Here is a 57671-nt window from a genome sequence, read left to right as displayed (position 1 = left end):
TATAAACGAGCTTATCCCGTCTGATGCGATAATTTCATTATTACGAACTTGATTTGCTATTAATCCGTTTTCCGCATACCATGTTCCTGGTCCGTATAATGTGCCGTAACGAAGTATAACCGATTCAGGTAACTCAGTAACAGCTTTTTCTAATTTCAATATGCCATTAACAGTGACTTGCCGAGGCATAGAAGCAGTAATATGTAGTGAGTCTTTTTCAGTCGCAAATGTATCCCCTGATTCATACGCCCATGAAATACTTTGAGCGATTATTTTCTGTACCCCTACATTTTTAGCGGCATCGACAAGGTTACGAGTGCCTTTTGTTCTAATTTTTGCATTATCCTCAAAATTCCATGAAGACAATGACGTTAATTGATGAATAACTACATCGGGATTTGTTTCTTCTAATACAGAAAATACAGCCTTTCTATTAAATACATCAGCTATTACTGGTATGGCACCAATCTTTTTCATTGCTTCTACTTGCGAAGTATTACGGATCATCGCAAAAACTGTATGCCCATTTTTTATTAACATTGGCAATAAAGAACGTCCTATTACACCAGTTGCACCTGCTACAAATATTTTCATATATGTTCCTCCTCATTTAGTAATCATAAATGTGACGAAACATTTGTAAGGTATGTGACAAATATTTGCTTATTTTTTTCGTTATTCATATGAAACATATACTTTTAATGGTTTAATTATCCCTAAACTCAATTCATCAAAGCATTCTATGAGTGAAGTATAATGTATTTCATGTTGAAAGATCTCTTCTATAAATGGTGTTTTTCCTATTCCTTTAAAAAACCAATCTGCATGCTTTTGATAATCGTATCCGTCACTTGATCCAATGATTTGCAATTCTTTCTGATAAAAGTTAGCAATTAATGTTAGTTCTTCTATATTACCATCAGACAGTATACATATTTCACCATTAGTTTTAAGAGCTTTTTGCAAAGTATGGAACCCACTATTTGTAGCAGAACATTCAAAACCATAATTATATGTTTCTATTATTTTCTCTTCTGAATCATATATGTTTTTCGCACCAAACTTCTTTGCAAAATCTTTTCTATTTTTATTAGGCTCAACAACATCCACGTGCTCAACGCCTACATAGTATTTTAAGAAATAACAAGCGAGTAAACCAATAACTCCCATTCCAGTTATAAGTACTTTTTCATCCTGTCGCGGGTTTAGTTTCAATACTCCTTTAGCGGCATCACACGAAAGAATAGATAATAAAGCAACTTTAGGTTGTATAGAACTAGGCACTCGAATTACTTTATAACCCTTAACTATCCCTATCGTTTCATGTCCATAAAAAGAAACTACTTTATCGCCTACGTTTACATGTGTTACTTTATTACCAACTTGAATCACTTCACCATAACTTTCATATCCAGTTTTTCTTGGATAAAAAGGATTCGTATCTGTAACATCGGATCCATTATACTGTGGTAACTCGGCCCCAATGCTTATCGCTCCTGCGATTGTTTTAACGATAATTTCATCGTCCTGTATGTCCTTAATTTCATTTGTTTCCCACTCAAGTTGTTTAGGCCCTTTTACAATTAACTTATATTGTTCCATTTATATCCTCTCTTTTTATAAAGATGTTATAAGTAATATTGTTATCCATCTAGATTTCGACTAAATTTATTTACCTAATAGATGATAAATTACCCTTGCCCAAGTTTATACCTTTAATGCTCCTGTACATTTCTGTTCAGCGTCTAATACTTTAAAATTACTATTCTGATAACATTTTAAGAAAAGTTGTTGCCGCCCAAATGAAATACGCAAGTTGTGTCACGATATACATCGTAATTTCAAAACCTGTAAGCTTTCTTTCCCTTTTTATTTTCTTTAAATATCTATAAAAACAAAATGAACATAAAATCAGTAAAACAATAGACATTTGATATAGATTTTCCACTAAAAGAAATGCCATTTATTTCATCACCTTTCCAATAAAGTGAAACTTTAATCAGTGGGGGTTTTGTTCATCCTTCACTGATTATCAGCCCTCACCAGTCGGGATTTAACGGGATAAAAAATATATAGTTCAAGCATATCATTTTAACGGAACGAATTACCACAATTTTCAAATCGAATAAACTTCCTAAGTAAAAGAAGTCACTTTTTGGAAATGTTTCAATACAATATTATGTAATTCAATACTCACTATATAATATTAGATTAGGTTTTCTTTTACTGTACATGCTTAGGAGGAAGTTTTACATGCAATTGATTCATAACATACAAAAAACGTTTAATAACCTATGTAACTACGATACGGTCAATTTAATACACGCTATTCAATCATTAAATATTTCACTTCATAAAATATCTCCTTTTATTACTTCACCAGTTAATCTTGAATACGGAAGGAACGTTATCTATCAGTCTGAATTTGTAGAGATTTTAGTATTAAAATTCCCCAGCAAAGCAAAGACTTTTGTGCACGATCACGGAATATCTGTAGGATGTATACTAATAGTCAATGGTACGCTACAAAATATAACGTACGAAAATAATAACGAGCGGATTGAAGAGTTTACAGAGGGAAATATTTTCACAGTAAAAAAAGATACTGTGCATAAAATGTATAACGCTACAGATTCAACAGCAATAACATTTCACGTATATTCCCCACCATTAAAAGATGTACAAATATATGAGTAGCCTTTAAAAGGAGGAAATATGCAAAATTTGAAGGATTACTATATAAAGAGCTTACAAGATGGTCGTAACGTTTGGCTCTATGGACAAAAAGTAGATGTAACTACAGACAAACATTTTGCAGGTACATTAAGTACCATTTCTAATTTATTTACATTGTTTGATGACCCCATACGAAGAGATTCTATTGGATATGTGAGCCCAAAAACGAAAGAATTTGTTCATACTGCATTTTTAGTTCCGAATTCCTATAATAAATTATTAATGAGAAGAACTGCATTTGAAACGTGGAGTTATGCTACAGACGGTGTAATGAGTAGATTATCTGATTATGCAAGATCGAGACTTACTGGCTGGTACGTATCAAGATATTTTTATAAAAAATTCGATGCACAGTTTCCAGATAAAATTACATCTTATTATGAAAAAGCGAGAGATAATCACTTGTTCTTAAGTGTAGTTCAACGTGACCCACAAATAAATCGTTCTACAGAATCAATATTGAATGCAAAAAATTTAGGGTTACTAAGAGTTACGAAGGAAACTTCTGATGGAATTTATTTAAATGGTGCAAAAATGGTAGGTACTGCTTCTCCTTATTCAAATGATTTATTAATCTATCCATTAGCAAAACTGACTGATACTCAAAAAGATTTAGCTCACTTTCTCATTGTGGCAGCCAATTCCCCTGAATTACATATGGTTTGTAGAGAACCATTTGCGAATGCAAACTCAAGTACAGTTGATTCCCCTCTTAGCTCACAGTACGATGAAATGGATGCACTATTAATCTTTGATAATGTATTTGTACCATGGGAACGTGTCTTACTGTATAACAACCCTGAAGCATTATGGAAATTAAAGTCAGATATAGCTTCTAGTAGTTTAGCTTATCATCAAGCAATTGTACGATTAGTAGTAAAACTAGAATTTATAACTGCAATTGCTTGTGAAATTGCTGAAGCGATCGGTGCTACTACTTATTTGCATGTTCAAGAGAAGCTTGGGGAATTAATTATGCAAATCGAAACAATTCGCGCACTTTTAATTGCTGCTGAAGTTGAAGGTACTACAAATGAAACGAAAACTTATTTGCCGAATTTTAAATATATCGAAACTGCAAGGAATCTTGGTTCCAAATATTATCCCCGTGCAATAGAAATTTTACAATTAATTGGAGCAGGTGGGTTCATTCAACTTCCTTCGAGCTCAAATGACTTCCAGAGTCCTATAGCTGATTTATTGAAAAAGTACTTTAAAGGAACTAATATAGATGCCGAACAACGCACAAAATTATTTAAGTTAGCCTGGGATACCATCGGAAGCCCCTTAGGATCTAGACACGAATTGTATGAAAGATTTTATGCTGGAGATCCAATACGAAATACAGCTATGCAATATGTAAATTATGATAAAAATCACTTTAAAAAGATGATAAGTAAATATTTACATTGATGAAAAAGAGCACTCTTTGCTAAGAGTGCTCTTAAAAAATATATAATTATCCAATTACATATATAATTGCTCCGGCCACAACTGCTACTTTTCTCTGTAATGGTTTCATCTTATTCACTTTTATTTTTATAATTCAGCTTTATTACTTCTGGTATATACTTCCTATCATATTTTCTCGTATAGATTTCTCTATCAGGAGTAACTAATTGTAAAACAATCTCACCACAAACCCCATCTAGTATTTCAAATTCACCTTGTACATTTGAAATACTGCGTTCCTTACTTTCAATTGAATCTTCATATATTTTCACATTAAATATAGGTTCGTTATTTTGATCTACGATAATACCTCTTGAATACTTAGCAACTGCTATGCATTGATCCTCTTTTTTATACTATGTAATCACAACAATTGCACCTGCCACTATAGCGCTACATACAAACAAGAGAATGATTTTGCGCCTCACAACGAACCTCCTAATTCAAATTATTCTTTTCTAAACTGAAAATTAAACTGTCTTAATTGCTTGATTTCCTCAATTACTTTACGAATACCTTCTTCAATCTTATCTTCTTTTACATTCGAAACATTTAACTTTAACAGTTTTTCTTTAGGAAAATTCCTCATATAATTCTTATCAATAGTATCGACACTTATTTGAATGTCACCTAATTTTTGTATAAGTGTTTCTGTAACTGTGTTTTTCTGCATTTCTAAACAAGTGTGTATTCCAAATGTGTTTTGTCTATTATATGTAAATAATGATGGATTTTCATTTTGCACTTTTTCTAATGTTTCTGCTAGTTTTATTGATCTATTGTAGTAGGAAGAATTAATTTTACTTTTATGACGTTCAAACATACCGCTCTTTATATAAATTTCTAAAGCCGCTTGAGAAATCATTGGACTATCAATATCTAGTATCTTTTTGTATGTATAGAACGCATTTGCAATGGATGGTGGGATGACTGCAACTCCAACCCGTAAACCAGGAAAAATAATCTTCGAATAACTTTTCAAATATATGACATGACTACAATTATCCAAGCTATATAACGGATCTGCTTTTGAATCAGTTTCTAAATCTGCTAAATAATCATCTTCCACTATAAATACATTGTATTTCTTAGCCAATAGTGCGATTTTTTCTTTCTCATCTTTAGAATAAGAAGTTCCAAGCGGATGATGATATCTCGGTATCGTATAAAAGAATTTTATTTTTCCAGTTTGAAATATTTGCTCCAATTCATTCAAATCGATACCTTCATTCGTACGTTTAATACCGATTACAGGAACTTTATTTATTTCTAGATAATCAATATATAGATGATATGTTGGCTGTTCAATTAATACAGTTTCATTTCCATTCGGAAATGGTATAGAAGTTAATATAGCAAGCGCCTGCTGCACACCTGATGTTATAAAAATATTGTCTTCTTTCGTGAACACTTGATAATTTGCCAACTGTTTTTGAATGACTGGAATTAAAGATGGTAACCCTTTCGGTGTTCCGTATACGAACAAATCATTTTTATAAGTATCAATAGCCTTATTAATGCAATGCTGAAAATCTAAATATGGGAAAACATCTGGATCTGGTGCTGAAGAAGCGAAATCAATTATCTCGTTATTTTCTATGGTACTCCCAGATTTCTTAACAACGTAGTATCCACTTTGAGGGACAGAATATATAATGTGACGCTTTTCTAATTCATGAAGCGCACGTATAACTGTTGCCTTATTACATTCATATTGCGTAACGAGTGACCGTATAGACGGTAATTTCTTTCCTTCTTTTATACCTCCATTTTGAATCTTATTTTCAATGTCATTTAAAATATGTAAATACTTATACATATTACACCTCCTTCAGCAATTCTATATTTGATTCCATCGGTTTTCTATTCATATAGCATTCATTCCTCAATTAGTTAATTTTCCGATCATCTATATCGTAAATCCCAATAGCATATGAATCATTTTCAATCCATTTCTTTACTGCTTCTGTTTTAAGTACAACTTCAACTTCTTTTTCTATTTTCTGTCCAAGTTCTCTCGCCCCTACTTCATCATCGCTAATCTTAGTTTTTATATCAATGGTAACAGGTTGATTCTTTTTATAATTTATTTGCTGAATACCAAACCCTTCATATCCATTTTTTCTGAATACATCATCAAATATATGTCCAAAAACTTGATTCCATCTACTCTCTGCCTTTACAACTTCTCTATTTCTTTGAGTTATATTGATTTTATAAGACGTTACACCTTGTATCACCAATCTTTTATTAATATCATTTTTTATTTCGTTACTATCTTCGCTATCAGCAATCTCTAAATCTACTATCCTTTCTTTTTCATCTCTTATAGCAGCACTAAAAAAAGATTCCTCCTTTACCGCTGCTGTGGCAATATCCATCACTATAGAATCTTCACTTTTAGCATCTTCAATGTCATTCTCACAGGCACATAATAAAGCAAATGGAAATAAAAGTACAAGTAACTTCTTTCCCTTTCTCATGTAGCACCCCTCCAAACATTTTCATTTACGATAAACTTTTTACTTTGACATATAAATACCTTCTTTAATTATTAAATTTAACATTATTTCACATTTTCCCCACTTAACAAGGAAATTACAATTAATAAATAGAATATCTCCATGAATAAATAAAAAGTGAGGGATATATAATGCAACGTGTAAATACGATTGATATTAGTAATGTACTACAATTGGAAAAAACTCTTTCGACTTTATTAAATAAAATGATTTCTTCAAAACTAGACCTTGAAAATTGGTTAAAAGAGCAGTCAAAAGTAATTTGGGACATCGAAGAACAATTAAGATCACACTATATCGCCTTTCAATGTAATACCGATAATAAAGAAATAAAAGATACTTTTGAATATGATCAACAATTTGTAAGGCCTCTTTTGAAACGCTATCAAAATTCATTTGATAATAAATATTTAGAATCACCTTTTCGAATGGAACTTGACCCAAAAACGTATAGCTTACTTGATAAAAAAATAAAAAATGCACAGACATTATTCTGTGAAAAGAACATTGATTTAGAAGTAAACGAAGACAAACTGGTAACCGAGTACTTTGAAATTACAGGTGGTTTAACTGTGGTATGGGATGGTGAAGAAAAAACAATTACTGAACTACAGTCTTACTTACAAGATCCGAATCGTGATATACGAAGAAAGGCAAGAACGCTCATTTCTGAAAAATTCCTATCTGTCGAAGATAAATTACAAAATATCTTAAATGAATTAATCGTAATCCGTCACGAAAAGGCAAAAAATATTCAACTAGATAATTATCGTGATTATATGTTCAAAAAATACGAGCGTTTTGATTATACAGCGAAAGACTGCTATGAACTAGCTGAATCCATACGTAAGTATGTTGTGCCTCTTAAAAATAAAATATTGCTAGAGAAAAAAGAGAAACTGCAAGTGGATACGCTTCATCTATGGGATGTATCAGCTGTAACTCCAGATCAAAAAGTACTTAAACCAATTGCAAATGAAAATGATTTAATTAAAAAGAGCACTCATATCTTTAATAAACTAGATGTTGAATTTTCAGCACTTTTAAACCGAATGTCTAAACACAATTGTCTTGATTTAACAAGCCGCAAAGGAAAAGCAGCTGGTGGCTTTTGTGAGTACTTACCAGCTTCACAATTATCTTATATTTTTATGAACTTAAATTATACACAAGATGATATTGTCACTTTTATACATGAAATGGGTCATAGTATTCATAACGAACTCATAAAACCATTAAAATTACGACAGTATATAGAAATTCCAGCTGAAACAGCTGAGCTAGCCAGTATGACAATGGAGTTATTCTCGCTTAATTATTGGGATACCTTCTATACAGACAAAAAAGATTTAAAACAAGCAAAAATTAACTTCTTTAAAGATGTTATTTCATATTTACCCGTTATGCTTATTGTCGATCAATTTCAACACTGGCTGTATGAAAATCCAATTCATACTTCTGAAGAAAGAAATGAAAAATACTTACAACTTCAAAAACATTATCAGTCTAGCGTCATACATATTGATGGTTACGAAAACTGGATAGCAACGAGTTGGTTACCTGTACTCCATATTTTTGAAGTACCATTTTATTATATTGAATATGCGATCGCCCAACTTGGCGCTTTACAAATGTATAAACAATATAAAGAGGAACCTAAACAAGCACTAGAAAATTATAAAAAGGCATTATCACTAGGAAGCTCGCAATCTATAAAAGAAGTGTATGATGCAGCCGGTATTCGTTTTGATTTTTCTGGTGAAACAATTAAAGAACTAATGCTATTTGTAGAAAAAGAATTAGAATTACTTGAGCAATTATAAGAAGAAAGCTGCACCTATATTTTTGGTGTAGCTTTCTTCTTTATTTTATTAATCAGCTCTATGTACTGAGTATCCCCATATCCGATTGTTGGAAAAAGATAAAACAACTTTATTAATAACTCACGAGTTGATAAATCTTTATTTTTAGAGATGAATTTCATTACTGCATTATCTTCTGTTAACATTTCTAAAAATAAGTCTATAGCCTGATACATTACAGGTGGTACTTTATGAGAGGTCTTTTTATGGTTTACTAATACTTCATTGTATATAGAAGAATAATTCCCCAATTCAAGTTCAATTTGATTTACTTTAAATTCATCCTCTCTAAAGCTATTTAAGTATACCTTCCCTTCATAAGCAGACTGTTCAAGGTGAGAAAGTATGGTAAGTAGGTTCATTTGGCAAAACATATCTTCACCAAACCATAGAACAATACATTTATACTTTTTCGTAAAAAGGTTTTCTAACGGATCTATAACCTTTTTTATATAACTTTCTACTGAACTGTTATGTCCTTTCGCTCTTGTTTTAATAAACTCTTCATTAAAAACTTGAGTAGTAGCCGAGTTCACACACATTGCCTCATTAAATGGGGCATAATCAGAATTACCCATTAGCTTTTCGTTTTTAAATTTTTCATACATAACTTGACCATTTAATATGTTAAGTACCTCTTTATCAAATAGCTCACTCTTCCTATCTCGTAACTGTTCAACCTCTATTTTTCTAGAAATATTCATTTTAAACGCCCCTTCTTTATTTAAATTTAGTTTAACAAATGATTGAATAGGCATTTTGTTAAGTTGGTATTCTCTTGGATTCATTCCAAAAACATTTTTGAAAGCTCTACTATAAGCCTCTTGGGAAGAGTAATCGTAATCCAACGCTACCTCAATTATCTTCCTACCATTCTTTAAATCTTCCGTAGATACATATAACCTTCTAAGAAGAATATAACGTCTAATACTGAAACCCGTTACTTGATGAAATTTAAAAGAGCAATAATAAGGAGAATACCCCATGTAACGAGATAATTCATCTAAAGAAAATCTCCTTTTTAAATTGCTCTCAATCCAATTAATCATCTGCTGTATATGTTCATTCATTTCCTTCACTCCTTATTTAAAAGTATAGGAGAAGTGCGTTTCTTTCTTTTGATATTTCTTGTGTTTTATAACATGAGCCTTTCTCTAAAGTCTTTATAATCTATATATAAGTATTAATTTTTATTTTTTCATCTATCTTATTTTGTCATACCTTCTATTCATTTTTCAATTTAGCGTTAATGAGTATGTTGGCAACACCTTACTAATTATTAAAGGTCAATTTACATCATATTTCATTTTAAAGGATTTCAAAAATTAAACACGAATTTTATAAAATAAAATTCTTTTAATTCCCAAGTTAAAAAATTAAGGTTTGGAAAGGACGTTTCAATGAACAAGCTAGAAAAAGAAATACTTCAATTCATAAATGAACAGTATCCGTTGAATTTTATTAACATTAAGCCAATAACAAATGAGATGTATGAATGTCTTACAGAACAAGGTACATACTTCAGTAGAATTACAAACTACAAAACATATGAAGAACAGATAGAAGAAGTTATATATACGAATTTTTTATATCAAAATGGTTTAGGTGTTCCACCAATAATCCCTTCATTACAAGGGAATTTTGTAGAAAAATTCACATTAGACAAGGAGATTTTTGCTGTATTATATAAAGCTGCTCCTGGTATACATTTACCAAGGTCTGAATGGAATTCTAATATATTTAAAAAACTTGGTAAACAAATTGGAAAATTACATCGTATATCTAAAAGCTTTGAAAAGATTAAACCAGTAAAACATATAAACGATTGGTATGAAAATGAAGAATATAATTTTCTTAAATATATCCCTAAAGAAGAAAATACAATAAGAGAAATTGCATCTGACGTTTTAACTTCCATAAAAGAGCTACCAAAATCCTCTTCAAATTACGGCTTAATTCACGGAGATTTATGGTTAGAAAACATTTTAGTCGAAAATAATTCAAACTTAACAATGATAGATTTTCAAGACTGCGAAAAACATTTTTACATATTCGATTTAGCCGTTCCTATTTATAGTGCGATAGAATATTCATTTGCTGGAAATGGGAATATCGTTGACTATGAGTATTCAATTACAAAAGCACTATTTGAAGGCTACCAAGAGGAAAATGAGCTACCAAAAGAGATGAAAGACAAGTTTCCGTTATTTATTAAATTAAAGGAGATTTTTGAATATAGCTTAATGCATATGTATTGGGATAAAGAAGAATTAACGGAGGAACAAGTACGGATTATGAACCTTTATAGGATGAAGATCGAAAATAAGAATACCTATATCAATATTTAAGAATGCTGTTGTTTAACTGCAAGGAAACTTTGGTTAAACAGCAGCATTTATTAATTAGCTGACAACCTTTTTTATGACTTATAAATACTGATTCAATAATCTTCTCAAATACACTTCATTTTGCGGTGATACTTTTTCAGAAAATCTAGCTGCAATAATAATAGGAGCCCATTGAAAAACTTCATCTCTTGATATGCCGGTACGACTGCAATATATATGTAAATACATCTCAGCTAATTCTACCGAAGATTGTGAGTACAACAAGTATGTTCGAAATACATCTGCGCGAATATCACCTGAACTAGCATCTACCCAATCTATAACTTTCACTTTCTCTTCCTTACTCAAAATCAAATTAAATGGATGAAAATCTCCATGACATAGCCTAAAATCAAATGTAATAAAATCTAATTTTTGTAATATATCCTTCTTTTTGCGTTCATCCAATTTATGCACAGATTTAATTTGACGCTCTAACCTTTCCCTCATTAACTCCATTTCATCTGTATTCACATGTATAGCATGGATCTTTTTTTGCTCATTAACACAAAGGCTGATATAACGCTCTGCCTCATTTAAATTATTAAGCAGAAGATCACCAATGTTGTCCCCTTTTACATGTTCCATAATAATTGCCTGGCTATTTTGTATCTTTTTCACTTCAAATACGTTTGGAACTGGCAACCCACATGAATACGCATATTTTTGTTTTTTTGCTTCATTCATAGACTCTGTATCTGGGAGGTAATCTTTCAATAATTTTACAACCTTATCATCAGTTAAATAAATTTCTGCTGTATTCCCTTTTGCAATTAGATTACCTAAAACCACTTTATTTCCCCCCTTAACATAAATTAGAATAACACCTTATATTTCTCTTTAAATTCACTATAATCCTAGCTAAAACCTTCTTCACGAATATACAAAAAACTTACCGCTTTCCATCCTTAAATAGAAAGCGGTAAGCTTAATTGTTTAGGAATATCCGAATGAAACTCTGATGTATGCACAATTGAAAATGTATATCCTTGCTCAATAAATGATACTTCATTACGTTTACATTCAAATGGTACACTATTTTTCTTAAAGTTATTATGGATTCGCTGTAAAAATGCGACGTCTGGTGTTCCTAAAGAAACGTGTACTTTCGGTGATAGAGCTTTCATTGCAATTGGAATCCAAGGTCGCTGCCACCAAGTCGCGACGATATATGCAGTGCCACCTATAACAAAGTTAAAAATATCCCCATCTTCCATCGTTTTCATATTTAGATTTGATTTTAACCATTCCGTAAAAACAGGTACACTTTTAACAGGAAGACCAATTTCCCTTACGTATAAAATGTTTAAAGGTGAGTGTGGTACTAATACATCCTCTTTAACATAACTATGTGCGATAATTTCGAGTAGATTTCCATCTCCGTCTTTAAAGTATAAATTGAATAGACCATTCTCTTCACCAATTACATTTCCATTTTGCCATTTTACAATGAGTAATCCAGAGTCCTTTAACCATTTTGCTGTTTCATGGAATTTTGAATATGGGATTTCAAAAGCAAAATGTGCAGGTGCGATTGGTTCATACACTTCTTGAAAACTAATTGTTGTATAAGGTGTTACTTCAAATTGAATGAAGGATGCTGTTTCTTTTTTTATTGGAAAAGATAATATGTCCTTATAAACTTGTTTTACCCCTTCTATGGAAACCGTTTGTAGTTTTATATCTGATATATGTGTAATCACTTTACATTCCCCCTCATTTCTTATTATCTATTTGTATTGTATTACACTTATAAATAGATAAAATCAAACGGAAGGATGGATTTTTCATATAGAAACTACAACTTTAGTATGAATATGTTAGCTTCTTTTATTGCTAGTACACTAACGTTTCAAAACAAATATCCTCCATATTTCGGTTTTTAATTAACACTTTACTTATTTCTATTTTTTCAAATTTCCCCTGCATTGTTTCCATATAAAAAAAGCTGCCTTTCCTTAAATGAAAAGCAACTTTTACGATAAAATACATTAAGGTTTTACAGCAATAATCATAAATCTTTTTGAATTAGTACGAATCCCTTTTTCAGAACTATACGTATCAATGAACTTTTGTAAAATAGTAAAATCCTCTTCCTGTTCTCCAAATCTAGGAATAATAGGAGTATGTTTTAATAAGAAAATGAGATCTTCAGACCTACTGTAATAATCAGTAACATCATATTCACGTACTTGCACGAGATCAAATCCTGCACTAATAAGTTCATTCATATACTTTTCTTTTAAAGTACCATCCCGTTCACCTAAGCATTGTCCTCTACCAAATGCTTCTTTCAGGTTTAATTTATCATTCTCACTTACTTGTTGTGTTAAGAAAAAGGCACCCTTTTTCATTACTTTTGCTAACTCAGATGCCAGAAACGGGGCATGACAACTTGAAGTAATATCAAAATGTGCATGTGGAAATGTTAAAGCTTCAGAACCCATTTGAAGAAACTCAACATTTTGTACACCTGATTTTTTCAAGTTAGAATGTGCCGTCTCAATCATGCCGTTAGAATTATCAATTCCAATCAACAATTTAGCTGATGATGCTATGTTAAGTACATTTTCTCCTCCGCCTGTACCAACATCAAGTAAAATATGTGATGGTTTACACCTTTCTTTTACCTCACTATAAAAGTCCCATGTATCTCCTACAGTTTCACATTTTATTTTGCTAAAATCCCATCCATTTAATCTTCCTACTTTATCATAGAAGCTTTTATACTCTAATTCGTTCATCTTATTACTTCCCCTTTGTAAAAATAAATTAAATATGTATAATAACCTACGACACTCCTTAATTATATATTATAAAATACAAATTATTAAAACAATATTTCCCTTCACACTACAATAAGTTTACATAACATTTTTATGGTTTATCTTTATCTATATATTTTAAATGCCCTCTTCCCCAACTACACATACTATCCAAAACAGTACTGACTGTTTTTCCATGTTGAGTTAAGCTATATTCTACTTTAGGTGGTATTTCTTGATAAATTTCGCGTTTTATTAGTTGATCTTGCTCTAATTCACGTAATTGCTTTGCTAACGTCCCTTGAGATATATCTGGTATTAATCGCTTTAATTCACCAAAACGCTTCGTTCCATCTGTTAGCAAAATAAACAAAATGAGCGGCTTCCATTTCCCACCGATTATTTGTAATGTTGCTATTACTCCTTTTAACTTCGGTTCTTGTAAATCCATTTTTCTCACCTCTCCTCAGATATCATAAAGTGAAACTTTAATCAGTGGGGGTTTTGTCCATCCCACACTGATTATTAGTTGAACCAATCGGGCTTTTACGGGCAGTTGACCTCTTACCTAACTTCCTTACATTTTCCTAACTTTGAGGTGAGAGTTTTACTGCCCGTTAATGCGGGATAAACCATATTTAGCGATTTTTCCAATTACTTATCCGCATGTATAGCGATTAGTACAAAATTTACGACTATGTACATATAAAGTGCGTACTTTTCACTTGCTCCCTTTTAGCGAATAATAAAAGCATAGCACAGTTATATTCTAAATTTTTTATTAAAGGAGTGGCTAAAATATGTCTATTACTACATTAGAAAATAGTCGTATTGTTATCATTGGCGGGAGTTCTGGTATTGGATTAGCAACAGCAACACAAGCAATTAAACAAGGCGCACATGTTATTATTGCCGGACGCTCGGAAGAAAAATTAAAAGTTGCTCGAGAAGTAATAAATAACAATCATCTTCAAACTTATATATTGGATAATCAAAATAAAGAGCAATTACAAAATTTTTTCAAGATAGTTGGGAACTTTGATCATTTATTCACACCGGGAGCCTCTTACACACTTGGACCGATTACCTCTACAGAGGAAATTGCTGAAAGTAGCTTCATCGGAAAGTTTTGGCCTCAATATTATGCCGTAAAATATGCAATTCCTTTTCTTTCAAACTCTGGATCGATTGTGTTAATGTCTGGTGCATTTAGTCAAAGACCACTTAAAGGGGCACCTGCTTATGGAGCTTGCAATGGTGCTATTGAAAGTTTAGGGAAAGCTTTAGCTGTAGAATTAGCTCCTATTAGAGTTAATGTTGTTTCTCCTGGAACAATACAAAGAGAGAATGAACAAAACGAAAATAGACTAGCTGCTTATGAATCTTATAAATCTCTTTCTCTTGTAAAAAGGCCTGGCCATAATAATGAAATTGCACATACTGTTCTATATTTAATGCAAAATAGTTTTACTACGGGTAATGTATTGTTTCCTGATGGAGGGTACACATATCATTAAATTATTTAAGACAAAAGCCCCTTATTACGGTGGCTTTTGTTGCTCATTTAAACATTGCTGAAATTTCCAAATAGATGATTACATTACTTTAGTACCAACTGGTTGGTTTTTAGATGATTCATTACAATCCGCTCATTTTGTACATTTGCAAATAAAATTGTGCTAGTAGTTGACGAATCGAATCTCGAAGTAATTTGTCTTGATATTTATGGATAAGTTTCCAAAGAAAAAAGGCATATAATTAATGCCTTTTTTCTTTATCATTATTTAACTGGATAACAAACTTCTGTAACCCACTTATTAGGATCCGATTCCATCGCTGGGCTCACATGATAAATATTAAACATCGGGCCTGCTAATTTGTAACCTTCTGTCTCAATCCATTTTGCCGCAGCCTCATTTACAGCTGTCATCTGTTCATAACTTCCATTAACTATTATAGAAGCTACATTGGTTGATTTCATATTTTTAAATGTAACGTCTTTTGTATTTTCGTGCTTACCTAGAATACTTAGCTGTATTTCTATATCTACATCATTTTCTTTGTATTCACGATCATGGAAAACCGCAATACTATAACTCGGATGGGCAATACTAATATTTTTCATTTGAATTTCTTGCATTAATACACTCCATAAATCACCTTCGCAATTATACGATGGAATAATCTTTCTAACACTAGCTACAGTTCTTTCTGGAATTTCTTTTATTGAAACATGATAATTCATCTCAACAACATCCTCTCTCATCGTTTTCATTGAGTCTTCGAGGAGACGTAATTGTTTTTGGAGGTTATTCATGTCTTCTTTAATTTGAGCACTACGATTTAAAAATCGCTCTTTTATGCTATCTATATTATCGCATTCTATTATTTCTTTGATGGTAGCAATATTAAACCCCATAGCTTTTAATGTTTGAATTTGATTTACCTTTTTTAATTGGTCAGCTGAATAAAATCGATATCCACTCTGCTCATCGACTTTTACTGGTTGTAATAATTCCACTTTATCGTAGTGTCTCAACATACGTATACTAATGGAAGATAGTTTCGAAAAATCCCCTATTTTAAACATGATTTCCTCCTATAAGTTACATCTACTTTGAAGCTCAACTTCATCATAAACAATGACATTATGTGAGGGTCAACTATTTTTAACGATTTAAATAACAATTTAACATGTTATATTTATATAATTAAAAACCTATATTCCTGTTTTTATGACTACTGCAATTGACAAATCCATCACTAGTTATTTTTCTCAAGACATTCATAAACCGCCATCATATCTCGTTTATCCAACTCACGTATGCGATTGAAAATGGGTATTTGTCCAACAGCTTCTGTTAATAAGCTTTCATTCACAACATCACTTACTTTTCCAGTTAACCACGTTTGTACATCCACGCCCTCGACAACTTCTTTTAACCCTTCGTCATTAATACCACTTGCATTACAAGTTACACATGGAATTGTTAGTTTAAAGACACCATCATGTAGATTATCTTCGGTTATCACTTTCTTACCTTTACAAAATGGACATGGATTACTTTTTTTAATTTTATTAATTTGGGTAACTAATTTTTTGTATCCAAACGCTTCGTATACATACGTAAGTTTTTTATATTTACCATTTGTGAAATACTTATCTATAATGGTTTCTCTCGTTTCATAAACATTAGGGAAATCACAAACAGTTACCTGATTATTAACACTAATGGATTCGATATTTCCTTTTATTTCGCTCCAGAATGGTAAGACATTTTGTAACACCATTTCATAGTTTGAAAAGCTTGCTTGTTCTAATTCAAACATTTTCAATGCAACTTGTGCTTTTCTTGGCAATAAAGAAACATCTTCCGTCAATACCATATCGCCACCAACAATAGACTTCAATTTAACAAGTGCCGGTAAATCACCAACTATTTTCAATACTTTATTAATAGGCTGATTGATTATTTCACGAATATCTACGTTACCAAATTTAAGTGGTTTATGATGATTTAAAACCGTCCCCTCACAAATTGGACATTTCATCATTTTTTTTGAACTCTTAATTTCTTCTTTAATAGGTGCTTTTGAAATAACAATATATCCACCAATAATTGTATTAAACCCTACCCATGTTCTGCGTGTCTTTCCTTTTTTATCATAAAATGATTTTTCAAAATATCCGTACCAAAACGTATGCTTTTCTTCTTCTGACATATCATTATAGCTCTTTGACAAATCGTGACCAAGCTCATTTTTTATTTCTTCGAATAGAAATTCTATTTTTTCATGCTGATAAAATTTTAATACCTTCATGATTTCTGGATCGAATAGCCCATCCCAAAATGGAACACTTTTATCTTGAATGGCAATATCTTTATCAAAAACTTCAATTTGAAGACGTCCAGAACAAGATGGACAATGATTTTCCTGTGAATAGAAATCAAAACTTCTCGTATCTTTATTAATTGGATGAGCAGCTACAATATGATTAATTAATCCACCAATCTCATATAAGAAACTATATTGACTATATAAATGTCTTTCAAGATCAATAGCAATAACAGGTGCGATTGTATTAGATTCATATTCACCATAAATTAACCTAGCCATTGATGATAAACTTTTTAAAATACCGCCCTTATAAATATTTTCGGCATTTTTAAAATAGTTAATATGATTTTCTTCTAAATAGTGAACCCCTTTTTTCTGCCTAAGCATTGAAGAGATGTGTATTTTCTCTGTGCTATTCACATTACTTTTTTGACGATAGTAATCCTCATGATTGACAACATCCAAATGCTCTATAGATTCATTCTGCCTTTTTCCAAAATCAACTATATAATCAGAGCTTTCTAACATGTAACGATTATGCTCAATCATAATGATCGAAACTGATTCATCTTGCAGAATACCTCTAATACTATCGATAAATTGATTTAAAATATTTTGTGATAAACCTTTTGAAGGCTCATCAAAAATAAATAATGTATGTGGATTTCTAGTGTTTGCAAATAATTCCGAAACTAAATGAACACATTGAAACTCACCTGTCGATAATGTTTGTGTTTTTCTCTCTAATGTTAAATAGCCAAGCCCTAATTTAATTAGTAGGCTCAAACGTTTATAAGCGATATCTTCATTTGGAAGTTCATCAATAATATCCTCAATCGAGCGCTCAAAAATATCATCAATGTCTTCACTATACTTTGTCAGTTTCTTTTTAATATCTAGGAAAGTTGCTACAGTTGATCGACTTGTAATTGATTGATTTCGGTCTTGTCCTACCATAACTAATTTATCTTTTGGATATCGTTTCAAAAAATCTGTAGCTAGACATTCGTTGACAAGTGTAGATTTCCCACATCCTGATTCTCCTGTAACTGTTACAAGCCTGTTTTTAGGAATTTGAAACTCAGCCATTTGGATATTACGGCAATATAAATCATAGAATGTATAATATTCTGTTGGTATTTCTTTATTTCGATCCCACAGTATTGACTTTGGTCTTGGTGATTCTTCCACAATTTTCCCGCCATATTTTCCGCTACCAGGTCCAAAGAACAATTGCTCATCAGTTGTATCTAGTACTGTATCTGAATGATCAATAAGCCAAATTTGATTTTTACACCCTAATCGTTTAATCTCTTCTAAAATTTGTAATAAAGTTTCATGATCAAGTCCAACTGAAATCTCATCAATAATAATTACAGCATTTTCACTTACTGCCATGAATTCGGCCAAATAAAGTCGTGTTAACTCTCCACCTGATAACGTACCCATAATTCGATTTAATGTTAAATAACCAATGTTCATATTAATAATATTTTGCAGTATATGCTGTTTTTCTTCACTAATATTTAACTCTTTTGCTAGTGAAAGAATAGATTCAATACTTAAATCATTAATATTTGAGATTGAATGTGGCTTGTCCAACAAATCAATTTCATGTTGTTCAATTTCTTCACTATAACGTTTTCCCTTACATTTTTTACACTCAACATTTTTTGTAGTACCACGGCCTTTACAACCAGTACACCAGCCTAATTGATTATTAAATGAAAAGACCTCTGGAGAAAGATTAAATACTTCAGCAAGTTTTTCCCGAACCTCTGTAAAAACACCAGTATGAGTACCAATCGTTGAACGCGGATTAGACGAAATCGATGATTTTCCTAGAAAAAGTACTAACGGCATTTCTTCCATCTTAATAGCACTAAAATTTGTTTCCATAATGTTAGGAAATAAATATTGATATTCAGCCTTTGGTAATAAAGAAACTAATCGTTTTTTTGACTCTTCACCAATTGTTTGGCAAAAAGTTGTTTTACCCGATCCAGATAACCCAGCAATTCCAAACGATTTATTAAACGGTATAGTTGCATCTAATTTATTTATGTTATTAGCAATTAATTGATTTACTTTCATATTAACCTCTATTCTTATTTATTCACAAAAGCATTTTTACAATATAATAATTACATAATGAATATTACCTATTATGCAATTATACTCTCACTTCATGAATCTTATCCTTGTATATTTCAAACCATTGTTGCCATTCATCTTTAGAAAATTCTTTCTCTTCTCCTTTTAAAACGTAAGAAAAAAGATTTAAACAAATATGCCAACCAGCTATATCTCTCGGTGTATGATCTGTTAATTCATGAATGTACTCTTTAAGAAGTAAAAGAGTACCATTCTCCTCTTTATGTATTTCAAATCGGACACGGTCTTTATCCCAAGTAAATTCAAGTACTGAGTTTAGTTGACACTCTAAAATATCAATGTTTATGAATGAACCGTCCATCATGTCGAACTTTATTATTCCACCAGTTTTAAGGCTTTCAATCTGTAAATTGGACATCCATTTTTTCAGCTTACTGTTTTCTGTTAATACAGACCAAACTTCCTCTACCGTATATGGAAATTCGCGTTCAAATTTTACAATATATCCATCAGTTAGTTTCCCAATTTCAGCTATCATTTTGATTGCCTCCTTATATAGAATGTATGTTCTCACTTCATTTTACACGAATATAAATATAAAATAAATATTTATAACAACGAAGTGTTAATTTAAAGTGAATGGTGCTGAGAAAAACTTAAATATTTTCTAAATCGAGTTAAATAATATTGAAAATTAAATATAGATTTACGTACAAATAAAAAAAGCCGCATTTGCGACTTATGAAATAATAGGATTAACTCCTGTTTTTGTGGAATGATTAATGATTAACGCTTAATCGCATCGACAATTAGCGATGGAAAACCAAGTTTATCGCCTTTATTTCTAGAATCATACCTTTTCGAACGGAAAATAACACCGTCGTTTGCATCCCATTCGTTGTAATAAAACCGACCATTTTCATCACAATATTCAAGTAAAACTACCTCGAATCCAGCAGTTTCAAACATTTTCGTTAATGTTATATAATTATGAACGATTTTATGACTTGCTGCTGGATGATCTTTCGGACCGGGGCCCCCTATTTGAACTATATTTTGATATACCTCATCCTGAAAGAATGCATCAGGGACTCCGCACCGAATATGACCAGATGGTTTTAAAAATTCATAACAAATTTCAGCTGCTCTTACACCTTCTTCAAAAGTAAGGTGTTCCCATAAGCTGAAATAGAGTTGTATTCAAATCTTTCTTCCCACGTAGCTTTATCTAGTAAGTTAAGTTCATCTTCTTGCGTTTGAATCCAACCTGGATTATTATTAAACACTCCAGCTCCGACAACTACTTTAATTTCGTCTTGTTTTATTGCCACCATGTTCACCTCTTAAATATTTTAATTCATTAATATATTCTATGTTTACTATTATCCTTCCTCCTTTAACAAATTTAGTACCATGAGTCCAGTACAATACCGAACTCATGTCCTAAAAACTCTCTAACGTAACGATCTGTCTAACTCTATAAAATTAGTTCATAATATACGATTTTTCTTACAGAAATATAGCACACCAAACATTAGCATAATACCAATTACGTAAAAAATTGTTGTTCCGCTCCCACCAGTATTAGGAATTACCCAATTATTCTTCGCATTTTTCACTGTTATTTTTTGTGTCTTTACTGCTTCTGTAATTTCTATTTCTATTGGATCCCTAAGTAACATATATCCGTTTGGCGCTTTTATTTCTTTTATCGTATATTTTCCAAGTACTAATTGACTGGAAATCACCTTTCCTTTTTCATCCGTTGTTAATCTAGCCACTTCTTTACCCTCTTTATCTAAGACTTGAAATATAGCGCCTTGTAGTTTTAAATTGATATCCTTATCATCAACTTTCTCAATTTCAAATTGTCCAGTCGGATCTGGTAATTTCTTATTTCCTATTTTAATTTCTACTACTGCATCTTTTTCTACTTTTACAGTTATTTTTTCTTTTAATAATTCGTAACCTTTAGGTGCTTCTACTTCCACTAAGGTATAGTTTCCTATTGGTAAGTCTTTTGATACTACTTCTCCTTCTTCATTTGTCACTAGTTCTCCAACTATTTTTCCTTTTGAATCTTCTATATGAAACTTTGCCCCTGCTAGTTTTTTATTTTTATCACTTATGTCTACTTTCACAAGCTTCATTTTCCCCATTGGATCTGGCAATTTCTTATTTCCTATTTTAATTTCTACTACTGCATCTTTTTCTATTTTTACAGTTATTTTTTCTTTTAATAATTCGTAACCTTTAGGTGCTTCTACTTCCACTAAGGTATAGTTTCCTATTGGTAAGTCTTTTGATATTACTTCTCCTTCTTCATTTGTTACTAGTTCTCCAACTATTTTTCCTTTTGAATCTTCTATATGAAACTTTGCCCCTGCTAGCTTTTTATTTTTATCACTTATGTCTACTTTCACTAACTTCATTTTTCCCATTGGATCTGGCAATTTCTTATTTCCTATTTTAATTTCTACTACTGCATCTTTTTCTATTTTTACAGTTATTTTTTCTTTTAATAATTCATAGTCTTTTGGCGCTTCTATTTCTACAAGGATATAGTTTCCTATTGGTAAGTCTTTTGATATCGCTTCTCCTTCTTCATTTGTTACTAGTTCTCCAACTACTTTTTTATTTGAATCTTCTATATGAAACTTTGCTCCCACCAATTTTTTATTATCATTATTACTATCAACCTTTTTTATTTTTACTTTTCCAGTACTAGGCTTGTTCCAATGTTGCCAGTTAAATTTGAAATTGTGAAATTCAAATCCACCAGTTTGTTGTACCGCACCAACAAATGCTTGTCCATTAATCGAACCGCCTTTTGTTTCTAATACAGCATTGGGGGCAAACACACTCCCAACGACACCATATCCCTCTGTTGTAATTTTTTTCGCATTTGGAAAAACCCAAATCACTTTCCCATATAGCTCAGTAAACGGCGAATTAGGAGAATATGGTTGTGATGTAGGAACTATATCTGTAGCCCTTCCAATATTGTTCGTGTCATATAGAATAGACCCATTTTTAAATGTAACCTCTGTTGCATCCGAATACATAACAATAAAATCTTTGTCCTTAGCACTCGGTAAAAATACATCTCTTATATCTAAATTGTTTTTCCCTGTCAATTCTGATGAAACATAAATATTAGAATTGTTTATATCTTTTCCGATTCCATAACTCATATTTGGAATTGGGGTATTCGTTTTATATTGACCAGCATTTTTACTGACTTGGTTCACTATATTGCGAAATTCATTAAATTTCGCGTCAATTTCTAGTTTTTCTTTATAAACGATATGATCATAAGAAGATTGTATGATGCGATCTGGATCACTCTCTTTTGTCATTACGACTATTCCGTTTTGAATGATAAAAGATTCTTCTCTTGATTTCTTAAATTTTCCAGACAACAACAAGGACGGATATCCCTTATCAACCCATTTTTCACCTACTATATTAGATGTTCCCGCTGCAGCACCTACAATTGTATACCCCGATGCATCCATATCACCTTGAACTGCAATTGCTCCTTCAATGTCGCCACCTATTGCTTTATGGTTACCAAAGACAACTGCATTATAACGCGATATATCACCTAGACCTTCTAAGTTTGTCGTGGATCCATATGCTTCTTGTGGTACATATACGACAAAACTTACACTTAACATTAACAAAACAATAAAATGAATACTTACCAGCTTTAATCGTAGCCTCAATTCCTTTGTTCCCACCTTTACCGTATTTTTTCTATAGTCGAATAAAATGACATGTTTATCAATGAGGATTTACTTCATTCCCTATATATCTTCTTTACTTATCTCTGAATTTCCGGTCCCAATGTCCATTAATGCAGGATAAATAAATACATTCTATCGAGTTAACCTTTTCTTATAAATTACGACTAGAAACACACATAACAATAGGATTGGAACTATTACAGTCCACTTATTAAATATAAATATCTCTGTACTCACTTTTTGTTTTTCATTCTCGTTTAACTCCACACGCACACCTCGAACTAGCAATCTATTGGTGTTTACTCCATAAGGCGTACACGTAATTAAAGTTGTATAATCTTTATTTTCTACAATTTGTAGATCGTCCGTTTCGTGTGGTAACACTACTTTAATTTGATCTACTTTATAAGCAAGAACTTTGTCTAAAGAATGAATATAAAAGAGATCTCCTTCGCTCAACTTATCTAAATCTGTAAATAATTTTGCTGATGGTAAACCACGATGCCCTGTTAAAATAGTGTGCGTATTTTCTCCACCTATCGGGAGCGAAGAAAAATCTAAATGACCTATCCCGCGGCTCAATACTTCCTCAGATGTCCCTTGATAGATTGGCAGTTTTATATTAATTTTCGATATTTCAATATACCCCATTACATCTCCTAAATTTAACGCATCAGCATATGCTTGATGATTACTTTTTTTTTCAGAAAATGGATCAGTAAATGTTTTCGTGGAAGTGTGAACTTGTTTATTATATTCGGCTGCTTCTTTTTCCCTACGTTCGACTTCTTTCTTTTGTAGCGCTTTGATCTTCTTATCGTAAGAGCTAATCTCAGAATAATGTGCACGAGTCGCCAACCAATTACTAATAGTAGGATATAAAAAAACACCTAATCCAAATAAAAAAATACCTCCCAAAACAAGATTTCGTTTCATATTTCCACCTCTGTATATGCTTAAATATCGAAAAGAGGGAAGCATTTTGCTTCTCCCCTTTTCCCATAGTTACATGTTCCTAAAATCTTAATTATTAGCAAACTTTTTTCTAAAGAAAACAAATGCCGCTGTAACCATTAACGTAAGGCCTATTACAGTAAAAAGAGTCGTTCCTATGCCACCCGTTACCGGAAGAACCCATCCACTTTTATTATTTTCAATCGTTAATTTAACCGTTTGATTATTTTCGCTAATCTTTACATCAATGGGATCTTTTAATAATTGATAAGAAGCTTTTGTACCATCTTCTTTTGTATATGTTGGTGCTTTCGTTTCAAAAATTTGATAGTCTCCATATGGAATGTTAGACCATTTAATAACACCATTTTCATCTGATACACCTGTTACTTCTTTTCCTGCTACAACAACTATTTTTCCATTTTTATCTTTAAGTACAAACTCTGCACCTTTTAATTTATTCTTATTAGCACCATCAATTTTTGTTAACTCAATTATTCCAGTTGTCGGAACAACAACTACAGGTTTAGATTCCTTTTCTCCAATTACATCATTTTTATTTGTAAAATCAATTTTTGCTGTATTTAAAATTTCCGAACCAGATGGTACTCCTTCTTTTACTTGAGATTTAATTTGCAAATGAAATTCTTTTTTACCATCTAATTTTGTGAAATCTTTTACTGTAGCTGTTACCTTTTGACCTTCTATAGCTACCTCTACAATGCTTGCATTTACTTCTGCTCCATCAATTTTCACGATTGGCTTTCCTTGAATCACTAAACGATTATCCAAAGTATCTGTTACCACATATTTTTTGTATTCCTTAATGTCTTCTGGAATTAATGTTTTAATATCATAATTATAATTAGTTAACGGATTGATTGGTAACGCTTCCAATTTTCCGTTAATCTTTTTATCAATTGTTGGTTCTTCATAGTTTTTCACTTCTAATTTAACTACTGTACCAGAAGTAATAGTTCCATCTTCATTAATTGTTCCGGAGTTCTTAACAAAAAACTCACGTTTAGTTGGATCTATTACATAGCCTTTCGGAGCTTTTGTTTCTTGGAAATAGTATTCTCCATACACCAATCCTTGCACGCGAATATGACCATTAGCATCTGTTACTAACTCTTTTTTCACTTCTGTACCGTCTTTTTTAAATAAAGAGAATACAGCACCTGCTAATGCTTTTTCATTTACACCAGTTTTTATTAAATCAACTGCACCACGTTTAACCTCATTTTTAGGATACATGTGAACATCATAGTTTAGCACCTTACCCTCTTTATTCGTTAATGGGATATCCACTGTATACGTATTGGGATTTAGATTAACATGTGGAGGTCCTGCCACTTCTTTCACCTCATAACGTCCTAGCGGAAGATCTTTTAATACAGCTTGTCCGTTATCATCTGTTACTACTTGATTTGGAGTGGCTCCCATTACAGGTTTCACGTCTTCTTTTACGATTTTCCCATCGTTTGAAATTTTTTCAAAAGAAGCAACCCTTTTTACTTCAAACGTTACACCTTTTAATGGTTTCGCATCTTTTGGCACCTCTTGATTTGCAGAACCGTCACCTTCTAGTCCCTGCGCTCCATCTTTTTCTTGTTCATACTTATGAATCGTTAAAGTACCTTTAGATGGTGAATCCGCCTTTACTAATACACTAGACCATGTAGAAAATGTTAAGAAAAACACTAAAAGCACACTAAATATTTTTTTCATTTCTCTTATCCCCTTTACTACTTCTATCATTTTAAAAATCTCTTTATTACTATTACCTTCTTAAAAGCAATAGTGTGCCAAGTATCAGTTTTAAACGAATAACATAAAACATAGTCGTCCAACAATCCATTGTTTACAATCACTTATTCACTTTTCTTATCTTCTATTATTACGTTGTCTCTCCACATGATATATGTAATTTTCTCCCCTAAATTACACTTATATCCCTATTTCAAGAATCATTACATTTGTTACATAATAGCTTTCACTACTAATTTCGACTAGTCACTTACTGTCAATCTATTAATTTCTCACTTCCTATCCCTATTTAAAATCCAATCTTAATCATTTTTTAATACATATAAGTAATAACCAACAAATAAGTGTGACGATTCATATTTTACGCTACTGTCCAAAACTATTACCTGTATATTCAAATAATATGTGCTATTCATGTTAAATTATGGTATTATTCTTAGAAGTTTATAACTTTTATTTATATTTTTTATTAATAAAGGTTTTCCGTTTCTACTTATGAAAAAAGGAATATATGTTTATTTAACTATTACGCATAACTGTAAGGAGGAAGAATATGACTAAAAAGCTCAGTCTAGTTGAGATAGAGTACATTTGCAATATGTTTTTCCAATCTTTTGAAATTCCAGTTTGTTTTTTAGATTGTAACAAAAATATTCTTTTAGAATTCACATCAAAAAGTGATTCACATTCGTTGTATACATCAAAAATAGAGCAGTTACATGTGCTTTTTCAGAGAAATGATACATATAATTTCCCCATCTTCAGAACTCACGAACATCTAGGGCACTTCATTTTAATTCACATAAAGAGCGATTATATGGTGAACGGTACTGTTATTATTGGGCCCTTGGCACATGTAAATTTTTCTACAAGTAAAACGGATAGTAACCTTAATTTCATTCCAAATTATAAAAGAACAAGAGACCATTATTTTTCATTGTCAGTCAAAGATCAAAATTTCTTTGTAAATATAGCAATATTGTTCTATAACATTCTCTATAAAAAAAATTCAGATGTAAGCACATTTTCAAATAACAGTGACTCACTTCATATAAGTCATAGCAGAATCTTAAACAAAGATGTATATATTTCAATGCAAAAAGACGAATCCATTTATCATAATTTATATATAGAGCAGCAACTGCTTGGTTCTATAGAAAACGGGGATAAAGAAACCGTACTCAAATATTATTACGAATTCCAACAAGAGACTCTTTCATCTTTATCTTCATTCCATCAATTAAGACGTCATAAAAACATTTGTATTTCATCCATCACGCTCGCTACTAGATATGCGATAAAAGGGGGACTTCCATCTGGGATTGCTTACAAAATTTATGATTTACATATTCAAAGAACAGAAGATTTAAAAGACAAAGAATCTGTTTGGGATTTATTAAAAAATGCTTTTTGTACCTTTGCAGACCGTGTAAAGGCACAAAAAACACAGCAACATTCACAGACTATTGCTATTTGCAAAAACTACATTTTTAAAAACATTTACAATCCAATATCTGTTAAACAACTTGCTAAATTTGCAAATGTGAATTCAGATTATTTATCTATATTATTTAAAAAAGAAGTCGGTATTTCATTAATTGAGTACATTCAACGTGAACGAATCGAAGAAGCAAAGAAATTATTAACTTTCACCACCTATCCTTTATCAGACATATGCGCTTCGCTTAATTTTAGCGATCAAAGTTATTTTACTAAAATTTTTAAAAAATTCACCAATGAAACACCTGGTAAATATCGAAAATCTCATGTTGTCATTTAGAGTGACACTTCCATTAAAGCAAAGTGTTTTCAGTAACTTATCAATGGCAAATTAGAAGTACTCCTATATTCATGAGCTATAGGATTTATGCTATTTTCAAATCAAAAAACACGTTACTATTCTCATTAAAATAAAAGAATAGTAACGTGTTTTATATGTAATATAGTTCTGTAGACAGAATAGTATCCAACTGCAAATTTTTATAAAAGCCAAATGTACCGCTTAACTATTAAAATCTTAATAAGTAAAAAATCCATATTTCGTTTTATTTACTTTCTACTTTATTTCTTTTGAATACTGAACTCTTTTCTTCAAACGAATAATCCCTACTATTATTTTTGTATCTTTCTAAATTTGCGAATCAAAGTGAGTACTGTACCTGCAATAATCATCAATATGCCGATTGCTGCACTGTTAGTTGTACTTACACCCGTCTTTGGAAGCTCCTTATATGTATATTCTTTTTTATCGGTATTACTGTTGTTTGTCTTATTAGCAAGACCATTAGGTTTGCTAGTTTCTTTATCTTTCACTAACACTTTTTGTATTGTATTTACCTCATTACCCACGGAATCTCTTACACTATATATTATTTCATAAGTACCAGCTTTAGTTATATCTATAGTTCCTTCATACGCTACTTTAGAAGTAAGGTCACCGTCTTCTTTGTCAGTAGCTGATACTCCTACCAACGGATCAAATTGATCACCCTCAGTAATTGAAGTTGTAGCAGGTACTTTTAGTATTGGTTTATCATTTTTAACTTCTTCTCTAACTTTGACCGTTACAGTTTGCTCCGCCGTTACTTCATGACCTTTAGAATCTGTAACCGTGTACGTTAATACGTAAGTACCAGCTTTAGATGTATCTACTTCACCATCAACTTTGATTTTAGAAGTGAGATCACCGTCTTCTTTATCGATAGCTAATACTTCTGCCATTGGAACAAATGAATCTCCTACATGAATTGTCGCTCCAACAGGCACTGTTAATTTAGGTTCTAAATCTGATGTTTCTCCATTTTTCTCTACAATTACAGTCTGTGTTGCCGTTGCATTCCGCCCTTGAGAATCAACAACCATGTATTCCATAATGTATGTACCTGATTTTGAAGTATCTACATCGCCTTTATGCTTTACTTTATTTGTTAAATCACCATCTTCCTTATCAACAGCTTTTACATTTCTCATTGGATCAAACGTATCTCCTACACGTAGTGTAATGGTAATCGGTACAGTTAACTCTGGAGCTTGGTTTTCTACTGCTTTTTCGTTTTCTTTCACTGTTCCTGTAATTTTTGCCACATCAAAAGCATTTTGGATTGCTTGAACTTCAATTGAGTTCGTTCCATATTTATTAGTTGCAACTGTAAGGCATGCCAATCTCAATTCAGAGAAATCAGAAGTCATGTTTAATTCATCAGTATTTGCATAATAGAAAATATCAAACATTTTATCCTCACCAATACCATTTACATTTACACCGTTATGAGTACCACCTTGTGCAATTAAATACGCAACTTTATTAATAATACTTGAGTTAAAATGAACGCCTCCATAATCCTCTCCATTTAAATCATTATATTTACTATAATCATCAGGATACGGTAGTCCTTCTGAAAAATTAATTGCAGTTGGATTTTTCATATTACGAAAAGTCGATCCCGTTTGTTCTCCTATTGTCCAGTTAAATTCTCCATTATTTATGTATTTCTCTATAGCCGTTCCCATAATATCAGATAATGCCTCGTTAATCGCCCCAGATTCTCCTGAAAATTCAAGGTTAGATTCGCTAGATGTAACCGCATGTGTAAATTCATGACCCGCTATGTCGAACGCTTTTACCATAGGATCTCCATATAAAAGCATACTAATGTTATTAATATTAGTACTAAATGCATTCTCCCAATTTTCAGGATCATTTGTTCCTCCGGAATCCCATGCATGTACAACTGAAACTACTTTTTTCCCTTTATTATCAAAACTATTACGCTTATATTTTTCTTTATAAAAATCATATACCTTTGTTGCTAAGAAATGAGCGCTTACCGCCTTTGGATCATTAAATGTTGTTGAAACGCTAGTTGTTAGTATACCAGGATAATAACTTTCTTCATTTGTAATATCTCTATAATTTACATCATATGTCTCAATTCCTTGTCCTCTTGTGTAATCAGCAAGCGCATAATTCCCACTGGTCTGTTTAGAAATACCAAATGTACGAGTTACGCCTAAATCATCTTTTCCTGTTCCAGTTAATGATGTGAAATTGCTAGTTTTATTTTCCTTAACGGATTGAACATACTCTTCACTTATTTTCAAACTTGATTCTTGTACCATATCTTTTAACATTTCACCATTATGAGCATTCACTAAATAAGTTCCAGATACATAATTTGGTGTTGTAGCAGCAAATGTAACTTGATATGCATTGCTAGCCTGCCCATGATTTTCATCAACAAAAATAACTGCCTTAACTTCTGGCTCAGAAATAAATTTAGTATCGTTTCCGTACTTTTTATAAATATATTGTTTTGCTTCTTCTTTTGATAAATTAATAGGTTTCTTTAAATCTTCTTGTGTTAAATTTTGTGCGCTAGCTCCTGAAATGCTTTTAATAATACCTTTTTTATCTACGTGAGCAGTCAACTGGTGGCCATATACTTCTTTTCCTTCATATATTTGTTGCATGCGCACAAGTGTAGTTCCATCATAAGAACCACGTTTTTGAAGAACCTTGTAATCTACTCCTGTTTCTGCACTAACTTGTTTTGGAGACAAAGCATGCTCCGTATTTTCCTTAAGTGCATCTTTCACTACATTCTCTGGTGCCTTTTTTGATGGTTGTGTCAGATCACCTGTACGGAACGAATCCTCTTGAATTTCAACTTGCATTTGACCAGGTTCCTCTGCATGACCTACTCCATATGGTGTTACACTTGTTAAAACGAATCCTGTTGTTAATGCTACTATAGCTATTTCTTTTTTATTTCCCATGATATTTACCTCGTATAAATTTCTATTATTTATATGAAACTGCTAAAATGTATACAATCTATTCCTAACATAAAAAGATGACTTTTGTAATCTACAAAAGCCACCTCTTCAATATGTAATATCCCTAAAATGTTTTTAATACATAATTTCTATACAAAAAGAAAAAAGCATTCATTAACGAGCATTTTGCAATACTTTTATTAGGTCATTTATATTTTCAACTTTCTGCTGAAACTGATCAAGTCTGCTATGTAGCGATGAAGGATTTTTATCTTCAGTTGAAATAACTTGTTTTAATTCGTTTTCTAATTTATCATACATATCAAAGAAATTATCAAATTCTACACTTACAAGCTCTTCATTTTCGCGATAGAATCTTTTTGCTTCTATATAAGTCATATATGATTTATTTAAAAATCCTAATGAAATTAAATATTTAGAAGTGTTTTCTTGATAAATAGCAATATCACATGCCATTTTAATATCAGAATAAGTCTTTTGAACGAGACAATGCAATTCAAAAATCTTAAACTTTAATCCATTATTCATTTCATCCCCTCCCATCGTATCTATTCTACATAAAATTAGAATATTATACAAAGAAAATTATTAGTATGAAATTGACAATTTAAAAAATAACTTAAGGATAAACAAACTCCCTCGCATTATAAATTATAGTTACGGAGCATTTACCAACATAACAGCAAAATAAAAAGCGAAAAGAATAAATCTTTCCGCTCTTAGAGTAATAAATACATTTCATATTGTGCTAAAGAATTCTTTTCAAATCTACATTTCTTTAAAAAACCCTCCAGTAAATTATTGTTAGGAAACCCAATTGATAAACTTGATAAATGTAATTCTTCTCTTGCTACTTCTAATAATTTCATCCCAACACCAATATTTCTATAATCTTTATCTACGAAAATAAAACTAATTTTACCTTCTTCATTTACACATAGAGAGCCTTTTAAGTCATTAGTGACATATGCACCATAAAATACATTATTTGTTTTTTCGATATAATCAACATCATTTTGCCAATTTATATGGAAGTTTAACCATTTCTGAATTTCATCTTTAAAAGTTGGAAATTCTAATTGTTTTACTTCAATATCCTTACAATCTTTATTCATTATTTTAGTCAAATCATTTAAATTATAATAAGAAAGATCGTACACTTTTTCATAGCCCAACTTATTATAAAAATGAATCGCTCGGTCGTTTCCTACAATGACTTCGAGAAAAAGTTGCTTACATCCATGTTGAATCGCCTCTTCTTTATGCAGTTCAAATAATTTTTGACTCACACCAATACCTCGGTAATTAGGATGAACCGCTAATGTTCCACAGCGCATAGTCTTTATACTTTCATAATCCTTTATACCACCTAATATTACGCCAACTGATTTGTCACCGTCTAAAGCAAGAAAAGAATGTTCTAGCAAATTACCTTCTGGTCCCAAAAAACGGTGTATAAAATCACCTTTTGAAACTTCCATCTTAATAATATAATCGGAAAATCCATCTTTAAAAGCTTCATATACTAAATCAATATTTACTTCACTACATCTTTTATATTGAATCATATAAAATTGCCCTCCAATTGCTTGTATTAACCGCAACATGTACCCATATAATATATTCCATCTATTATAAATTTCAGCTCTTAATTTGAAATGAACGGACATTTCCCTACATATAACCCACTATTAATTTGTTTTATAACAAACTATCTATTATTTACTACATTAATCTCATAAACACGCAAAAAAGCAATTAAATGCTCACATGCTCTTTCGCATGCTAGCATTTTAAAGATTTTTTGTTCTTCTTTCGTTTTATCATTTGCTTGATCTGAAGCAGCTTTTAAACATAGAAATGGTTTTTTATTTATTTGGCATACATAGGCGAAAGCTGCTACTTCTTGATCAACTGCCAATGCTCCATATACGGTATGGAGTAAATATCTCATTTCTGAACTACGAATACGTTGATCTCCGGATAAAAATGTACCGAAATGTATTGGATCATATGATCGTATTTTTTTTATTCTTCTTACAAGTGATTTTGTTGTTTCAATAGGTGCTGTTCTACCGTTATATAAATTAAAAACATCTTCCCCTGAGCCAGCTGCAGTAACATCGTGTTGTATTGCGTTTAGTGCCACTACAATATGACCGTTTTTCACCTTGTTTGATAAACTTCCGCATATTCCTGTCATAAACAACTCATCTGGCTGAAACTCACTAATTAACAATTGTACACAACTAGCGCAGCTTACTTTACCAACACCAGTAACAACTGATATAATTTCCAGCTCATTAATAGTATGAAAATGAAATTCCCAAGCTGCTCTTTTTTCAACACGTTCACTCGAATAATGTTGATGCAAATACGTCAGTTCTGGTTCCCATGCAGATACTATTGCAATACGTTTCATTACACGCTTCACTTCCCCTATTGTCATTTAAATAAGTTATCTATACTTTCTCGTTCATAATCTGGAATCCATTCTTTGTATTTCTTATATAAATCTCGTATTATTTCTTTATTCTTCGCAATTACTTCACATCCTCTATCATCACACATAAACATGACAATATCTTTCGTTGCATTTATGAGAAATACATCTGGATAAGAAATTTCTTTTTTTCGTCCAAATCGAGGATACAGAGCAGAGAAATCCTCGTGATTAGCAGCTTGTATAAGCAATTCATACTTAATATCTTCCGCAAGACATTTTAAAGAAAAATGATATGTACAATATAAATCTGCTTCTTCATCTTCAAATAGAAACGGTAACGTTTCTTGTCTTATATGAAATCTTAAATCTCTTTTCTTAATATATTTATTGTATACATTTATTTTCTGTGGAGTTTTTATGTTTTCCTTTTTAAATCTATAAACATTTGTCACTACAAACACTACATCTTCTTTTGAAAATATGTCTTCAAATAAGAATTTATTATATGTATATAGTTGAGAAAAGTATTCCATATTTAAATCGTCGGTTCCTTCTACAATTTGATATTTATCTTTTCCGAAATCAAAATGTAAATGATTTCCCCACTGAGAATATAAGTAGGGTCCTAATGTAACTCCTGGAAATGTTTGATTCATATATTCTTTTAATTGCATTTCCTTGTCCTTTCTACTGTAAAATTCCTTTTAAATCCCAGTATGCTTCTTCTAGCCACGGATGTATAACTTTCAATGTATCTTTCCTTTCCCACAAATATGAAATATATACAAAAGCTGCTTTTTCCAAAGATTTTTCCAATCCTTTTTTTATTTCTATTAAATATGGTGGTGTCCCGTTTTGATCCCATTCTATTTTATCTGCAACAAATAATACTAAATCCATCTTCGTTGCATATTTACGCAACGTTGTATGGCAACAAATTGCATTTAAAATTTCTTCATTTTCTACTTTAAATATTTCTTTTGCGATTACTCTCGATAATTTTTGATGAATAATCATAGGAAACTTTTTTCTGCTTCCACTATCTCTACCCCAAACTCTTCAGCAACTGCAATCCTCTCCTCGTTCGGAAAAATGCCACTAATATCATGTAAATATCCTGCAATTGCTGCTTTTTCTTTATCTACGTGAAACTTTTCTGCAATCTTTTTTGCCTCATTTGCCACACGAATTGAATGTTTATATGTAAACTCTTTATTATATTTTAGTAGAAAGGCTTTAATATCATTTTCTATTTTTCCAGTTGGAGTAAATGAATATATATCACTATATAACATAGAAAATCCCCCTTATAACTAACTTACATTATAATGTAGAATCTAAATATCCTTTTTATTTTATATTCGATATTAATCTTTTTACTCCTTTTTAATACGTTACATGAAATTTTATACAAAATCATCGCTACAAGTACATAAATGTTTGATATTATAGTAATGTTGATGATTTGTAAGGAAAGGAACTACACAATGAATAAAAACATATTAATTATTGATGATGATAAAGAAATTGTTGAATTACTTGCTGTTTATTTGCGAAATGAAGGCTATAACATTTATAAAGCTTATGATGGCGATGAAGCATTGCAAAAGGTTTCTACATATGAAGTTGACCTTATGATTTTGGATATTATGATGCCAAAACGAAACGGATTAGAAGTTTGTCAGGAAGTACGTGAAAATAATACTGTACCAATTCTAATGCTTAGTGCAAAAGCAGAAGATATGGATAAAATATTAGGCCTTATGACAGGTGCCGATGATTATATGATCAAACCATTCAATCCATTAGAATTAGTAGCTAGAGTGAAAGCTTTATTACGAAGATCCTCTTTCCAAAATGCTACTTCGCAAAAGAATGAAGATGGTATTATTCGTATTCGCTCTGTTGAAATACACAAACATAATCATACAGTTAAAGTAAATGGAGAGTATATTAAACTAACCTCTATTGAATTCGATATTTTATATTTACTTGCGAGTAATACAGGAAGAGTATTTAGTTCAGAAGAAATTTTCGAACGCGTTTGGAATGAAGATGGTTATGGTTCAAATAAGACGGTAATGGTCCATATTAGCAACTTACGAGATAAACTTGAAACAGTAATGAATGGAGAAAAATTGATTCATACTGTTTGGGGAGTTGGCTATAAAATTGAGAAATGAAGCATTTGATATATTAAAAGATATTCCTAAATGGAAACTTATTTTTTGGCTTTTATTAGCTATCACACTCACTCCTATTACTGAACTAATTATTTATCGCCTCGTTACGAGTGTAATTGAGAGTTCACTTACTCTAACTGAACTCGGTAAAGAATTCATTCGAATTTTTGGTTATGAAAAGTATAAAGGGATTAAAGAGTCTTTATGGATGATGATTGTATCTTATTTGTTTTTATTTTCTATTTTTTCATCCTATCTTTACATTTTTTATCGTCACGAGAAAAAACTTTATTATGAAACTTGTATAAAAAAAATGATAGAAGAAATTCGTTATATTGCAAATGGAAACTTCAATCATAAAGTTTCTATTGTAAATCATAATTATCTAGAAGAATTAGCAATCGGGGTCAATGAAATTGTTGAACAATTAAAAGTCTCCATTGATGAAGAAAGACAAGCGGAACAAGCAAAAAGTGAACTTATTACAAATGTATCACATGACTTACGCACCCCTCTTACTTCTATAGTTGGATACGTAAATTTAATCCATCATGATAATTATAGAGATGAAGTGGAATTGCGATACTATATTCAAGTCATTTACGATAAAGTAACTCGTCTTAATGCATTAATGAATGACTTGTTCGAATATACACGTGTTCAAAATAAAGAATTAAGCTTGTATTCTGTTCCTATTGATATTGTAGAGTTACTTGGACAATTAACTGTTCAATTCCGCATACAGGTTCAAGAAGCTAATATAGAATGTCGGCCTTCTTTCCCGTCTCAAAAGCTTATGGTATTAGCTGATGGTGACAAATTAGTGCGTGTGTTTGAAAATCTTATTATAAACGCTATCGCTTATGGAAGCGAAGGTCGCTATATTGACCTTACTGCTTATGAAAGCAATAATATGATTACAATTGATATAACAAATTACGGACAACCTATTCCTAGTACGGATTTACCTCATATTTTTGAACGTTTTTACCGCGTTGAGAAATCTCGCTCTACAAACACTGGTGGATCTGGACTTGGATTAGCAATTGCAAAAAGTATAGTCGAGTTGCATAAAGGAACAATTGAAGTATATAGTGATGACGAAAAAACAACATTCACTGTAAAACTACTTCCATACAAATGTTAATATTACAAATAAAAAGTTCAATTTCTTATCATATAAGAAATTGAACTTTTTCTATTATTTCCCTAAATTTAATAACCCTTTATAATTCTTTAGAAATTCTTTACCTTTTCTTTCTTCCTAATTAAGCATTCCTTTTTACAATACTAGTATTGATGTCATAATAGGAGGATCACTTATGCAATTCTTAAAAAAATTCGCTATTTTATTATTATCTTTTTTCATTACTGCACTTATCGTTTTATATTTTTATCTTTATGTAAATGGTCCGATTATTCAAGCTAAATCAGCTATTTTAATAAATGCTAATTCAGGTGAAATTGTTTATAAAAAAAATGAAGAAACCCCAGTACAATCAGCTACTTTATCTAAATTAATGACGGAATATATCGTATTGGAACAACTAAATGATAGAAAAATACAGTTAGATGACTTCGTACAAATAAGTAACGAAGTTTTCCGAGTAGAAACAAGCCCTATACAAGTAACATCGAATGATAAAACAACGGTTCGTGATTTACTTCATGCATTGCTACTGGCAGGGAATAATCGTTCTGCACTCGCTCTAGCAGAACACATTGCTGGAAATGAAGATAACTTTACAATATTAATGAATAAAAAAGCAAAAGAACTACAGTTATTACAACCATCTCCATTTCTAAACTCTACTGGAATTAATCATGATACAAATAAACAATCAACTACAACAGCAATAGACGCAGCTAAACTAGCTGCACGATTAGTAAAAGATTTTCCAGATGTATTGAATATTACGAAACTAACCTCTTACCAATTTACCTTCAAAGATTCCCAGGTTTTCAATACGAATAAAATGATATATTCCCTTAATGAAAACATTAAACTTCAAGGTGTTGATGGCTTACAAACTAGTTTTTCAACTAACGGTAATTATAGTTTTGTCAGTACAGCAAAACTAGGAGATACTAGACTAATTTCAGTAATATTAGATGCAGATGAAGAAAACATCTCATTTATTGAAACAAAAAAGTTGCTACAGTATGGTTTTGATCCTTCCTCGTACTCTGCACTCCAAGCTTTTAAAGACACCCTTACATCTTGGACAATATTGCTTCAGTTTAAAAACTTAATTATACAAACTATAATGATTTTCTTAATCATTACCACCTTAATGTTTTTACATATACGTCAGAAAAAATCCGAGGATTTCAATTAAGAAATCTTCTTATATATAAAAACCGACTTGCGCTTGAGATGCAAGTCGGTTTTTAATTCTATCATCCTCGTCCAATCAAATTTGCTGAAATTGGTTGCAAGTTTAACTCCCTCGCCCATATAGATAGCTGACCAATATGATGGATTTCATGTACGATTACATGTCTTAAAACCTATGTTTTTTGAGGCATACATCCATCTCTGTTTCCTTTCGTTATGTTCTTTTGTTTAGTTTAAATGGGTTAATCTATTAATTCTATTAAATCCAACAATTTAACTATTACATATTAAAGTTCTATTCATATACTATAGTAGATTACTAGAAAGGAGGCTTAACTATGGATAGTTGCGTTGTATTTGTAAACGGACAACCTTTTTTAGTTCTTTCAGTAGCTGGTATTGAAATTGCTAGATTAGAGATTTCCCTTCAAGTAGCATTAGCTCTAAGAGTGCTTGGGATACCAATCTGTGATTAATTACCAAATTAAAAGAAAAAGCGGGCATTAGCCCTCTTTTTCTATTTTCTTCTCATCTTTTTTTAACAACTAACAAAATTTAAATTTTTATTTTGTAATGAAAATCCGAAAAATCAATCCATTTTATTCAATAAAAAAGATCAACACCCATACCTCATTATCCGTTTCTAAAAAATTAGAATTCGGTTAATTACAAGAAAATTTAAATATACGAACGTTACATAAAATACTTGTTAGAATATCTGTCCTTCACACTATTTATTTCGCCGACGTTATATAATCAAAGCACCAATGATTAACTTTTTATACGGCTTATTTTAAGTGTGCTAGCATTCTAGGCTAGATGATCATGACTGCAAAAAAACTTCAAGTTCTCGTTTATATAAATCAGATCACGCTTTCACTTTTTGAATCGATTGATAATCTTTAAATTACGGTTCTCTATCTTCTTATCCTTGAAGAGCACTAATCCAACTATACTCTACATCTACAATATGAAATCATGTTTTTAACATACCCCCAGTTTGCAAAGTAAATCTTCCTCTGAAAGTTGTTCACACCACTTAAACCAATCATCTCTTACTTGCCAATTATATTGAAATAAAGTGTACACATTTATCTCTCCCTTACTTCAATTATCCACCTAACAGCATCTGTTATATAATGTGGTTCATTATTTTGAATATAATGACCACTTTGTTCTGCAATTATTAGTTTATTTTTGTTTGATAATCGTAATAATTCTTCTTGCAATTGTAACCATTTTATTTGTGCATCTTGCGAATAAAAAGCTTTTTTACCAGCAGCTAACACGACGAGTGGAATATCTCTCGTCGACTGACAATATTTATCTGCTTCACCCAGACTAAACATAAACTCTTCATAAGAACTTTCATGTACAAATTGTTTATAGTAAGCTTCTTGAAATTCTGGAGACATGATTGGCAAAAATGCTTCTTTATAATTTTCTGGTGTCGAATCAACCAAAACTATTCCCAACATATCTTCAGGATAAAAATCAGTAAATAAACGTGCATTTATACCACCAAAAGAATGTCCTACAAAAATATAAGGTGGCTTCAGTTGTAAAAGATTTAAGCATGTTCTCAAATCTTTTACCATTTCAGAACTAATACGTTTCTTGGAACTCTTCCCGCTTTTGCCTAATCCAGCCCGATCGTATGTAAGTACCGTACCATATTCCGTCAGTTCTTCAGCAGTTTGATTCCATGCCTTCGAATAATCACCATAGCCTGATTCCAATATAATAACAGGCTGCTGCTTCTTTCCTTGGAATATTTTCGTATACATTTTAAAATCAGCAACTTGTATATATTCCTCTATACATTTAACCATTGACAATCACTTCTCTTCGGCCAAGTTCCTCTACAGCGTGATTAATTATTTCACTTACAGATAAAGAACCATCCAATATGATATCTGAATTCGGCTTAACAGTATGAATTGCCTCTAAATAAGCTTTTCTCGCATATGTCATGTAATGTTCCAAATCATTATGTATTTCATCTATTGTACCTTCCTTAAAATCTCGCAAAATCCTTCTAGCCATCGCAATATCTAAAGGCGTATCAATAAATATAGTTACATCAATGAATTTTCGCATCTCACTATTTAAGTATGCAAAAGGATAATCTACAATAATATAGTCTAAGGTATTATTTTGTATAAGTTGCTCAATATCATGAATTAATGGTGTTAATACCCACTCGTCGTAATTCGCCCCATCATCAATCCATTTACAAATATCAGCAGGAGATTTATCAAATGTGTAACTATCAAAATATAGAGCTTTTGAGTTTTTAAACTTATGCTTTAATCTTTCTGTAATTGTAGTTTTACCTCCCCCCGAAACAGCTGCAATTGAAATTATTTTTGTTTTATTATCCACTATACCCACCAAACCCCTTTGTTAACATAATATAATTATAAATTACTATCGTTGCTACTTCTTCCATTCATATTCTAACATACTCATTTCCCATAAATTCCAATACGTTTCTCCTACTCTTTTTGACTCTCTTAATAAGCCTTCTTTTACAAACCCTATTTTTTCGTAACATGAAATGGCCGATGTATTAAAATCATACACACCAAGAGTTACTCTATGTAGTTTTAATTCGTCAAAAGCAATATGAAGTACTGCTTTCATCATATGTTTTCCTATAGAACGTCCTCTCATCTTCGTATTACCAACTAATACTTTTCCAATTCTAGCGGACTTATTAATATTATCTATTTGCCCAAGCGAAATATGTCCAATAACGTCTGAAGTCTCTTCATCTACCACTTTGAAAGCGAGTGTATTTGCACTTTCTATATACTTCTCTAATTGCTGTTCGTCTAAAGGAAATGTGAATGCATTTCCTGACCATTGTATTAGAAATTCTTCGGAATTAATCCAATTTATTAATTGTTTAAAATCAGATTTCTTAAAGCTTTCTAGTTTAATCACTTCCTTGCTCCTTTCGTACATCATGATTTATAACCTCAAACTTATTTCTATATAAAGAATATATTCTCCTTTTATATAAAATTAAAATAAAGCCATTCATGTGAATGGCTTTACAAAAAAGCAGCATAATTATGCTTTGTTTGCTACATCAATACCATTAAAATCAAAGTCAGCAGTAACCGTTGTAACCGGTGGGAAAATTGCTTCAATTTTGCAAATGGAAATAATTACTCCAACCGATCCAGGAATAGCCGCAAGCCTAACTACATCACAACTTACAGACGAAACAGTACCTACATAAGTACGTCCCTCTGTATTAATTTGAACTGTTCGATTAATTAATTTCTTAAGTTCATCTCTAATTCCTTGTACACAAGAATTATCACATTTCTCATGCTGTTCTTTTTTACACTCTTCGAATACTTCCCAACAATCATCTTGTTTACATGTACACTTCTTTTTACAATTATTAAATCGAGAACCCAATACCTCACCCCCTAATCCTTTCTATTAGTAAAGTATGTCCACTAGCTTAAAAGGGTACGAGGCAAACACATAAAAAGAAAAAAACAAACAATTGTACCAAACTTTCTTTTCATTATTCATTATAAAAACAGACTTCTCCTAATTAAAAGCTTTTTAATGAGCGGCCGTAAATTTAGTCCTACTCCATTTAATGTTTAGACACCACTTTCTAAAACAAACCTTTTTTCTTTTAAATAAGACGCCCCTTAAAAACACACTAGATTTTCCCATTAACTCACATATACATAGACTTTATTTGTGGATTTCCCATTTTTCATTGTGAAATATACATTTAAAAAGCGTACTCGAAAATAAGATATTATTTGTAATCAGAACATTTTCTTCAACAAGTGTTTATTGAAAAATACCATAACTAGTAGTAGTTCTCTCCACTTTCTCTTAAAAATCAGCATAGTTTGTATGAATTCTATATCGAGTAGAAGACACTCTATCATATAAAGATAAAATAGTAGGTTAATAAACAAGCAATTTTTTTATTAAAACATAGAATAATATGAACACTATTGAAAGGAGGTAGAAATAAATGTCCTGGAAAAATGATTGCTGGAGTTCTCAGAAAAAGCATTGTTGTGATGATTGGTGGAAATCTAAAGAAAAACATCATTGTGATGATAATTGGAGTTCTCAGAAAAAGCATTGTAATGATGATTGGTGGAAATCTAAAGAAAAGTGTCATTGTGATGACGATTGGAGTTCTAAACGAAATAAGTGTCGTTGTAAATGTTTCTTTATTTGTTGCCATTGTAAAAGGAAAAATTGGTAATATTTTCGATGCCAACTTAAAGGAAAGAATATGTCTTTTGGAACCGATAAATACTAGAATGTATTATACAAAAAGCTGAATGAATATAATCAGCTTTTTATCAATGAACACGTAAAGATTTCAACAGACATATGTATTTACTGATTAGGTGGGCTATTAAGAAAAAACAAGCTAACTCTTATAAATCGATTTTTAATTACTTCACGTACGTATAAAGCTTTAGATGCCCTCATTACTTCAGACGAATTCACCAGTATTTTCAGCAAAAAATTCATGGAATCTTTAATTAGTCGAGTACTTTCATTGCCTTCAGAAACCCCAGAGACAAGCGGGGTTTCTTTTATTTAAATAAAGATTTTGTTTAAACTTTACAAAACTCACCTATATTAAAATATCTTCTAAAATCCTTATTGAACATTTATAATACTATTAAACGGTTTAAATTCGACAATCAGTAATGGAGGCATTTTAATGGGAAACATCCCAAAAGTATCATCACACCAATCAAATCCTAATATACCCTCACAGCAAGTGAATCCTAATACCCAACAAGGTAGTATAAAAAAAACAAGACGCCGTATTATAACTACTTTGGCTTTTATATTACCTATAATTTTTGTCCTTCAATATTCTCTGAATAACCAACAAGAAATGATTAAAGAAAAACAAATCACACTTAATACGGAACAACAAAAATTATCTTCTGTAAAGAAGGATGGTCATTCCCTTAACAAGGATGTCAAGGCTTTAACAAGTAGTGAAGAAGAAATTTTAAAATTCGCAAGGAAACTGTATGGATTTTCCAAACCGAATGAAACTATATTTCAAATAACTGAATAAAATTACACGGCATTACCTAAAAGGCGATTTGAAGATAATCGCCTTTTTATATTTAATTTCTAAAGGAATCATACTAATCTCTCTTTCTATCATATAACTACTTTGTTTAATTTGTTAAAATAAAACCGCTTGTCCGTTTCACTTTGCTCTATCATTACATTTACTATTAGTAATACGATTTTTAGAGGTGATAAATAATGGACGAGTTTTTATCTTTTGCTGCACTTAATCCCGGTTCTATTGGACCTACACTTCCAACTGTTCAACCTTTTCAATTCCCTACCGGTCCCACCGGTTCTACAGGAGCTACTGGACTAACCGGATCAACTGGACCGACTGGGCCAACCGGATCAACCGGACCAACTGGACCAACCGGATCAACTGGATCAACTGGACCAACTGGACCAACTGGACCAACTGGATTTAATCTTCCTGCTGGGCCTGCATCTATTACCTTGACTTCTAACGAAACTACAGCATGTGTATCCACTCAAGGAAATAATACTTTATTTTTTTCGGGTCAAGTATTAGTAAACGGTATTCCTACTCCAGGGGTAGTGGTCAGTTTTTCGTTTAGTAACCCATCTCTTGCTTTCATGGTTCCTCTTGCTGTCATTACCAATGCCTCAGGTAACTTTACCGCTGTATTTCTAGCCGCTAATGGGCCTGGAACAGTAACCGTTACTGCTTCACTTCTTGATTCTCCTGGAACAATGGCTAGCGTCATTATTACCATTGTGAATTGTCCGTAATGATTTTATTTTTAAGAACTAAGCAATTTCTAATAAAAAGAGCACTGATTTTATAGCGCTCTTTTTTTATCATTTGGATGTGCCTTTCAAATTAAATTTCGTAACAGCCTATTAAAATAACGCTTTTATTGAATTTCATCCTTAACAAAATTTAATTACTCCAATGAATAAACATGCCACAGTATCGTATTTTAATAAAAACTATAAAACAGACATACTTAACACTAATAGTAGAATTTTTCTTCTTCATCAAATTCACTTCTTTTCTTTTTATAAACATAAAAAAGGATCTCTATTTATACAGAGATCCTTTCTAACTTTATAATTTACTAGACTGTAACCCCTGAATAAACGGAACTACTTCAGGATTTACAAGTGAAGACAAATCACCTAATTCTTTTCCTAAGTAAGCTGCTTTAATAACACGGCGCATTACTTTAGAATTACGTGTTTTCGGTAAATCTTCTACAACGTGGATGTCTTTAGGACACAACGCTTTTCCAATATGAGAGTTTACTAAACTCATTAATTCTTTCTTTAATTCTCCTGTGAATGTTACATGATCTCTTAATACTACAAAACAATGACAAACTTCACCTTTTACTTCGTCAGGTACACCAATTGCAGCAGCTTCAATTACATCGTTATGTTTCACAAGAATAGATTCATATTCAGCAGGTCCAATACGTTTACCTGCAATATTTAACGTATCGTCTGAACGCCCTGTGATGATATATTGTTCACCATCGTAAATGACCCAGTCACCGTGGACCCATTTATTTTCAAAACGTGACCAATATGTGTTCACGTAACGTTCATCATCTTCCCAGAAGCTTTTCGTCATACCTACCCAAGGTTTCTCTAAGCATAATTCTCCGACTTCATCTCGAATTGGTTTACCTTGATCATCCAGTACGACAGCTGCCATTCCTGGTAAAGATGCGTTAAAACTAATCGGTGCGATTGGCTTAATAAGAACATTACCGAAAATCCCACCAGAAATTTCAGTTCCACCTGAGTAGTTACAGATTGGAACATTTCCTTTTCCAACTGTTTCAAACAGCCACATCCATGGATCAGGATTCCAAGGTTCTCCTGTTGATGCGAATACTTCCAAACTCTTTAAAGAATGTTTATTGACATACTCATCACCTTTTGCCATTAATGCTCGGATTAACGTTGGCGAAATACCTAGATGAGTAATCTCATATTTATCAACTGTCTCCCATAACCGGTCTGCTTCTGGGAAGTCTGGAACACCTTCGTACATAACCATCGTTGCTCCATTAATGAGTGAACCGAATAATAGAAACGGCCCCATCATCCAGCCCATATCAGTTACCCATAATACACGATCACCTTGTTTAATATTCATTCCAAATCCTGCATCAAAAGCTGCTTTCAAAGGAAATCCTGCATGCGTGTGTACTGTTCCTTTCGGCTTACCAGTCGTTCCTGATGTATAAATGAGCATCAATGGATCATCACTTTGCATTTCCTCTGCATGTATGAATGGTTTTTCTTTTTCTAGCGTACTCCACGAAAAGTCATAGTTATGTGGTGTAAAATCATTTCCTGCATGACGAACGATAACAACTTTTTCAACAGTTGGGCAATGTTCACAAGCTTTATCTACTTCATCTTTTAAAGAAACAATTTTACCGCGACGTGAAAATCCATCTGCGGTAATAATCATTTTTGAACCTGCCGCTTGCACACGTGTCATAACTGCATCAGACGCAAAGCCTGAGAATATTGGTGAAATAATTGCTCCAATTTTCATTACAGCTAGCATCGCAACAACTGTTTCTGGAATCATCGGCATATAAATTGTTACACGGTCACCTTTTTCAATACCCGCGTGTTTCAAACCATTGGCAACACGGCTTACCCAGTTATCAAGCTCTTCATATGTAAATGATTTTGAAGTTCCATTTTCTCCTTCGTACTGAAGTGCTGGCTGTATTCTTGTCTCTTCATCCGCAAGCCAGCGGGATAAAGCTGATTCTACAACGTTACATGTTCCGCCATTATACCACTGTGCAAACGGTGTACCATTTTCTAAATCTAACACTTCTGTATAAGGTTTCATCCATTGATAGCCAACTGCTTTTTCTGCCTCTCCCCAAAGCCAAGCTGTTTCCTCAATAGATTTATTATAAAAAGTTTCATAGTCTTCATATCCCAATGATTTCATCCAACTATATAAACGTGTTTTTTCCTTGTACTCTTCTGTTGGAAACCAAACTGCTTGTTTCAATGTTTTCCCCTCCTTAACTTTTTGAGCAAGAAAGCCCTAAATAGGGCTTTTAAACTGGATATACAGGATGTTTACGATCCGTGAATACTTGATATTTACTCATATACATTTCGAAACGTCCTTTTAACTCTTCACGTAAATTGTTTGGATGAACAATACCATCAATCACCATCTCTGATGCTAAATGATAAATATCAATATCTTTCTTATACTCTTCACGTTTTTCAGCAATGAAGCTAGCACGCTCTTCTTCTGGTAAAGCTGCAATTTTATTTGCATATACAGCATTAACCGCAGCTTCTGGACCCATTACCGCAATAGAGGCTGTCGGTAATGCCAAACAGCAATCTGGTTCAAATGCTGGACCTGCCATCGCATATAAACCAGCGCCATATGCTTTACGAACAACGATAGAAATCTTCGGTACAGTCGCTTCACTCATTGCAGAAATCATTTTTGCACCGTGGCGAATAATACCAGCACGCTCTACTTTTGTACCGATCATAAATCCTGGTACATCCGCAAGGAATAATAATGGAATATGATATGCGTCGCATAAATTAATAAACTTAGCAGCTTTATCAGCTGAATCATGGAATAATACGCCGCCCTTCATACGCGGCTGATTTGCAATAATACCAACTGGCTTACCATCAATACGTGCTAAGCCTGTAATTAGCTCTTGAGCAAATAATTTTTTTACTTCATAGAATGAACCTTCATCAATAACTCTATTAATGAGATCTTTCATATTGAAAGGAGCATTTTGATTTTCTGGAATGATTTGTTCTAACGTTTTATCGAATTGTTTCGGTTCTTGGGGTGTAACCAATGGAGTCTTTTCTAAGTAGTTATTTGGAAAATATGAAATGTATTGTCTTGCTTGTGTAATCGCATCTTCTTCTGTCTTACATAAAACATCTCCGCATCCTGATACAGAGCAATGCATACGAGCTCCGCCCATCTCTTCTAAAGTTACCTTCTCACCGATAACCATCTCAGCCATACGAGGAGATCCTAAATACATAGATGCATTTCCTTCTACCATCATTACAACGTCACAAAAGGCTGGAATATACGCACCACCAGCTGCAGAAGGTCCAAATAACAAGCATACTTGAGGAACTTTACCTGATAACTTCACTTGATTATAGAAGATTCTTCCTGCACCGCGGCGCCCTGGGAACATTTCTACTTGATCTGTAATACGTGCTCCAGCAGAGTCGACTAAATAAAATAACGGAACACGTAGTTTTTCAGCTGTTTCTTGAATACGTAAAATCTTTTCAACTGTGCGTGATCCCCATGATCCAGCTTTTACAGTAGAATCATTGGCCATTACACACGCAGTACGACCATGTATTTTACCCGTTGCCGTTACAACGCCATCCGCAGGTAAGCCTGTTTGTTCACAGTTAGCAAATAATGCATCTTCTACATATTCGCCATTATCAAATAGAAGCGCTAAACGATCTCGAACAAATAATTTTCCTTTTGCTTTATTTTGCTCATGATATTTCGGTGCCCCGCCTTGTTTAATTGTTTCAACTCGTTCTTCAAATGAATTAGATTGTTGTTTTTGGTCTAACATATTTACTCCCCCTTATACATCGGTTTGCGTTTTTCTTTGAATGCCTGTAATCCTTCTATTCGATCTTTCGTATGGATTACACCTTCATACGCTTGTTTTTCCATTTGTAATCCGGTATGTAAATCAACTTGAATACCATTTGAAATTGCCTCTTTTGCTAATCGAACAGCAATCGGTCCATTACTAGCAATTTTCTCTGCTATTTCAATCGCTTTCTCTTCAAGTAAATTAGCTGGTACAACAAATTCTACTAAACCGTATTCTTTTGCTTCTTGCGCTGAAATACGTCTACCTGTATAAATTAATTCTTTCGCTCTACCAACACCAATTAATCTCGGTAAGCGCTGTGTACCACCTGCTCCTGGTATAATTGCAAGTGTCGTTTCAGTAAGACCAAGACTTGCAGATTCAGCAGCAATTCTAAAATCACAAGCTAAACTTAATTCCGTACCACCACCAAGTGCAATTCCATTTATAGCAGCAATAACTGGCTGTGGTAATTGTTCAACCATCTCCATAGTAGTGCGAATCATACTAACAGCATGGCGAACTTGTTCTTCGTTCATATCGGCACGCTCTTTTAAATCTGCACCAGCACAAAATGCTTTTTCACCAGCACCAGTCAAAATAACTACACGCACGTTTGAATCTTCACTTATTTGAGTTAATATAGTTTGTAATTCATCTAATAATGCTAAAGATAATGAGTTTGCTTGTCTTTCACGATATAACGAAATCTTTACAACGTGAGGTGTTACATAATCAACTGAAATGTTTTGTAATTGTAGCATCTTCTCACCTACTTATCGTTTTATGTTGAAGCGCTCTATACACATGACTCGGTAATTGGATATTTAATTTACTTTGAATAAATTGACTTGCTCTCAATAACTTCTCTTCATCAATATTCGTTTGGACTCCTAACTTATGGAGCATATGTACTAGGTCATCAGTAGCAACATTACCTGATGCTCCTGGTGCATAAGGGCAGCCCCCGAGTCCACCACAAGAACTATCAAACGTTTTAATACCGTATTCTAATGATTTAACTACATTCGCTAGAGCCATTCCATACGTATTATGAAAATGCATTGCAAACTGCGAAGCATCATACTTCTTTAATAGATGTTCTAATACTTGTTCTACTTGTAATGGATTCGCTACACCGATTGTATCCCCAAGAGAAACTTCATAAATGCCGTATGAAAATAGTTGATTACATAATTCGTCAACTGCTGTGACACTTATATCCCCTTCATAAGGACATCCAAATACAGTAGAAACATAGCCTCTTACCTTTTTCCCTTCGAATAATGCCTGTTTTGTTATATCTTCAATTACAACTAATGCTTCTTTAATCGATTTATTAATATTACTTTTATTATGAGATTCACTTGCTGATAAAAAAACATTCACCTCATCTACATTTTGCAAAAAAGCTCGTTCCAAACCATTTTGATTCGGAACAAGCGCAGCATATGTAACATTTGGGTCCCTTTTCAGCTCAGAAAATACATCATTTGCATCTGCTAATGCAGGGACCCATTTTGGGTGAACGAATGAGGAAACTTCAACATACGACAATCCTGCTTCTGTAAGTAGTTGAATCCATTTTACTTTATCTTTTGTGCCAACAATCTTTTTTTCATTTTGTAAGCCATCACGTGGCCCGACTTCTTTAATGACAGCAAAATTAGGTAGTTTCAATTCGCTTCCCCCTATATCTCCCTATTCAATTTCTAATAATACATCTCCTTCATTTACAAAATCGCCTTCTTGCACATTAATTTTCATAACTGTGCCAGCTTCTTCTGAAATGATTGGAATTTCCATTTTCATAGATTCCAAAATGACGACATCCTGCTCTTCCTCTACTGTATCTCCTACTCCTACAACAATCTTCCAAACGTTTCCTGCCATCGATGCGTATACTTTCGTCATCATTTTTTCCCCCTTAATATTGTTAAATCTTATTTTTTAACGAGTTGTTTCGTTACAAACCCCGTTGTATAAATACCCTCTTTGAACACTTCGTCTTCCAAAACTTGCAGTAGCATTGGCGTGTTCGTTTTAATACCTTCTACTTTTAATTCTTCTAGAGCATCATGTAATTTCGAAATTGCTTCTTCACGAGTCTCGCCATGTGCAATGACTTTCGCAATCATTGGATCATAGAAAGGTGTAATCGTTACATGATTTTCTAAGAAGTGATCAATCCGTACATTTGACGGTAATGTTAAATCTGTAATTTTCCCAGGTGATGGGAAGAATGTTTTCGGATCCTCTGCATAAATACGAGCTTCAATGGCATGACCACTACGTTTTACATCATCCTGAGTAAATGATAGTTTCTCTCCACTTGCGATAAGGAGTTGCTGTTCTACAAGGTCTAATCCCGTAATTTCTTCTGTCACTGGATGCTCTACTTGTAATCTCGTATTCATCTCTAAGAAATAGAAGTTCTTCTGATCATCTACAAGAAACTCAACTGTACCTGCATTTGTATAGCCAAGTGCTTTGGCAGCTTGTACAGCAACTTCTCCCATCGCCTTTCGTGTACCTTCATCTAAAAATGGTGAAGGTGCTTCTTCGATTACTTTTTGATTTCGGCGCTGTACCGAACATTCACGCTCCCATAAATACACTGTGTTACCATGTGTATCTGCTAAAAGCTGAATTTCAATATGATGCGCATCTGCTATATATCGCTCTAAATACATTTCTCCGTTACCAAAGAAGTTTTGCGCTCTTGTTTTATTACTTTCAAACGCTTTGGTGAGCGTTTGCTCAGTTTCCATCAACTGCATACCAATGCCTCCGCCGCCTGCGGATGCCTTAAGCATTAAGGGATAACCAATTTGTTTTGCAATTTCAATTGCTTCTTCAGCAGTTTCAATATTTGTAGTAATACCTGGGACTACTGGGACATCTGCTGCTTGCATTGCGATACGTGATTCGATTTTACTTCCCATCTTCGTAATGATTTCTTCTGAAGGACCGATAAATACGATTCCTTCTTCTTTGCAACGAACCGGAAAAGACGGATTCTCTGATAATAAACCATAACCCGGATGAATCGCTTCTGCATTTGTCTTCTTAGCTATTTCAATAATTTTTTCAAGGTTTAAATAACTTTCTTGAACACGCGGTCCACCTACTAAGTAAGCTTCATTTGCCATCTTCACATGAAGGGCATTTTCATCTGCTTCAGAATAAATAGCAACAGTGCGTATGCCAAGTTTTTGACAAGTTTTCATAATACGAACAGCAATTTCCCCGCGATTCGCAATTAATATTTTTTGAAACATAGTGATTCCTCCCTTTTATCTACATCCTAAATGTCTAGCAATTACGAGACGTTGAATTTCAGAAGTTCCTTCACCAATTTCTAATAGTTTCGCATCACGAATATGTCGTTCAACTTCATATTCACGCATATAACCATATCCACCATGAATCTGTACTGCTTGATTCGCAATACGGCTTGCTGCTTCCGATGCAAATAGTTTTGCCATTGCCGCTTCTTTGCCGAAAGGTTTATCGTTATCTTTTAACCAAGCTGCTTTATGTACTAAATTGCGTGCTAGCTCTACTTCAGTCGCCATATCAGCTAATTTAAATTGAATCGCTTGGAAATTAGAGATTGACTTTCCAAATTGTTGACGTTCTTTCGCATATTGTAATGCACGTTCAAAGGCTGATTGCGCAATACCAACTGCCAATGCAGCGATTGAAATACGCCCTCCATCAAGTGTATATAAAAATTGTTTAAAGCCTTTATTTACATCACCAAGAATATTTTCTTTCGGTACACGAACACCATCAAGTACGATTTCACAAGTATTAGAAGCGCGAACACCCATCTTATCGTAAGGACTTGAAATCGTTAATCCTTCACTCGTAGTAGGCACGATAAATGCAGAAATACGTTTTCTACCATTCTCTTCAATACCGTTGACAGCGGTTACAATAATTGTATTTGCATACTCTGCGTTTGTAATCCAACACTTCTCACCACTGATTACATACTCATCACCATCTAATACCGCTTTCGTTTGAGTACCACCTGCATCTGATCCAGCATTCGGCTCCGTTAATCCGAAGGCACCTAATGTTTTACCTGACGCCATTGGAACTAAATACTTTTGTTTTTGTTCTTCTGTACCGAAATAATAAATTGGAGAAGCACCTAATGAAATTGTTGCAGCATAGCTTAAACCGGTGCCACCACAAGCGCGACCAATTTCTTCAACTGCTAAAGCATACGATACTGTATCGCCACCTGAACCTCCATACTCTTCTGGGAATGGGATGCCTAGTAATCCTAGTTCGCCCATTTTTTGAAATGTTTCATATGGAAACTCTGCAGTTTTGTCATAATATACAGCTTTCGGTGCGATTTCCTTTTCAGCAAAGTCACGTACCATTTCTTTAATCATTTGTTTTTCGCGAGTTAGAGTAAATTCCATTCCGCTACACACCCCTTATCGAATATTGAGTTTCGACAGCGTGCGAGTTTCTACTACAAACATAACAACTTAAAAGACAAGAATATTAGTTAGACAATTGCTATAATTCTGTCATAACTTAATTTTAAAACAGATTCTGTACTAATGCACAAAAAAATTCCTACATTGTTCTACAACAACATAGGAGGTTTTGTGTCGAATTATGTAATTTATTGTTTAATAATCTCTACCTTTTCCGGAATCAGAAATTTCTACTAATGCTTCAGGATATGGTTCGAAATATGTTTGTCTTAATAAATACTTTTCATCAAATCGAATAGCCCATGATTTTAAAATTGTAAGTAAACTACTAAGTGGTATTTTCTTTTCTGCATACTTTTGTAACAGTTCTATAAAATGATCTTTTTCTTGTTTTTTTAACTTTGTTTTAAAATATCCAAAAATGTGCTCGCATACATTTACATTCGATGTATAACGGGGCGCACGCATAAATAATTCATATAAAGTCTTCTCATAGTTTTCAAATACCACTTCAATCTTTTCATTTTTTTGATTTGCAATTATACGACCTAATTCCTTTTGTTTCCCCTGATTATATGCCATAAATAAATATTTATTATCCGACTGAAACGATACAAGTTCTTTCATATTTTTATTGTGTTTAATCATTTTGTAATATGCGATTGTAAATAGCCTTGTAAAGAAATGCTCTCTAATAATAAAATTCGACAATCTACCTTCCTCTTCAATAGGAAGATACGAAAAATTTTTTACTACTGCTCCGCCAAATAAGCCAGCTCCTTTTCCCTTTGCTGGCGCTTTTTCAAAACCAGAATAAATTTTCACATCACGCGTACCACAACTTGGTGAACGATTCTTTAAAATAAAACCATCCACATCCGATATCGTTTGTAAAAAGTCATTTGAAAACTGCTCCATTTTTTCAGTTACATCTTCTCGTGTCGACGGTTGCACAAGTCTATTCTCACCATTTTCTTCTACAATTCGTATCGTTTCACGAGGAGTCCCCAATCCAATCTCGACTTCTGGACAAACAGGTATAAATGTAACAAATGGCTGCAAATTTCGTATTGTTACATCTGGAATCATCTCTCCATTATAACGACAAGCATCAAATTCTAAACATTTACTTACGACGATTGTAGGTTTTGCAAATTGTCGCATCTTATTACCTCCTTATTACTAGTCCGTATAATATAAATTGTACTAAGATTAACATTTTAAGCAAAGTTTGATTCAGTTATTTTTATGAGAAATATAAATCCAATGATACATTAACAATCATTCAACTCTATTTTCTATAAATGTGCGCCCTATTAATGAGGGTTTAGATATTGTGAAATGAATAATACACACATGCTTCGGAGAAATTAATGATTAAGAAAGGAGGGATTGTTATGAAAAAGAAATTATCATCTATTTTGAGTGTTTTAACACTATCTATTATGTTTTTAGGTACATCTACGCAAGCTGAATACGATGGAAATAATATGAATAGAGTTAATAACACTGATATTTCAACTCGAGTAAATGACAATAACTTAGACAGAGTTAATAATGATGTAAGAACTCGAAATGTAAATACAACAAATGATTTAAATGATAATCGTGATAAAAATAATAATTGGGCTTGGCTTGGTTTATTAGGACTAGCAGGATTATTAGGTCTTAGAAGAAGAGACAAAGAAACACGCTGATTTAGAATGTTTTTAGTAAACAAGCACTTATTTATCAAAAATATATAATGAAAATAAATCGCCTTTTTAAAGGCGATTTATTTTTACTTAAAAGTAATGTATGTAATTCACACTTCAACGATTAAAATCGTGGAGTTAATCCATACAATATAAATTGAATCGTATTTTCAATTTCCGCTTCATCATTCCATTTTTCTTCAGGCAATAATAAAAATCGTGTTAATAATAAACCTAATACAGCTGATAAAGTAAGACGTAGTACGGAAGATGGTGATATCTCAATAATTTCCCCTTCTTCTTGAAATTTCACAATCAACTTTTTGAAATGTGAAAACAGTTCTGTTTCTACTAATTGCTGTATTTCATTTTTCAGTTCTGGTTGGAATGGCACCTCTTGAATTAATATTTTTATCATAGGAAAGTGTTTTTGAGCAAATTTAAACCTATTATGAATTACAACCCTTAAAAGTCTTTCATATGATTCATACTCCGATTTAAATATTTCTTTTGCAAAGGTTTGTACGAAAAATGGTGCAGCGAACTTAGTTAAAGTTGGCATTACGACCGCTAGTAATAAATCTTTTTTCGTCTTATAGTAGCGGAAGATTGTTCCTTCCGCTACACCAGCCCGTTTTGCAATTTCACTTGTTGAAGTTGAAGCGTATCCTTTTTCTCCAAACATATCAACAGCCGCCTCTAATATTCGCATTTGACGTTCATTTCTTTTATCCGTATTAGTTGCAGCTATTAATTCCTCCAGCCAATCCTTCTGCATTTATAAAGCTCCTTTTTGTCATTATTATATTTTGCGATGTTTCTTTAAAGCAAATACATTTCCTACTGCAAATAATATTGAAAAAAGTAATAATACAGCAAGATCTAATGCAATCTCTGTAAACCCTTGATTCCGAATCATCACTTGTCTCATTGCGTCAGCGCCGTATGTGAGTGGAAATACTTTCCCTAACATTTGTAGCCACTTGTTCATAGATTCCATTGGAAACAATCCAGAAAAGAAGATTTGTGGCACAATAACAAGCGGTATAAATTGAATCATTTGAAATTCATTATTTGCGTATGCCGATAAAAACGTACCTAATGTTAGTGCAGTTAAAGAGAGCATACATGTAATAAGTAGCGTTAGCCATATAGATCCAGCTACGTATAAATCTAAAATATAAACGGAAAAACTTACGATAATAATGGATTGTATAAAGGCAAAGATTCCAAAACCAATAATATAACCTGCGACTATTTCCCATCTTCTTATTGGGGTGGATAATAACCTTTCTAGCGTACCACTTAAACGTTCTCTTACGAAGGATACACCTGATAATATAAATACAAAGAAAAATGTAAAGAAACCAATTAATACAGGACCAAGCCCATCAAACATCGTAAAGTCTTTAGAGCCATGTAAAAAATTTACTTCAGGTTTCATAATCGATACATCATTCTTCTCTGTGCTTTTTTGCAATACTTGAAGTACAGCACGATTTTTTGACGAATCACTACCTTCCAACAGAAGTTTCATTTTTCCATTCTCTATTCGAAGTATTGCATCTACCTTTTGTTTTTCTAACTCAGAAATCGCGTTTTCTTTACTGTATTCATAAATTGACGCTTCTTGATTTTTCATCACTTTTACTATTTGAGCGGGCATATCAACAACAGCAATTTGCGGTATATAGTCTTTTTGTGTAAACACTAGCGATAATAGCCAAAGTAATAACATTGGTGCCCCAAACATCATCGCTAACGAACGCTTATCTCGAAAAAATTGGCGAATAATACGAATGATTACACCAGTAACTCTCATGATGACACCACCTCTTCCAACAAAAAGACATCTTCAATCCGTCCAGATGACACGCGTTTTTTCAATTCTTCAGTTGTTCCAACCGCAACTAGTTTCCCTTCTCTAATTAATCCTAGACGCTCACAAAATTCAGCTTCATCCATAATGTGCGTCGTTACAATAATCGTTGTGCCTTTCTTTTTAAGATCATAAAATTTTTCCCAAATCGTTTTCCTAAGAAGCGGATCTATCCCCACTGTAGGCTCATCTAAAATTAATATTTCTGGTTCATGGAGGAGTGCTATTGCTAATGATAAGCGTTTTTTCATTCCACCTGAAAATTGTTGTACTTGCTTTTTCATATACTGTGACAATTGTACAAGTTCAAAAACCTCTGCAATTCTTGTCTTTTTACTTTTTCCCTTTAATCCATACATCGTTGCTATAAAATCTGCATTTTCATATGCTGATAATTCTTCATATAATGCATCCGCCTGGGCCATATAACCAATTCGTTTCATTTCATTTAAATTAGGCATATTAGTATTATTAACAAGTACTTCACCTTTCGTTGCCTCATTAATACCTGCAATCATTTTAATGAGCGTTGTTTTCCCCGATCCAGAAGGTCCAACAAAACCAAAAATCTCTGCTTTTTCAACTTGCAATGAAAGATTGTGTAACACTTCTTTTTTTCCAAAACTTTTTGATACAGTCCGTAAAATAATTGAAGGTTGTTGCACGTTTCATCCTCCTTTTCCAATAAAAATGAGTGAGTACTCACTTTTATTTTACTCTTGCTTAATTATATGTCAAACTTCGTTGATTAGTATGTATGTTCAATCACCGATATTAAAAAATGAAACAGAGTCGACATTAGAATTTCATTTCCTAAAGTCGACTCTGTTTCATTTAAACTATAAATTTCACTTTACGTTTTTAAATTCATATACTTCCGAATTCTAGCAACGTCTAAAGAATATTCGATAACTAATTGCTGTAACGGTAAAATAACTGTGTCAGGATATAAATGTGCATATTGTAATGTTTCTGCATATTTTTCTAACCTTTTTTCTAAATACTTTATTATTTGATCAGGATGACTTACTAATAAACATTTACAATAATAATGGATTTGTTCCTCAATCGCCGTGTATTCTTCAATTTCATATTCTTTATGCATGTGTACACCCCTTTAAGTTTTTATATGAATTACTTATCACAATTTTCACTCGACAAATTTTAAGTTTTTTGATTATTTACACTATAACAAACACTGAGGGTCAAATTTTGTTACTTTATGTAACGTAGAAAATTTTTAACAAAATTGTAATGTTTACTCCTGCAAAATACAGAAAGCCCCTTTACTCATTTTTGTATAAAAAAAATCGTACAGCTTAATTTAGCTGCACGACTACAATTTCTGGCCTATTCAAAATCCTTTGCGGAATGATACTATTTCCTAATCCTCTACTCACTACCATTGATGTATTTTGTTCTACATATAAACCCGCTGTATATTTAGGTAAAACACCTTGATTTGGCGCAACTAATCCTCCGATAAATGGCAATCTAACTTGCCCTCCATGAGCATGTCCCGATAAAACCAAATCCAACCTCTCATTCGTATATTCCTTTATAAATTCAGGCCGATGGGATAATAATACATTATATTTATCTGGCTGCATTTCAATTTTCGCTTTTTTAATTTCATCTATTATAATATTTCCTTCATCACGGTTTCCAGTAACAAACTCTGGATCATCAATACCGAGCAAGTTTATTTCTTGCTCACCCTTTCGAATGCCTACATGTTCATTCCTTAAAACATTGACATCATATTTCTTCAACTCTTTTTCTAAATTGTTATACTTTCCAGACCATTGTTCATGGTTTCCTGTCACAAAATATACAGGATATTTCTTTACAATTTCTCGTATTAATTGCATACTAACTTCTGCATCGCATGATTTACTGTCAATTAAATCACCCGTAATCGCAATAATATCTGGGTCTATACTTTTTATTTTTTGAATTAACACATCTTGATTATCGCCAAATTTTTTATT

54 protein-coding genes and 5 pseudogenes (2 of these 59 running past the window's edge) are annotated in these 57671 nt (G+C 32.4%); 14 read left to right on the top strand and 45 right to left on the bottom strand.

Annotated elements, in window-relative coordinates; all coding sequences use genetic code 11:
* The 3 genes from BM089_RS08920 to BM089_RS08910 all read right to left on the bottom strand — a co-directional run.
* A protein-coding gene (locus BM089_RS08920; RefSeq protein ID WP_000689430.1) for an NAD-dependent epimerase/dehydratase family protein crosses the window boundary here: on the bottom strand, nucleotides 1–594 show its 5' portion. The gene continues 264 nt to the left of window position 1, outside the view; the window shows 594 of its 858 coding nt (coding positions 1–594); its start codon is at nucleotides 592–594; the stop codon falls past the left edge of the window.
* 81 nt (nucleotides 595–675) lie between these two features.
* Entirely contained in the window at nucleotides 676–1602 is a 927-nt protein-coding gene (locus BM089_RS08915) for a zinc-dependent alcohol dehydrogenase (RefSeq protein WP_086422385.1), read from the bottom strand.
* Between the two features lie 160 nt (nucleotides 1603–1762).
* A complete protein-coding gene (locus tag BM089_RS08910; protein ID WP_061660661.1) occupies nucleotides 1763–1963 on the bottom strand; it encodes a hypothetical protein in 201 nt (66 codons plus the stop codon).
* Between the two features lie 290 nt (nucleotides 1964–2253).
* On the opposite strand from BM089_RS08910, the gene BM089_RS08905 reads away from it, so the two are divergent.
* Both BM089_RS08905 and BM089_RS08900 read left to right on the top strand, forming a co-directional pair.
* Complete coding sequence (locus tag BM089_RS08905; RefSeq protein ID WP_061660660.1) at nucleotides 2254–2697, top strand: cysteine dioxygenase; 444 nt, start codon at nucleotides 2254–2256, stop codon at nucleotides 2695–2697.
* Between the two features lie 18 nt (nucleotides 2698–2715).
* Entirely contained in the window at nucleotides 2716–4149 is a 1434-nt protein-coding gene (locus BM089_RS08900; RefSeq protein ID WP_090976681.1) for a 4-hydroxyphenylacetate 3-hydroxylase family protein, read from the top strand.
* A 110-nt stretch (nucleotides 4150–4259) separates the two neighbouring features.
* Here BM089_RS08900 and BM089_RS08895 read toward each other — a convergent pair whose 3' ends face one another.
* From BM089_RS08895 to BM089_RS08885, 3 genes are all read right to left on the bottom strand, one after another.
* Nucleotides 4260–4523 carry a carboxypeptidase regulatory-like domain-containing protein gene (locus BM089_RS08895; protein WP_225988574.1) on the bottom strand — a complete coding sequence of 88 codons (264 nt, stop codon included), beginning with the start codon at nucleotides 4521–4523 and terminating at the stop codon, nucleotides 4260–4262.
* A 113-nt stretch (nucleotides 4524–4636) separates the two neighbouring features.
* On the bottom strand, nucleotides 4637–6007 hold the full coding sequence (locus BM089_RS08890; protein ID WP_061660657.1) for an aminotransferase-like domain-containing protein: 1371 nt from the start codon (nucleotides 6005–6007) through the stop codon (nucleotides 4637–4639).
* Between the two features lie 70 nt (nucleotides 6008–6077).
* Nucleotides 6078–6671: a DUF4030 domain-containing protein gene (locus BM089_RS08885; RefSeq protein WP_001225391.1), complete on the bottom strand. Its 594-nt coding sequence runs from the start codon at nucleotides 6669–6671 to the stop codon at nucleotides 6078–6080.
* Nucleotides 6672–6841: 170 nt separating this feature from the next.
* Here BM089_RS08885 and BM089_RS08880 point away from each other — a divergent pair, with 170 nt between their 5' ends.
* Nucleotides 6842–8533: a M3 family oligoendopeptidase gene (locus BM089_RS08880; protein WP_090976679.1), complete on the top strand. Its 1692-nt coding sequence runs from the start codon at nucleotides 6842–6844 to the stop codon at nucleotides 8531–8533.
* A 14-nt stretch (nucleotides 8534–8547) separates the two neighbouring features.
* On the opposite strand, the gene BM089_RS08875 is transcribed toward BM089_RS08880, so the two are convergent.
* Nucleotides 8548–9642 (bottom strand): helix-turn-helix domain-containing protein, encoded by a 1095-nt coding sequence (locus BM089_RS08875; protein ID WP_090976677.1) that lies wholly within the window; start codon nucleotides 9640–9642, stop codon nucleotides 8548–8550.
* Between the two features lie 330 nt (nucleotides 9643–9972).
* Between BM089_RS08875 and BM089_RS08870 the strand changes: the two genes are divergently transcribed.
* Complete coding sequence (locus BM089_RS08870; protein ID WP_090976675.1) at nucleotides 9973–10920, top strand: phosphotransferase enzyme family protein; 948 nt, start codon at nucleotides 9973–9975, stop codon at nucleotides 10918–10920.
* A 78-nt stretch (nucleotides 10921–10998) separates the two neighbouring features.
* Here BM089_RS08870 and BM089_RS08865 read toward each other — a convergent pair whose 3' ends face one another.
* The 4 genes from BM089_RS08865 to BM089_RS08850 form a co-directional block, all read right to left on the bottom strand.
* Nucleotides 10999–11751: an aminoglycoside phosphotransferase family protein gene (locus tag BM089_RS08865; protein ID WP_090976674.1), complete on the bottom strand. Its 753-nt coding sequence runs from the start codon at nucleotides 11749–11751 to the stop codon at nucleotides 10999–11001.
* 116 nt (nucleotides 11752–11867) lie between these two features.
* The gene (locus tag BM089_RS08860; protein ID WP_090976671.1) at nucleotides 11868–12662 is read right to left on the bottom strand and encodes a VOC family protein; all 795 of its coding nucleotides are present in this window, start codon (nucleotides 12660–12662) and stop codon (nucleotides 11868–11870) included.
* Nucleotides 12663–12950: 288 nt separating this feature from the next.
* A complete protein-coding gene (locus tag BM089_RS08855) occupies nucleotides 12951–13703 on the bottom strand; it encodes a class I SAM-dependent methyltransferase (protein WP_090976669.1) in 753 nt (250 codons plus the stop codon).
* A gap of 133 nt (nucleotides 13704–13836) precedes the next feature.
* Nucleotides 13837–14175 carry a winged helix-turn-helix transcriptional regulator gene (locus BM089_RS08850; RefSeq protein WP_029442367.1) on the bottom strand — a complete coding sequence of 113 codons (339 nt, stop codon included), beginning with the start codon at nucleotides 14173–14175 and terminating at the stop codon, nucleotides 13837–13839.
* Between the two features lie 349 nt (nucleotides 14176–14524).
* Here BM089_RS08850 and BM089_RS08845 point away from each other — a divergent pair, with 349 nt between their 5' ends.
* Nucleotides 14525–15241: an SDR family oxidoreductase gene (locus BM089_RS08845; protein ID WP_090976667.1), complete on the top strand. Its 717-nt coding sequence runs from the start codon at nucleotides 14525–14527 to the stop codon at nucleotides 15239–15241.
* A 263-nt stretch (nucleotides 15242–15504) separates the two neighbouring features.
* On the opposite strand, the gene BM089_RS08840 is transcribed toward BM089_RS08845, so the two are convergent.
* The 7 genes and pseudogenes from BM089_RS08840 to BM089_RS08810 form a co-directional block, all read right to left on the bottom strand.
* Entirely contained in the window at nucleotides 15505–16314 is an 810-nt protein-coding gene (locus tag BM089_RS08840; RefSeq protein ID WP_090976665.1) for a MerR family transcriptional regulator, read from the bottom strand.
* Nucleotides 16315–16487: 173 nt separating this feature from the next.
* A complete protein-coding gene (locus BM089_RS08835; RefSeq protein WP_090976663.1) occupies nucleotides 16488–19658 on the bottom strand; it encodes an ATP-binding cassette domain-containing protein in 3171 nt (1056 codons plus the stop codon).
* Nucleotides 19659–19737: 79 nt separating this feature from the next.
* Nucleotides 19738–20217 (bottom strand): SRPBCC family protein, encoded by a 480-nt coding sequence (locus BM089_RS08830; RefSeq protein ID WP_090976661.1) that lies wholly within the window; start codon nucleotides 20215–20217, stop codon nucleotides 19738–19740.
* A 248-nt stretch (nucleotides 20218–20465) separates the two neighbouring features.
* Nucleotides 20466–21010: pseudogene (locus tag BM089_RS31480) on the bottom strand (SAM-dependent methyltransferase).
* 159 nt (nucleotides 21011–21169) lie between these two features.
* On the bottom strand, nucleotides 21170–23407 hold the full coding sequence (locus BM089_RS08820; RefSeq protein ID WP_090976657.1) for an MSCRAMM family protein: 2238 nt from the start codon (nucleotides 23405–23407) through the stop codon (nucleotides 21170–21172).
* A gap of 153 nt (nucleotides 23408–23560) precedes the next feature.
* The gene (locus tag BM089_RS08815) at nucleotides 23561–24364 is read right to left on the bottom strand and encodes a class C sortase (protein WP_000828082.1); all 804 of its coding nucleotides are present in this window, start codon (nucleotides 24362–24364) and stop codon (nucleotides 23561–23563) included.
* An 87-nt stretch (nucleotides 24365–24451) separates the two neighbouring features.
* Nucleotides 24452–26113 (bottom strand): LPXTG cell wall anchor domain-containing protein, encoded by a 1662-nt coding sequence (locus tag BM089_RS08810; protein ID WP_090976738.1) that lies wholly within the window; start codon nucleotides 26111–26113, stop codon nucleotides 24452–24454.
* 592 nt (nucleotides 26114–26705) lie between these two features.
* Between BM089_RS08810 and BM089_RS08805 the strand changes: the two genes are divergently transcribed.
* Nucleotides 26706–27932 carry a helix-turn-helix domain-containing protein gene (locus BM089_RS08805; protein WP_139213236.1) on the top strand — a complete coding sequence of 409 codons (1227 nt, stop codon included), beginning with the start codon at nucleotides 26706–26708 and terminating at the stop codon, nucleotides 27930–27932.
* Between the two features lie 332 nt (nucleotides 27933–28264).
* On the opposite strand, the gene BM089_RS08800 is transcribed toward BM089_RS08805, so the two are convergent.
* The 6 genes and pseudogenes from BM089_RS08800 to yqeK form a co-directional block, all read right to left on the bottom strand.
* Entirely contained in the window at nucleotides 28265–30928 is a 2664-nt protein-coding gene (locus tag BM089_RS08800; protein ID WP_090976655.1) for a M4 family metallopeptidase, read from the bottom strand.
* 174 nt (nucleotides 30929–31102) lie between these two features.
* Nucleotides 31103–31477, bottom strand: coding sequence for a hypothetical protein (locus BM089_RS08795; protein ID WP_001059026.1), 375 nt, complete (start codon nucleotides 31475–31477; stop codon nucleotides 31103–31105).
* A gap of 191 nt (nucleotides 31478–31668) precedes the next feature.
* On the bottom strand, nucleotides 31669–32517 hold the full coding sequence (locus BM089_RS08790) for a GNAT family N-acetyltransferase (RefSeq protein WP_000617067.1): 849 nt from the start codon (nucleotides 32515–32517) through the stop codon (nucleotides 31669–31671).
* 143 nt (nucleotides 32518–32660) lie between these two features.
* Nucleotides 32661–33398: a 5'-methylthioadenosine/S-adenosylhomocysteine nucleosidase gene (gene mtnN / locus BM089_RS08785; RefSeq protein ID WP_139213235.1), complete on the bottom strand. Its 738-nt coding sequence runs from the start codon at nucleotides 33396–33398 to the stop codon at nucleotides 32661–32663.
* Nucleotides 33395–34069: a DUF3885 domain-containing protein gene (locus BM089_RS08775; RefSeq protein ID WP_139213234.1), complete on the bottom strand. Its 675-nt coding sequence runs from the start codon at nucleotides 34067–34069 to the stop codon at nucleotides 33395–33397. Before BM089_RS08775 ends, mtnN begins: the two co-directional genes overlap by 4 nt.
* A 13-nt stretch (nucleotides 34070–34082) precedes the next feature.
* A pseudogene (gene yqeK, locus BM089_RS08770) lies at nucleotides 34083–34690 on the bottom strand (bis(5'-nucleosyl)-tetraphosphatase (symmetrical) YqeK).
* A 192-nt stretch (nucleotides 34691–34882) separates the two neighbouring features.
* On the opposite strand from yqeK, the gene BM089_RS08765 reads away from it, so the two are divergent.
* From BM089_RS08765 to BM089_RS08755, 3 genes are all read left to right on the top strand, one after another.
* Nucleotides 34883–35578: a response regulator transcription factor gene (locus BM089_RS08765; RefSeq protein WP_001038809.1), complete on the top strand. Its 696-nt coding sequence runs from the start codon at nucleotides 34883–34885 to the stop codon at nucleotides 35576–35578.
* Nucleotides 35568–36725, top strand: coding sequence for a sensor histidine kinase (locus BM089_RS08760; protein ID WP_001243312.1), 1158 nt, complete (start codon nucleotides 35568–35570; stop codon nucleotides 36723–36725). The genes BM089_RS08765 and BM089_RS08760 overlap by 11 nt, the downstream gene beginning before the upstream one ends.
* Before the next feature lie 175 nt (nucleotides 36726–36900).
* Entirely contained in the window at nucleotides 36901–37917 is a 1017-nt protein-coding gene (locus tag BM089_RS08755; RefSeq protein WP_001160060.1) for a D-alanyl-D-alanine carboxypeptidase family protein, read from the top strand.
* Nucleotides 37918–37978: 61 nt separating this feature from the next.
* Here the strand turns inward: BM089_RS08755 and BM089_RS08750 are convergent.
* Nucleotides 37979–38089, bottom strand: a pseudogene (locus tag BM089_RS08750) (DinB family protein); the annotation flags it as partial.
* A 165-nt stretch (nucleotides 38090–38254) separates the two neighbouring features.
* On the opposite strand from BM089_RS08750, the gene BM089_RS08745 reads away from it, so the two are divergent.
* A complete protein-coding gene (locus BM089_RS08745; protein WP_000376554.1) occupies nucleotides 38255–38392 on the top strand; it encodes a DUF3956 domain-containing protein in 138 nt (45 codons plus the stop codon).
* A 350-nt stretch (nucleotides 38393–38742) separates the two neighbouring features.
* Here BM089_RS08745 and BM089_RS31040 read toward each other — a convergent pair.
* The 5 genes and pseudogenes from BM089_RS31040 to BM089_RS08720 form a co-directional block, all read right to left on the bottom strand.
* A pseudogene (locus tag BM089_RS31040) lies at nucleotides 38743–39005 on the bottom strand (DinB family protein); the annotation flags it as partial.
* A gap of 2 nt (nucleotides 39006–39007) precedes the next feature.
* A complete protein-coding gene (locus tag BM089_RS08735) occupies nucleotides 39008–39748 on the bottom strand; it encodes an alpha/beta fold hydrolase (RefSeq protein ID WP_090976651.1) in 741 nt (246 codons plus the stop codon).
* On the bottom strand, nucleotides 39741–40301 hold the full coding sequence (locus tag BM089_RS08730; RefSeq protein ID WP_002061416.1) for a nucleoside/nucleotide kinase family protein: 561 nt from the start codon (nucleotides 40299–40301) through the stop codon (nucleotides 39741–39743). Before BM089_RS08730 ends, BM089_RS08735 begins: the two co-directional genes overlap by 8 nt.
* A gap of 54 nt (nucleotides 40302–40355) precedes the next feature.
* Entirely contained in the window at nucleotides 40356–40889 is a 534-nt protein-coding gene (locus BM089_RS08725) for a GNAT family N-acetyltransferase (RefSeq protein ID WP_000990082.1), read from the bottom strand.
* 105 nt (nucleotides 40890–40994) lie between these two features.
* The gene (locus tag BM089_RS08720) at nucleotides 40995–41351 is read right to left on the bottom strand and encodes a hypothetical protein (RefSeq protein ID WP_000535577.1); all 357 of its coding nucleotides are present in this window, start codon (nucleotides 41349–41351) and stop codon (nucleotides 40995–40997) included.
* 596 nt (nucleotides 41352–41947) lie between these two features.
* Between BM089_RS08720 and BM089_RS08715 the strand changes: the two genes are divergently transcribed.
* From BM089_RS08715 to BM089_RS31885, 3 genes and pseudogenes are all read left to right on the top strand, one after another.
* Nucleotides 41948–42253, top strand: coding sequence for a hypothetical protein (locus BM089_RS08715; protein ID WP_000560132.1), 306 nt, complete (start codon nucleotides 41948–41950; stop codon nucleotides 42251–42253).
* 392 nt (nucleotides 42254–42645) lie between these two features.
* The gene (locus BM089_RS08710; RefSeq protein WP_000526886.1) at nucleotides 42646–43014 is read left to right on the top strand and encodes an FtsB family cell division protein; all 369 of its coding nucleotides are present in this window, start codon (nucleotides 42646–42648) and stop codon (nucleotides 43012–43014) included.
* A 197-nt stretch (nucleotides 43015–43211) separates the two neighbouring features.
* A pseudogene (locus BM089_RS31885) lies at nucleotides 43212–43268 on the top strand (exosporium leader peptide-containing protein); the annotation flags it as partial.
* A 17-nt stretch (nucleotides 43269–43285) separates the two neighbouring features.
* On the opposite strand, the gene BM089_RS31475 reads toward BM089_RS31885, so the two are convergent.
* From BM089_RS31475 to BM089_RS08665, 10 genes are all read right to left on the bottom strand, one after another.
* Entirely contained in the window at nucleotides 43286–43504 is a 219-nt protein-coding gene (locus tag BM089_RS31475; RefSeq protein ID WP_254791355.1) for a hypothetical protein, read from the bottom strand.
* A gap of 30 nt (nucleotides 43505–43534) precedes the next feature.
* Entirely contained in the window at nucleotides 43535–43750 is a 216-nt protein-coding gene (locus tag BM089_RS31470) for a hypothetical protein (protein WP_000236250.1), read from the bottom strand.
* A 335-nt stretch (nucleotides 43751–44085) separates the two neighbouring features.
* Nucleotides 44086–46026, bottom strand: coding sequence for an AMP-binding protein (locus tag BM089_RS08700; protein ID WP_071730016.1), 1941 nt, complete (start codon nucleotides 46024–46026; stop codon nucleotides 44086–44088).
* Nucleotides 46027–46075: 49 nt separating this feature from the next.
* Complete coding sequence (locus tag BM089_RS08695; RefSeq protein WP_000886744.1) at nucleotides 46076–47617, bottom strand: acyl-CoA carboxylase subunit beta; 1542 nt, start codon at nucleotides 47615–47617, stop codon at nucleotides 46076–46078.
* 2 nt (nucleotides 47618–47619) lie between these two features.
* Nucleotides 47620–48408: an enoyl-CoA hydratase gene (locus tag BM089_RS08690; RefSeq protein ID WP_000939814.1), complete on the bottom strand. Its 789-nt coding sequence runs from the start codon at nucleotides 48406–48408 to the stop codon at nucleotides 47620–47622.
* A 4-nt stretch (nucleotides 48409–48412) separates the two neighbouring features.
* Nucleotides 48413–49324: a hydroxymethylglutaryl-CoA lyase gene (gene mvaB, locus BM089_RS08685; RefSeq protein WP_000775435.1), complete on the bottom strand. Its 912-nt coding sequence runs from the start codon at nucleotides 49322–49324 to the stop codon at nucleotides 48413–48415.
* Nucleotides 49325–49345: 21 nt separating this feature from the next.
* Entirely contained in the window at nucleotides 49346–49561 is a 216-nt protein-coding gene (locus BM089_RS08680; protein WP_001987345.1) for an acetyl-CoA carboxylase biotin carboxyl carrier protein subunit, read from the bottom strand.
* Between the two features lie 26 nt (nucleotides 49562–49587).
* Nucleotides 49588–50925 carry an acetyl-CoA carboxylase biotin carboxylase subunit gene (locus BM089_RS08675; protein WP_000486742.1) on the bottom strand — a complete coding sequence of 446 codons (1338 nt, stop codon included), beginning with the start codon at nucleotides 50923–50925 and terminating at the stop codon, nucleotides 49588–49590.
* A gap of 15 nt (nucleotides 50926–50940) precedes the next feature.
* A complete protein-coding gene (locus tag BM089_RS08670; protein ID WP_000397279.1) occupies nucleotides 50941–52086 on the bottom strand; it encodes an acyl-CoA dehydrogenase in 1146 nt (381 codons plus the stop codon).
* A 216-nt stretch (nucleotides 52087–52302) separates the two neighbouring features.
* Complete coding sequence (locus BM089_RS08665; protein ID WP_090976647.1) at nucleotides 52303–53271, bottom strand: YbgA family protein; 969 nt, start codon at nucleotides 53269–53271, stop codon at nucleotides 52303–52305.
* 233 nt (nucleotides 53272–53504) lie between these two features.
* On the opposite strand from BM089_RS08665, the gene BM089_RS08660 reads away from it, so the two are divergent.
* Nucleotides 53505–53804: a WGxxGxxG family protein gene (locus tag BM089_RS08660; protein WP_000728159.1), complete on the top strand. Its 300-nt coding sequence runs from the start codon at nucleotides 53505–53507 to the stop codon at nucleotides 53802–53804.
* A 121-nt stretch (nucleotides 53805–53925) separates the two neighbouring features.
* Here BM089_RS08660 and BM089_RS08655 read toward each other — a convergent pair whose 3' ends face one another.
* The 5 genes from BM089_RS08655 to BM089_RS08635 form a co-directional block, all read right to left on the bottom strand.
* On the bottom strand, nucleotides 53926–54579 hold the full coding sequence (locus tag BM089_RS08655; RefSeq protein ID WP_001168196.1) for a TetR/AcrR family transcriptional regulator: 654 nt from the start codon (nucleotides 54577–54579) through the stop codon (nucleotides 53926–53928).
* 24 nt (nucleotides 54580–54603) lie between these two features.
* A complete protein-coding gene (locus BM089_RS08650) occupies nucleotides 54604–55623 on the bottom strand; it encodes an ABC transporter permease (protein WP_001266734.1) in 1020 nt (339 codons plus the stop codon).
* Nucleotides 55620–56345, bottom strand: coding sequence for an ABC transporter ATP-binding protein (locus tag BM089_RS08645; protein ID WP_001187075.1), 726 nt, complete (start codon nucleotides 56343–56345; stop codon nucleotides 55620–55622). Before BM089_RS08645 ends, BM089_RS08650 begins: the two co-directional genes overlap by 4 nt.
* A 188-nt stretch (nucleotides 56346–56533) precedes the next feature.
* Nucleotides 56534–56785 (bottom strand): hypothetical protein, encoded by a 252-nt coding sequence (locus BM089_RS08640; RefSeq protein ID WP_000548621.1) that lies wholly within the window; start codon nucleotides 56783–56785, stop codon nucleotides 56534–56536.
* A gap of 214 nt (nucleotides 56786–56999) precedes the next feature.
* Nucleotides 57000–57671, bottom strand: the 3' portion of a protein-coding gene (locus tag BM089_RS08635; protein WP_000037685.1) for a metallophosphoesterase. 171 nt of this gene lie beyond the right edge of the window; only the last 672 of its 843 coding nucleotides appear in the window; the start codon falls outside the window, past its right edge; the stop codon is at nucleotides 57000–57002.

It is taken from the genome of Bacillus sp. 5mfcol3.1, assembly GCF_900114335.1.
GTDB lineage: Bacteria > Bacillota > Bacilli > Bacillales > Bacillaceae_G > Bacillus_A > Bacillus_A thuringiensis_S.
This window is presented reverse-complemented; position numbering and strand designations above follow the sequence as displayed.

Bases quoted from the DNA above. Each gene is read 5' to 3' on its own strand.
- BM089_RS08690 (WP_000939814.1), bottom strand. From the start codon at position 48,408: ATGCTACAATTACAAAACATTTCAGTTGATTATGTAACACCTCACGTT.
- BM089_RS08880 (WP_090976679.1), top strand. From the start codon at position 6,842: ATGCAACGTGTAAATACGATTGATATTAGTAATGTACTACAATTGGAA.
- BM089_RS08885 (WP_001225391.1), bottom strand. From the start codon at position 6,671: ATGAGAAAGGGAAAGAAGTTACTTGTACTTTTATTTCCATTTGCTTTA.
- BM089_RS08790 (WP_000617067.1), bottom strand. From the start codon at position 32,517: ATGATTCAATATAAAAGATGTAGTGAAGTAAATATTGATTTAGTATAT.
- BM089_RS08650 (WP_001266734.1), bottom strand. From the start codon at position 55,623: ATGAGAGTTACTGGTGTAATCATTCGTATTATTCGCCAATTTTTTCGA.
- BM089_RS08830 (WP_090976661.1), bottom strand. From the start codon at position 20,217: ATGATAGCTGAAATTGGGAAACTAACTGATGGATATATTGTAAAATTT.
- BM089_RS08905 (WP_061660660.1), top strand. From the start codon at position 2,254: ATGCAATTGATTCATAACATACAAAAAACGTTTAATAACCTATGTAAC.
- BM089_RS08735 (WP_090976651.1), bottom strand. From the start codon at position 39,748: ATGGTTAAATGTATAGAGGAATATATACAAGTTGCTGATTTTAAAATG.
- BM089_RS08640 (WP_000548621.1), bottom strand. From the start codon at position 56,785: ATGCATAAAGAATATGAAATTGAAGAATACACGGCGATTGAGGAACAA.
- BM089_RS08680 (WP_001987345.1), bottom strand. From the start codon at position 49,561: ATGATGACGAAAGTATACGCATCGATGGCAGGAAACGTTTGGAAGATT.
- BM089_RS08845 (WP_090976667.1), top strand. From the start codon at position 14,525: ATGTCTATTACTACATTAGAAAATAGTCGTATTGTTATCATTGGCGGG.
- BM089_RS08875 (WP_090976677.1), bottom strand. From the start codon at position 9,642: ATGAATGAACATATACAGCAGATGATTAATTGGATTGAGAGCAATTTA.
- BM089_RS08765 (WP_001038809.1), top strand. From the start codon at position 34,883: ATGAATAAAAACATATTAATTATTGATGATGATAAAGAAATTGTTGAA.
- BM089_RS08725 (WP_000990082.1), bottom strand. From the start codon at position 40,889: ATGATGTACGAAAGGAGCAAGGAAGTGATTAAACTAGAAAGCTTTAAG.
- BM089_RS08850 (WP_029442367.1), bottom strand. From the start codon at position 14,175: ATGGATTTACAAGAACCGAAGTTAAAAGGAGTAATAGCAACATTACAA.
- BM089_RS08910 (WP_061660661.1), bottom strand. From the start codon at position 1,963: ATGGCATTTCTTTTAGTGGAAAATCTATATCAAATGTCTATTGTTTTA.
- BM089_RS08870 (WP_090976675.1), top strand. From the start codon at position 9,973: ATGAACAAGCTAGAAAAAGAAATACTTCAATTCATAAATGAACAGTAT.
- BM089_RS08710 (WP_000526886.1), top strand. From the start codon at position 42,646: ATGGGAAACATCCCAAAAGTATCATCACACCAATCAAATCCTAATATA.
- BM089_RS08745 (WP_000376554.1), top strand. From the start codon at position 38,255: ATGGATAGTTGCGTTGTATTTGTAAACGGACAACCTTTTTTAGTTCTT.
- BM089_RS08795 (WP_001059026.1), bottom strand. From the start codon at position 31,477: ATGAATAATGGATTAAAGTTTAAGATTTTTGAATTGCATTGTCTCGTT.
- BM089_RS08835 (WP_090976663.1), bottom strand. From the start codon at position 19,658: ATGAAAGTAAATCAATTAATTGCTAATAACATAAATAAATTAGATGCA.
- BM089_RS08695 (WP_000886744.1), bottom strand. From the start codon at position 47,617: ATGTTAGACCAAAAACAACAATCTAATTCATTTGAAGAACGAGTTGAA.
- BM089_RS08675 (WP_000486742.1), bottom strand. From the start codon at position 50,925: ATGTTTCAAAAAATATTAATTGCGAATCGCGGGGAAATTGCTGTTCGT.
- BM089_RS08800 (WP_090976655.1), bottom strand. From the start codon at position 30,928: ATGGGAAATAAAAAAGAAATAGCTATAGTAGCATTAACAACAGGATTC.
- BM089_RS08665 (WP_090976647.1), bottom strand. From the start codon at position 53,271: ATGCGACAATTTGCAAAACCTACAATCGTCGTAAGTAAATGTTTAGAA.
- BM089_RS08755 (WP_001160060.1), top strand. From the start codon at position 36,901: ATGCAATTCTTAAAAAAATTCGCTATTTTATTATTATCTTTTTTCATT.
- BM089_RS08715 (WP_000560132.1), top strand. From the start codon at position 41,948: ATGATTGCTGGAGTTCTCAGAAAAAGCATTGTTGTGATGATTGGTGGA.
- BM089_RS08840 (WP_090976665.1), bottom strand. From the start codon at position 16,314: ATGTTTAAAATAGGGGATTTTTCGAAACTATCTTCCATTAGTATACGT.
- BM089_RS08855 (WP_090976669.1), bottom strand. From the start codon at position 13,703: ATGAACGAATTAGAGTATAAAAGCTTCTATGATAAAGTAGGAAGATTA.
- BM089_RS08900 (WP_090976681.1), top strand. From the start codon at position 2,716: ATGCAAAATTTGAAGGATTACTATATAAAGAGCTTACAAGATGGTCGT.
- BM089_RS08660 (WP_000728159.1), top strand. From the start codon at position 53,505: ATGAAAAAGAAATTATCATCTATTTTGAGTGTTTTAACACTATCTATT.
- BM089_RS08810 (WP_090976738.1), bottom strand. From the start codon at position 26,113: ATGAAAAAAATATTTAGTGTGCTTTTAGTGTTTTTCTTAACATTTTCT.
- BM089_RS08890 (WP_061660657.1), bottom strand. From the start codon at position 6,007: ATGTATAAGTATTTACATATTTTAAATGACATTGAAAATAAGATTCAA.
- BM089_RS08775 (WP_139213234.1), bottom strand. From the start codon at position 34,069: ATGCAATTAAAAGAATATATGAATCAAACATTTCCAGGAGTTACATTA.
- BM089_RS08655 (WP_001168196.1), bottom strand. From the start codon at position 54,579: ATGCAGAAGGATTGGCTGGAGGAATTAATAGCTGCAACTAATACGGAT.
- mtnN (WP_139213235.1), bottom strand. From the start codon at position 33,398: ATGACAATAGGGGAAGTGAAGCGTGTAATGAAACGTATTGCAATAGTA.
- BM089_RS08670 (WP_000397279.1), bottom strand. From the start codon at position 52,086: ATGGAATTTACTCTAACTCGCGAAAAACAAATGATTAAAGAAATGGTA.
- BM089_RS08915 (WP_086422385.1), bottom strand. From the start codon at position 1,602: ATGGAACAATATAAGTTAATTGTAAAAGGGCCTAAACAACTTGAGTGG.
- BM089_RS31470 (WP_000236250.1), bottom strand. From the start codon at position 43,750: ATGGTAATAATGACGCTAGCCATTGTTCCAGGAGAATCAAGAAGTGAA.
- BM089_RS08805 (WP_139213236.1), top strand. From the start codon at position 26,706: ATGACTAAAAAGCTCAGTCTAGTTGAGATAGAGTACATTTGCAATATG.
- BM089_RS08815 (WP_000828082.1), bottom strand. From the start codon at position 24,364: ATGAAACGAAATCTTGTTTTGGGAGGTATTTTTTTATTTGGATTAGGT.